The following is a 55,411-nucleotide window of genomic DNA, read 5'->3' as shown; positions in this document are numbered from 1 at the left end:
CTGGGCAAACAGCGCATTGCCAAGGCTCTGCGTGCGCACCTTCAATTCCACGCCAGAACTGGCCGCCACGAAGGCGCCGTCGCTGATCATGTATTGCTGGGCACCCACCTCGAGCACCCGCATCGCGCCAGGCAAGGTGGGCGACAGCAGACAGTCGCCGTCACCGCGCATGGCCTCGATATGCTGCTGAAAGAACGATTCGCCGTTGGCAAAGGTGCGCATCAGCGCAGCGCCGATGCCGCCAGTCATCTTGCCTTTCAGCTCAAGATTGGTTTCCATCATCACCATCGCATCGGATTCGCAATAAATCTTCTCGCCCTTGGCAAGCGACACATGCAGGAACGGGTCGTCGTCCCCTGTCACATTAAAAACCGGCATTCAACTGTTCCTTCCTCAACGATGATGATGGTGTCGGGCTAAACCGCCCTTACTACAGAATAACGGTGCCGCACAAAACCGTAGCGAGCGGATGTGATTTGTGGCCGAGAAACGCCCCCGTACTTTAGGACGGGGGCGCCGAGCCGGTGAGCATCGCCGGCCGCAAAGCGCACCGCGCAGCAGGTTTGGTGTGGCGACCTTACACGCCGACGCCGAACGACGCTGCCAGTGGGCCCAGACCGCCTTTATAACCCTGGCCGATGGCCTTGAATTTCCAATCGGCGCCGTTGCGGTAGATTTCACCGAAGACCATGGCCGTTTCCGCCGATCCGTCTTCCGACAGGTCGAAACGGGCGATTTCCGTGTTGCCGTTGGCATTCACGCAGCGCACATACGCCTTCGATACCATACCAAAGTTTTGCTTGCGCGCTTCGGCATCGTGAATCGTCACGCAGACGGCGATCTTGTCGATCTCGGCCGGCACCGTTGCCAGGTCGACGACGACGGTTTCATCGTCGCCGTCGCCGGCGCCGGTGGTGTTGTCGCCCGAGTGGGTGACGGAACCGTCGCTCGATTTCAGGTTGTTGTAGAAAATCATGTCGACGTCGGCGCGTACCTTGCCGTCGGCCTTCAGCAGGAAGATGGAACCGTCGATGTCGAATGCGGCGCCATCGGTGGCGCGGGCATCCCAGCCCAGGCCGATGATCATCTTCGAGATGCCAGGCGCTTCTTTGCTCAGGTTGACGTTGCCGCCTTTTTGCAGACTGATTGCCATGATGTATTTCTCCTATGTGAAATAAAAGTCCAGCGTGTATAAAACCAAATGACTACTTGTGTACACCTGGCGCCCTCCACCGGCCCGACTCCCCGGACCGGCGGCGGCGCTTGCTGCATCACGCTGGCAAACGGGTGTGGACGTTTGCCGCGTATTCCTTATGCCTTGGCTGCGCTTTCCAGCTGCGGCTGCTTATCGCCATCCTTGTCGCCATCGCCTTCCAGCAAAGCCATCCTGCGCTTGTAGCGGATCGACGACCACAGCGAGGCGAGAATGAAGGCTACCCCGATCAGACCCGTGAACAGCTCGGGTACGTGGAACTTCATGCTGACCAACATGATCACGGCCAGGATACCGATCGCATAGTGCGCGCCGTGTTCCAGATAAACGAACTCATCCAACGTACCCTTGCGCACCAGGAACACCGTCATCGACCGCACGAACATCGCGCCGATGGCCAGGCCCAGCATGATGATCACGACATCCTTGGTGATGGCGAACGCGCCGATCACGCCGTCAAAGCTGAACGAGGCATCGAGCACTTCCAGGTACAGGAAGCCGCCAATACCGCCGCGCTTGACGATGTCGCCCATATTGCCGTCGCCGTTATCGCCTTCCAGCAAGCCGCTGACCACATCCACGCCCACGTAGGTCAAGATACCCCACAGGCCGGCCGTCAAGACCACCAGTTTCTGGCCTTCTTCTATCATCGACAGGCTGGCCATCAGGGTGCCCAGCGCGATCATCACGGAAATCGACGAGATCTTGCCCAGCGCGCCCAGTTTTTCTTCAATACGGCCCAGCCAGTGCGTTTCCTTCTCCGAGTCCAGCAGGAAGTTCAGGAACACCAGCAGCAGGAAAATGCCGCCGAAGGCCGCCACTTCCGCGTGGTGGTTCGTCAGGTGCATCGAATACTGTTCCGGATTGCTCAGTGCCAGATTCCACACTTCCATCAGTCCCAGGTCAGCCGCTTGTGCCACGATGACCAGCGGGAACACCAGACGCATACCAAAGACGGCGATGATGATACCCACGCCCAGGAACAGGCCCTGCCAGAACTTGTCCCAATTCTTCAGCACCGAGGCGTTGACCACCGCGTTGTCAAAGGACAGCGATACTTCCATCACGCCCAGGATCACCGCGATACCCAGCGCTGCCAGCATCGTCTGCACGCCACCGTGCGTGTAACCCCACCAGGCGGAAATGCCCAGGCAGATAAATGTCACTAGAAATGACACTCTGAAATGTTTCATCGATAGTTCCCCTTTATCCAAATTCAATGGAACGTAGTATAAGGACATGTGACACATTTAAAAATAGAAGATAATGGAAGTATTACTTCGTAAAAACAGAAGATAGGGCCGCACGATGAAAACTACCGGTTTCAATTACCGCCATTTGTACTTCTTTTGGGTGGTTGCCAAGGAAGGCGGCGTGACGCGCGCCGCCGAGCGCCTGGGCCTGGCCGTGCAAACCATCAGCACCCAGCTGGCCCTGCTGGAAAAGGAACTGGGCAAGTCGCTGCTGCAGCCGCAGGGACGGCGACTGGTGCCGACGGAAGCAGGCCGCCTGGCGCTTGGCTACGCCGACCAGATCTTTCTCTTGGGCGAGCAGATGCAGGATGCGCTGGCCGACGCCGACGCGGAAAAGATGCGCCTGACGGTGGGCATTTCCGATTCCCTGCCAAAACTGATGGCCTACCGCATGCTCGACGCCACGCGCAGCATGGATCACCCCGTCAAGCTGGTCTGCCTGGAAGATGAATTCGAATCCCTGCTGGCCGACCTGGCCCTGCACAAGCTGGACCTGGTCTTGACGGACCGCGCCGTGCCGGCCGGCGCCAGCCTGCGCGTGTCCAGCCATTTATGGGGCGAGAGCGCCATGAAACTGTTCGCCATCCCCGCGCTGGCCGAGCGCTACCGCGAGGATTTCCCGCACCGCCTGAGCGGCGCGCCGTTCCTGCTGCCAGCGCGCAATAACGCCTTGCGCGGACGCATCGACGAATGGATGGTGCAGCAAGGCGTGCGGCCCGACGTGGTGGGCGAGTTCGAGGACAACGCCATGCTCAACGCCTTCGGCCGCAAGGGCCTGGGCCTGTTCTTCGCGTCCGCCAGCCTGGCGGCCGACATCGAAGAGCAATTCGGCGCCGTGCTGGTGGGCGACGCCTCGTCGCTGCGCGAGCAGTTCTATGTGATTTCGAACGAGCGCAAGATCATGCACCCGGCGCTGGACGTGATCCTGGCCGCCGTGCCGGGCCGCCAGTGATCAGGCGCCGAGATCGGCGGCGATGGCCGCCAGCCACACTGCCTCGTCCGCCTCGCAGCTGTCGATATTCGCCAGCTGGATGACGGACAGGCCCGCTTCGGGCACGCGCAGCAGCAAGGCGCGGAAGCCCCATAGTCCGCCACCGTGGAACACCGCCACGCGCCCGGCGTGTTCGATTTGCTCCAGGCCAAAGCGGTAGGTCCAGCTCTGGCCATCGGCACCCGGCGTGTGCGCCAACTGCGCGCGCACCAGGCTGGACGGATCGCGGTACTGGCGCTGCCATTCGCGCTCCCACAGGGCCAGGTCATGCAGGCAGGCATACACGCCGCCGTCGCCCACCGTGTTGGCATTGCCCAGGTGCTGGCGATAGGCGCCCGCGTCCGCCGGATCAACGCTATAGCTGCGCGCGCGCTGCGGCATGACGGCTTGCCGGTCGACGTCGAAGCCAGTGGCATGCATGCCCAGCGGCGCGAACAGGCGCTCGCGCGCCTGCGCCGCCAGCGGCTGGCCCGCGAGCACTTCCACGAGTTTCGCCAGCAAGATGTAATTGCAATTGCTGTAGGCATGCGCGCTGCCGGGTGGCGCCGTCAAGTCCTGCATGCGCGCGATCAGGCGCAGCAGCAGCGCATTGTCAAAATAGTCGCTGTCATGACGGCCCAGCTGGCATGCCAGGTAGTCGAAATAATCGGGAATGCCGCTGGTGTGATTCAACAATTGACGCACGCTGATGGCGGCGCCGAACTGCCGCACTTCCGGCAGATGGGGTGCCACGTCGTCGTCGAGGCCGATGGCGCCCTGGCGCACCAGGTCCAGCACGCAGGCGGCCGTAAATTGCTTCGATTCCGACGCCAGGTAGTAGCGCGACTGCGCCGTCAGCGGCACGCCCAGTTCCAGGCACGCCAGGCCGTGATGCAGCTCGAACAAGGTCTGGCCGTCGCGCTGGATCAATGCGCTGAATCCGGGACCCCGCGCCGGCAGGCTAGCCTGCAGGGAAAGAAAGTGCTGAACAAGATTTTTCATGGCGCGATCTTAGCATGCAGGCAAGATTCATCTTTCGCCACATTCATCAGCCAATCCGATAAATCCATTCGAAAATAACGTTTGAATAATCAATCAAAAGCGATTGTAATAAAGCCTGAGACAAACACGCGTTCGCCGCCCGGCGGCAGGATGCGATCACCATAACAAGACAGGAGCGGCAGCATGTCCACGGCAGGCAAGACGATCGATATTCCAGATCTCATCAATAAAAACAAGATCGGCTCCTTCCAGATCGGCATGCTGATCCTGTGCGGGCTGTGCGTCATCATGGATGGCTTCGACGTGCAAGCCATGGGCTATGTGGCGCCAGCCATCATTGCAGACTGGCATGTCAGCAAGGCCAACCTGGGTCCCGTCTTTGGCGCGGGCCTGCTGGGCATGCTGGTCGGCTCGCTCGTCTTCAGCATCACGGCCGACAAGTTTGGCCGCCGCCCCGTGCTGATCGGCTCGACCATCTTCTTTTCCCTGTGCATGCTGGTCACGCCGCTGGCCACCACCATCGAGCAATTGCAGCTGATACGCTTTATTACCGGCCTGGGCCTGGGCGCCGTGATGCCGAACGCCATGGCGCTGGCCGGCGAATACAGCCCGCTGCGCAAGAAAGTCACCCTGATGATGCTGGTGTCCTGCGGTTTTACCCTGGGCGCCGTGCTGGGCGGGCTATTGTCCGCCGCGCTGATTCCCGCCTTCGGCTGGCAATCCGTGTTTTACGTGGGCGGCGTGGTGCCGCTGGTGATCGGCGTGCTGATGTTTTTCCTGCTGCCGGAATCGATGCAGTTCCTCGTGCTGAAAAAACGCAAGCTGGACAAGGTCGCCAAATGGCTGAAACGCATCGACCCGACGGTGACGATCACGGCCGAGACGCAATACGTGGTGCATGAGAAGGAGCACAAGGGCGCGCCCGTGCTGCAATTGTTTACCGGTGGCCGCGCGAAGATGACGATACTCTTGTGGGTCATCAACTTCATGAACCTGCTGAACTTGTATTTCCTCTCGAACTGGCTGCCGACCATCGCCAAGGAAGCGGGCCTGTCGACGGCCAACGCCGTGCTGGCGGGCACGGCCCTGCAAGTGGGCGGCACCATCGGCACCCTGGTCATGGGCCAGCTGATCGACCGCTCCAGCTTCCGCCGCATCCTGCTGCCATGCTTCCTGGTCGCCGCCGTGGCCATCGCCCTGATCGGCCGTCCGGACGTCTCGCTGGCCTTCCTCTTCATCACGATTTTCATCGCCGGCTTTTGCGTGGTGGGCGGCCAGCCTGCCGTCAACGCCCTGGCGGCCAGCTACTACCCGACCACCCTGCGCTCGACGGGCATCGGCTGGAGCCTGGGCGTGGGCCGCATCGGCTCCATCATCGGCCCCGTGCTCGGTGGCGAGCTGATCCGCCTGAACTGGCCCAACAGCACGATTTTCCTCGTCGTCGCCATCCCTGCCATCGTCTCGGCCGTCATGGTGTTTGCCATGCGCGGCGGGCCGGAAACGGCCGCCAAGGCCTGATCCGGGTCAAAAACGCGCCGCGCACCCCTGCTTTCGGGCGGGGGCGCGCGGCAAAATTAGGCTATGGCGCCCTTCGTCGTTTAAGATGACGTTTTACCAGCCCATCTTCCGCGCCCCCATGCACAATGTCTTGCTAGTCCTGCTCGCCCTCTTCCTGGTCGCGCTGAACGGTTTTTTTGTTGCCGCCGAGTTTGGCATCGTCACCTTGCGGCGCACCCGCATCCGCGCCATTGCCAAGACACAGGGACTGCGGGGCCGCATCCTGGCCAAGGTGCATGGCGAGCTGGACGCCTACCTGTCCGCCTGCCAGCTGGGCATCACCCTGGCTTCGCTGGGCCTGGGCTGGGTCGGTGAACCGGCCTTCGCCGGCCTGCTGGAACCGCTGTTCGGCGCCATCGGCGTCACCTCGCAAGAGCTGATCCACGGCGTGTCCTTCGTCGTTGCCTTCAGCGTGATTTCCTTCCTGCACATTGTCGTGGGCGAACTGGCGCCGAAATCGATGGCCATCCGCAATCCGGAAGCCGTCGGCCTGTGGAGCGCCATGCCCCTGTATGCGTTTTACTGGGCCATGTACCCGGCCATCTACCTGCTCAACGCCAGCGCCAACTGGGTGCTGCGCATGGCCGGCCTGTCCGGCAAGGGCGGCCACGATGCGCATTACTCATCGGAAGAATTGAAACTGATCCTGCGCACCAGCCAGCCCGGCGAAAAGTTTACGCGCGACGAACGCAACATCCTGGCGCAGTCGCTCGATTTCGAACAGATGACGGTGTCGGACCTGATGCGCCCGATCAATGAAGTGATCGCCCTGCATGCCTCGAACACCCTGGAAGAAAACCTCGACACGGTGCTGCGCAACCGCTTCAGCCGCTATCCGTACTTCGACACGAATGAAGACGACGTGCTGGGCGTGGTGCACCTGAAGGACCTGTTCTTTGCCCAGCAGGCGGGCAAGCCCATCACCTCGCTCACGCCGTTTCTGCGTCCCGTCGACATCATTTCCGCGCGCACGCCGGCGCTGGAACTGTTCCGCCGCTTCCGCGACGGCGCGCCGCACTTTGCCCTGATCGGCGAAAAGGGCAAGCGCCCGCTGGGCTTTATTACCCTGGATAACTTGCTCGGCGCCATGGTCGGCGAAATCCGCGATGAATTCCGCCGCAATGAAAACGACTGGCTCAAGCAGAGTGACGGCACCCTGATCGGCAAGGCCAGCCTGCCCATCTTCTCGCTCGAACGCATCCTCGGCATCGATATCGAAAACGAGGAACTGGGCCTGGACGACGTGGAATCGGTGGGCGGCTTGATCATGGTCAAGCTGGGCGACATCCCCAAGCAGGGCCAGCGCATTACCTTTGTCGACTTCGACATCGTCGTCAAGAAAATGAACGGGCCGCGCATCGTGCTCATCAAGGTGATCCCGAAGCAGGAGCGGGACCTGGATGCCGATTTAAGGGACTAGGCAGGTCGTGACGCAAAGCGCAGTTCGGGGTCGGACCCTGAGGGTCCGACCCCGGTCATGGCTGTTGGGTCAGGCAAGACATGCAGCCATGCTGCAGAACACTGAGCTTGCACTTTGCCGGCCACCTCTTCCCTCCGCTGGCCGCGGCCCTGCCAGGTATCGACGCTATTTTTTCAAGGTTATTGTATCTTTGCCCTGCGGCACCGTGGTCTCGCCCACCGTCCACGTTTGCAGCAGGCTGTACAGCACCGCCAGCAGTGTCGGGCCGATAAAAATGCCGACGAAGCCGAAGGCCAGCACGCCGCCCAGCACGCCCAGCAGCACCAGCAGGAACGGCAGGCTGCTGCCACGGCTGATCAGCATGGGTTTCACGACGTTATCCACGCCGCTGATCAGCACCGCGCCCCATACCAGCATGAAGATGCCCCAGCCAGTCTGGCCGTCGTTGAACAGCCAGATGGCGGCGCCGCCCCAGATCAGCGGCGGCCCGACAGGAATCAGCGAAAAGATGAAGGTGGCCACGCCCAGGAGCGCCACGGCCGGCACGCCGGCGATCAAAAAGCCCACCACCGCCACCAGCGCCTGCGCCAGCGCCGTGCCCAGCAAGCCGTACATGACGCCGCGCACGGTGCGGCTGATGGTCAGGCCCACGCCGGGCGCGCTGTCGCCGATGATGCGGCCCGCGCCCGTCATCAGCGCGCGGCTCAGCTGCTGGCCGTCACGGTAGAGGAAGAAGCTGACGAACACGGCCAGGCTGGTCTGTGCCAGGCCCGTGCCCAGCAAAATGCCGCCGGAGGCGAGGAAGTGGCGTGCCGGCTCCAGCATGGTCTTGCCCAAATTGAGTAATTCCTCGCGGTCAGCGAGCAGGCGCTCCACATAGCCGGCGATGGTTTCGCCCACCACGGGGATGCTGGCCAGCCAGGCGGGCGGATGCAGGCCGCCCGTTTCCAGCGCGGCGCGCAACTGTTCGTAGATGCGCGACACATTGTCGGCCAGGTTGTAGGTGACGAGCGCCAGCGGCAGCACGATGACCAGCACCAAGGACAAGGTCATGATGGCGGCGGCCCAGTTGCGGCGGCCTTTCAGGCGTTCGAGCAGGAGGATGTACAGGGGCCAGCTGGAAATGCCGACGCAGGCGGCAAACAGCATGGCGGCCAGGAAGGGCCGCAAGACGAAAAAGCAGCCGATCAACAAAAAGATGACGGCTGCCAGGCGGGCGTGAGGCTCGAAACGTTTGTCCATGTACTGCATATCCTGAAGATGGCGCCTCGCGGCGCGACCGGATCAGGATAGCAGAAGTTTAAGATCGTGCGCGATGGCGGCAGGCTTTTCGCCGTGGCGCACGAACAGGCGGATCTTGCCGTCGCGGTCGAACACATAGGTGCCGGCCGTGTGGTCCACCGTGTAGCTGCTGTCCGTCTCGCCCTCGACCTTGGCGAAATACACCTTGAATTCCTTGGCCACCTTGGCCGTCGCGGCCGCATCGCCGTACAGGCCGACAAAGCGCTTGTCGAAGGCGGGCACATACTCGGCCAGCAAGGCTTGCGTGTCGCGCTCGGGGTCGACGGTGACGAACAGCACTTGCACCTGCTCCGCCTGCGCGCCCATTTCCTGCATGACCTGCGCCATGTCGGCCATGGTGGTCGGGCACACGTCCGGGCATTGCGTGTAGCCGAAGAACATCAGCACCAGCTTGCCCTTGTAGTCGGCCAGGGTACGGGGCTGGCCCGTGTGGTCCGTCAGGGCGAACTCGCGCGCATAACCGAGGCCCGTCACGTCCGTGTTCTTGAATGCCAGCTTGGGCGCTGCGGGCTTGCCGCAGCCGGCCAGGACGATGGCCAGGGCGGCCGCCAGCAACAGTGTCAGGTATTTTTTCATGTGCCGAGTGGAATGTAGTGGTCGACCAGCAGGGCCGCGAACAGCAATGCCAGGTAGATGATGGAAAAAGTAAAGGCCTTGCGCGCGATCAGGTCCGTGTAGTGGCGGTACATCTTCCACGCGTAATACAGGAAGCCGGCGTTCAGCACCACGGCCGAGGCCAGGTAGATCAGGCCGCTCATGCGCACGGCATACGGCAGCAAGGTGGTGGCGGCCAGTGCGATCGAATACAGCCAGACGTGGAATTGCGTGAATTGCATGCCATGCGTGACGGGCAGCATGGGCAGGCCCGAGCGCGCGTAATCGTCGCGGCGGTACATGGCCAGGGCCCAGAAGTGCGGCGGCGTCCAGACGAAAATGATCAGCACCAGCAGCCAGGCTTGCATCGGCACGTCGTTGGCGACGGCGGCCCAGCCCAGGGCCGGCGGCATGGCGCCGGACAGGCCGCCGATAACGATGTTCTGCGGCGTGGCCGGTTTCAGCACCATGGTGTAGATCAGCGCGTAGCCGACAAAGGTGACGAACGTCAGCCACATGGTCAGCGGATTGACCAGGTGATACAGAATCGCCATGCCCAGGCCGCCGATCAGCAGTGCGAACACCACCGTCTGTTTCACCGTGATGTCGCCCATGGCCATCGGACGGCGCGCCGTGCGGGCCATGCGCGCATCGATTTCGCGCTCGGCCAGGCAATTCACGGCAAAGGCGGCGCCCGCCAGCAGCCAGATGCCGATGGTGCCGAACACCACCGCATGCCAGTCCGGCAACTCTTCGCTGGCCAGGAACATGCCGATGACGGCGCAAAACACGGCCAGTTGCGTCACGCGCGGCTTGGTCAGCGCCCAATACTGGGCGATGCGGGGGGTAGGTTTACGGCTGATGGTCTGAGTAGTCATTTATGCGGTACGGGAAGACTGGCTGGTGCCGTGGGCACTGTCGCGGAGGCGCAAGCGCGCTTAACATTGCGCGCAACATCGAGTTGGAACTTAGCCTTGTAGTTTAACATGGTCAGCAACAACACGAGCAGCGCCGCCCCGCCGTTATGCATGACGGCGATCGACAGCGGCCAGCTCAGGTAGATGGTCGCCAGGCCCGTGGCTGCCTGCAGGGCCAGCACCACGGCGATCCAGCGGGCCGTGCCGCGCAAGGACGGCAGGCGCCAGGCGCGGAACACGGTGTAGCCGATACCGGCTGCCACGATGAAGGCGAAATTGCGGTGCACCCAGTGGATGGCCGTCAGCGCGGAAAACGGCAGATAGTGGCCGGCGGCCGTCTTGCCCAGCTCGCGCCACAAGTGGAAACCATGCTCGAAATCCATCTCCGGGATGACTTTGCCGCCGCACAGGGGGAAGTCCGTGCAGGCCAGGGTGGCGTAGTTGGTGCTCACCCAGCCGCCCAGCGCGATCTGCACGGTGAGCAGTACCAGCGAGAAGATGGCCAGCGCGCGCACGGGGCGCAGCACGGCGGCATCCGCATCGGCGCGCTGTATGGGCGCGACGGCATTATCTTGCCGGCCGCCCAGCCAGGTCAGCATGGCCAGCAAGCCCATGCCCAGCAGCAAGTGGATGGTGACGATCACCGGTTGCAGCTTCAAGGTTACGGTCCAGGCGCCGAACGCGCCCTGCAGGCAGACGAACAGAAACAGCGCCGTCGGCAGCGCGGGGGCGAACTCCTGCCGCTTGCTCTTGCGCCACTGCCGCCACGCCTGCACCATCATCGCCACGATCAGCACGCCAATTGCCATGGCCAGGTAGCGGTGCGTCATCTCGATCCATGCCTTCACCACCGTCACGGGACCCGTCGGCATCAGGGTTTCGGCCGCGACGATGTGCTCGTGAGCAAGGAAAGGATTGGCCGAGCCATAGCAGCCGGGCCAGTCAGGACAACCGAGGCCCGAATCGGACAGGCGCGTAAAGCCGCCAAACATGATCAGGTCGACCGTCAAAAAGACGGCGATCCACACGAGTTTGCGGTATTTATTGGCGTCCGCAGACACCCAGACCATCGTCAATGGCAGCAGCGCCACCAGCAGACCTGTCAAGCCCAGCTGGGCCAGCGCGGAAAGATGCATCGTCGGCATGCGTTCCCCTTAACCGATCGCCGAAGCTTTGAGCAGCTTGGCGATGTCTTTCTTGATCTTGTTTGGGTCCGCGTCTTTCGGGAAGCGCATCATCAGATTGCCCAGCGGATCGATCAGGTACAAATGGTCGCTGGTCTTGCCGCCCGGCTCCACCGGCAGCCAGGCCGTCAAGGCGTCGCCATTCACGCGCAGCATGCTGGTGCCGTCGAATTCGCGCATCACCAGCGTATCGAGCGGCTGGTCATCCGTGACCAGCCAGACCCGTTCCAGGCGCTCGCGCTCCTTGCCCTGCATGAGGCGCAGTTGTTGCATGTCAAACAATTGCTTCTTGCACGCTTCCTGGCAGTCGGACGGCCCCGTCTGCAGCAGCACCCACTTGCCCTTGAACTGCGCCAGCGGCGACGCCTTGCCGTCGAGCTCCGTCACGTGCAGCGCCGCTTCGGGTATCGGGTACAAACGCGGGTCGATCAGGGCACCGTAATTGTTGCGGCCCGTGGGTTTGATGATGTAATACGTGAAATACGAGGCGATGATGGGAAATGCGCACACGGCCACCACGGCCAGCAGTTTCCAGCGCCCCGTGTTCTGCGCCTGTTTGTCGGTGCTGTCTTGCGATGCTTCAGGGTTATTTGTTTGCACGTCGAAATCCTGTAAAGACAAAAAATAGAAAAGCCATCAGTGCCAGTGCGTACCACTGGAATGCATAGCCGCGGTGCTTGTCGGCACCCAGGTCGGGCGCCGGCCAGTCGCGCACGGGGAGCTGGCCGGATGCTGGCACCGTTGCTGTCGGATCAACCGGATCGACTGTTTGTTCAATAATAAACGGCTGCAAGGCCAGGCCGCTCGCCTGTGCCAGCTGGGCGATATCGGCATTTTGCACGATGGCGTGCGATGCCAGGGGCGGCGCCGTGCCCAGTTCCATCACATGGCCCGCGTTCAGGCGCGCGATACCGGAAATCGTCACCGTGCCGGCCGGTGTCGTGTAATCGGGAATGCGTGTACGCTCGGCATTGTTGCGCGGCAGCCAGCCCTGCGCCACCAGCACGTGCATGGGGGAACCGTCGATCCGGAATGGCGTGAGCACGTGGAAACCCGCCTGGCCCTTGTAAGGACGATTGTCCAGGTACACCGTCCAGGCCGGCACGAAGCGGCCCGTGACGGTGACCCGGCGGTATTCGATCGCCTGCGCGTCGGCCGGCAGCATGGGCGCGGGACTCAATGCCAAAGGCGCGGCCAGGTTACCCGCTTCCAGCCGGGCGGCACGCGCGACTTTCTCGTCGGCACGGCGCTGCTGCCATTGCGCCAGCGACACGCCCAGCGCCACCAGTAGCAGCATTACAACAAATGGAATCCATCTAAAATGGAAGCGGATACGCATTACAATGAAACCTCCTCAAGCCTGGCGCTACCATCCATGAAAATCCTCGTTGCCATTGCCTTCATCCTGATCCTGGGCAGCCTGGGCTCAGCCCTGTTCTTCCTGATGCGCGACAAGGGCAAGAGCAACCGCACCGTGCAAGCGCTGGCCGTGCGCGTGGGCCTGTCGATCACCCTGTTTTTGCTGATCCTGCTGGCGCATCACCTGGGCTACATCCAGCCGACGGGAATACATTAAATGCTGGGGTCAGACCCGCGGGGGAATGCGCCTCAATGAGGCGGATTCCGATCCCGCAGGGTCTGACCCCGGTGCTAACGACGTTGCTTGGTTAGCAAAATTCTTACACTAAGAAAAAAGCCGTACCCAGGATCTCCCGGTACGGCTTTTTTTATGGTGCCGGCGCCAGCGCTAACCGCGCGCGCCCTGCCCCGCCATTATAACCAATACACGACCACGTACAGACCCAGCCAGACGACGTCGACAAAGTGCCAGTACCAGGCGGCGCCTTCGAAGCCGAAGTGGTGTTCAGGGGTGAAGTGGCCTTTCAGCACGCGGTACAGGATGACGGACAGCATGATGGCGCCCAGGGTCACGTGGAAGCCGTGGAAGCCCGTCAGCATGAAGAAGGTGGCGCCGTAGATGCCGGACGTCAATTTCAAGTTCAGGTCGCTGTAAGCATGCATGTATTCATACACCTGGAAGCCCATGAAGATGGCGCCCAGCAAGATCGTGGCGAACAGGAACAGTGCCGTCATGCCGCGATGGCCGGCGCGCAGCGCGTGGTGCGAAATGGTCAAGGTCACGCCGGACAGCAGCAGCAGGGCCGTGTTGATGGTCGGAATCCAGAACGGCGTCATGGTGGTGAATTCCTGCACCGTGCCTGCCGGGCCCGTATTGCCCCACTGCGCGGCGAAGTCCGGCCAGATCACCTTGTGGTCGAGGTCGGCCAGCCAAGGCATGGAAATGCTGCGCGCGTAGAACAAGGCGCCGAAGAAGGCGGCGAAGAACATGACTTCCGAGAAGATGAACCAGCTCATGCTCCAGCGGAAGGAGTGGTCGATGCGTTCGCTGTACAGGCCCTGCTCCGATTCGCTGATGGCGTCGCCGAACCAGAAGTACAGCACCAGCAGGATGCCGGCCAGGCCGATGTAATTCAGGTACGGGCCCCAGGAGACGTCGTTGACCCAGGCCGAGGCGCCGATCATGGTCAGCAGCAGGCTGGCGCCGCCCAGCATGGGCCAGCGCGAGGGGCCTGGCACAAAATAATAGGGTACGGCGGCGTGGTTGGAACTCATCATCATCTCCTCAAAAACTTGTAGGGTGGTTTTTTATAATTTATAAAACGACGAATTTAACAATGGAAATCAATATGCCGACCAGGCAAGCGACGGCCAGGAAACCGGCGATGACCACGTGCACGGGATTGAGCTTGGCCGAATCCGTGTCGAAATCGCTCTTGCGGCGCAAGCCCGTAAACGACCAGACGACGGCCCGCAGCGAATACAGGAACGAGGCTTTCTGCGGCTGCTCTGGCTTGCCCATGGCACTCTCCTATTGGACGGCCGGCGTCTGAGCCTGGCTCAGACCGGCAATCTCGAAAAACGTGTACGACAGGGTGATGGTCTTGACCTCTTTCGGCAGGGCCGGATCGAGGAAGAACACCACCGGCATCTGCCGCGCCTCGTGCGGCTTCAGGGTTTGCTGCTTGAAGCAGAAGCACTCGACCTTCTTGAAATGCGGCGTGGCGCTCTGCGGTGCATAGCTGGGAATGGCTTGCGCGTTCACCACGCGGTTTTGCGTGTTGACCACTTCGTACATGACGGTCACCAGTTCGCCCGGATGCACTTGCATGTTCGACACGGTGGGGCGGAAGCGCCACGGCCCCTGCGCATTGCCATCGAACTCGACGGTGATGCTGCGCGTCGTGTCGACTTGCGTATTGTTGTCGTAGGCCACCGTGCCATCCTTCTGCGTCAGCACGTTGATACCCATCACTTCGCAAATCTGCTTGTAGACGGGAATCAGGGCATAGCCAAAGCCGAACATCAGCACGGCAATGACGAGCAGCTTGCCCAGCATCTTGCGGTTCAGGCCGCGTGTTTCCTGTTGGTGGGGCGTCGTCACGTCAGAGCCACATGCGCTTGACGAACACGGACAGGAAGAAGAAGGCCGCCAGGGCCCCCAGTATCAGCCCGGTACGCAGGTTGTTGGGTTTCTTGCGCTCAGTTTTCACTTCGGTCATGGCAGGCACTCTATTCAAGGGGGCCGGCAGCTGCGCCGGCCCGTGACACTGGCATTACTTGTCGATTGCTACGTGACGCTTATTACCGCACGCTTGTTACTTGACGGTCGGCGGCGTTTCAAACGTGTGGAACGGCGCCGGGCTCGGCACGGTCCATTCCAGGCCCTCCGCGCCTTCCCATGGTTTCGCTGGCGCAGCCTTGCCGCCGCGGATGGTCGGCAAGACCACGAAGAACAGGAAGTACACCTGCATCAGGCCAAAGCCGAAGCCGCCGATCGAGGCGATCATGTTGAAGTCGGTGAACTGCGCCGGATAGTCGGCGTAGCGGCGCGGCATGCCGGCCAGACCCAGGAAGTGCATCGGGAAGAAGGTCACGTTGAAGGTGATCAGGGACAGCCAGAAGTGGATCTTGCCGCGCGTCTCGTTGTACATGTGGCCCGTCCATTTCGGCGACCAGTAGTAGAAACCGGCGAACAGGGCGAACAGCGAACCGGCCACCAGCACGTAGTGGAAATGCGCCACCACATAATAGGTATCCTGCAGCTGGATGTCGATCGGCGTGACGGCCAGGATCAGGCCCGTGAAGCCGCCCATGGTAAACACGAAGATGAAGCCCACCGAGAACAGCATCGGCGTCTCGAACGTCATGGAACCCTTCCACATCGTGGCGATCCAGTTGAACACTTTGACGCCCGTCGGCACGGCGATCAGCATGGTCGCGTACATGAAGAACAGCTGGCTGGTCACCGGCATGCCGGTAGTAAACATGTGGTGCGCCCAGACGATGAAGGACAGGATCGCGATCGAGGCCGTGGCGTAGACCATCGAAGCGTAGCCGAACAGCGGTTTGCGGGCAAACGCCGGCAGGATCTGCGAGACGATGCCGAAAGCCGGCAGAATCATGATGTAGACCTCGGGGTGGCCGAAGAACCAGAAGATGTGCTGGTACATGACGGGGTCGCCGCCGCCTGCCGCATTAAAGAACGAGGTGCCGAAGTGGCGGTCCGTCAGGGTCATGGTGATGGCGCCGGCCAGCACGGGCATGACGGCGATCAGCAGGTAGGCCGTGATCAGCCAGGTCCAGCAGAACATCGGCATTTTCATCAGGGTCATGCCGGGCGCGCGCATATTCAGGATGGTGACGATGATGTTGATCGAGCCCATGATGGACGAGGCGCCCATCAGGTGCATGGCGAAAATGGCCATGTCCATGCCGGGGCCCATCTGCGTCGACAGCGGCGCATACAGGGTCCAGCCGGCAGCCGTGGCGCCGCCCGGCACGAGGAAGGACGTGGCCAGCAGGATCGCGGCAGGCGGCAGCAGCCAGAACGAGAAGTTGTTCATGCGGGCAAAGGCCATGTCGGACGCGCCCACTTGCAGCGGGATCATCCAGTTGGCGTAGCCGACGAAGGCCGGCATGATGGCGCCAAACACCATCACCAGGCCGTGCATGGTGGTCAGCTGGTTAAAGAATTCAGGGTGAAAGAATTGCAGGCCCGGGTGGAACAGTTCCGTACGGATCATCAGGGCCAGCACGCCGCCGGACAGCAGCATGATGAACGAGAACCACAAGTACAAGGTACCGATATCCTTGTGGTTGGTGGCAAACAGCCAGCGGCGGTAGCCAGTCGGGTGGTCGTGGGCATGGTCGTGATCGTGACCGGCGTGGTCCAAGGTGCTAGTACTCATATGCGGCTCCTAATTACTTGCGTGCAGCCACGATTTCGGCTGGTTGAACGATGTTCTCTTCGGCCTTGTTCGACCAGGAATTGCGCGTGTAAGTGATCACTGCGGCAATTTCCGTGTCGGACAGCTGTTTCCAGGCAGGCATTTCCGCCGGATACTTGCCGCTCTTTTGCCCGTTCAGCAAGACATGGATCTGTTCCGCCTTCGGACCGTTCACCACGGCAGAACCGTCCAGCGGCGCAAACGCGCCCGGCACGCCCTTGCCCGTCGCCTGGTGGCAGACCACGCAGTTGGCCGCATACACTTTCTCGCCCTTGACCTTCAATTCGTCGATGGTCCAGACCTTGCTTGGATCATCAGCCAATGCGGCCATTTCCTTTTGTTTTACATCAACCCAGGCCTTGTAATCGTCGGCCGAGACCACCTTGACGACGATGGGCATGAACGCATGCTCCTTGCCGCACAGTTCGGCGCAATTGCCGCGGAAGGTGCCGATATGGTCGGCCTTGAACCAGGTATCGCGCACGAAGCCGGGAATCGCATCCTGCTTCACGCCGAAGGCGGGCACGGACCAGGCGTGGATGACGTCGTTGGCAGTCAGCACCACGCGGATCTTCTTGTTGACCGGCACCACGACTTCGTTATCGACTTCGATCAGGTAGTTTTCGCCGCGTTTTTCCGTCGGCGGCATGCCAGGCGCACCCACTTGCGAGCGCGGCGTCGCCAGGTTGGAGAGGAAGGAAATGCCTTCGCCCTCGCCTTTCAGGTAGTCATAGCCCCATTTCCACTGCATGCCTGTGGCCTTGATGGTGATGTCGGCGTTCGAGGTGTCTTTCATGCCGACCACGGTGCGCGTGGCAGGCAGGGCCATGCCGATGACGATCAGGAAAGGCACGACGGTCCAGGCGATCTCGACGGTGGTGCTTTCATGGAAGGTGGCCGGTTTGTGGCCCAGGGACTTGCGGTGCTTGAAGATGGAATAAAACATGACGCCGAACACGGCCACGAAAATCACCAGGCAGATGATCATCATCAGGGTGTGCAAATCGTAGATTTCGTGGGCGATCTGTGTCGCCGGCGGTTGCAGATTCATTTCGAACGGCACCGGACCGCCGGTGCCGGGATAGGTGCTGGCAGCAGGTGCCGCCGTGGCCCATCGCCCGATGCCAAACGCTGTCAAAGACAGCCCGAGCAGCAACGATTGAAGTCGCTTTGCATGTTTCATGTTTTCCCCAACCACCCAAAAATAATGATATTTTAAACGGCTGCGGACTTCTCCGTACTGGACCGCTGCCGCTCCTCCATGAAAGCAACACGGCCAGAATGCGGCCATGTGCGTCAAGCACCAGCGAATTCCATGCTGGCTGCCGCGCCAAAAACGGCGGCGCGCAACCATGCTGGAACCCTGTTTTCACTCCCCCACAGCGAAATGGCCCTGTGTGGAAGATGGTTACTATACTAATGCAGTAACTTCAATAAAGTCTTGCTTTGTTTTTTTTATTTTGTATGCAGCCCTTGTTTTTTTCAATTAGCAAGCTGACAAACAATCAACGATTATAATCAAGTAAACTTGAATCCATCAAGCAATAATCGGCTTTGTGCGCGCCCTATTCCCGGCCGCCGCGCGCTTTGCAACGCTTGCAACAATATCACCGTGCAAATGCCGACCAAGTGTCGGTTTCTTTAGGCTTTTATGTCGGCTTGCGCGGTAGATCGAAACGAATGATGGCTTCGCCATTGCGCGTCACGCGCGGCGCCGGGCGGAAGGCGTGGCCATAAATCACCTCAAAACTCAGGCCCAGCTTGCCGTCGGGACGGCGCATCTTTTCCAGCGCGGCCAGCATGCGCTGCCAGGCCGCCTTGCCCATCAGGCCACGCCGGCGCGTCGTCAGCGGGTTGCCGCCAAAGGCACGCACGTCGGCCAGCAGTTTTTCCGCCGTATCGTAGGTCACGGTGATGATTTCCATGTCCAGCACCGGCGTGGAAAAGCCCGTCTCGACCAGCATGTCGCCAAAGTCGTGCATGTCGACGAAGGGCAAGGCGTGCGGCGCCAAGTCTGCCTCGGCAAAGGCGTCGCGCACTTCGCGGAAGGTGTCGGGGCCAAAGCACGAGAACATCAGCAAGCCGTCCAGGCGCAGCGCGCGGCGCCACTCGGCAAACACGCGGTCGGGCTGGGCATGCCAGTGCAGCGCCAGGTTGGACCACACGAGATCGATGCTGTTGGCTGCCAGCGGCAAGTCGCCCAGGTCGCCGCACAGCAAATCGACACCCGTCTTGGCCGGCAAGAGTTTGCTGAGAAACTGGTTCAGGCCAGACAGTTTCGAGGCCGGCGCGCGCGCCGCCTGCATCATCGCTTGCGCTGCATCGAGGCCGATGATCTGCGCGGCGGGATAATCCTTGTGCAGCTGCGCCAGGTCAGCACCGGGACCGCAGCCGGCGTCAAGCACGCGCAGCGGCGTGATCTTCACCAGTTCCAGGCGCTCGTGCATGCGTGCCGACACTTCGCGGCGCAGGAAGTCCGAAGGCGCGATACGCGCCGGGCGGGAAAAGAAATCGCGTACTTGCACCGCATCGATGGGCGCACTCATTTTGGGCGGATTGCTGGGAACTGGCATGTTGAATCGGGTGAGGTGAGATAATGTCGGCAGTGTACATGGAACGCGGCGATCGCGATGCGGCGTGCCGCCATGCCCCGCCTTGACGCAGCCTGGCAGGCGCTGGGACACTGGCTGGGCGCCACGGTGCTGCCGGCGCAGTGCGCGCTGTGCGGCATGGGCTGTCCGGAAGTGCTGTGCCCGCCCTGCCGCGCGCAGTATCTGGGACACAGCCGTCCCCGTTGCCGCCAGTGCGCCAATCCGCTCGCCGGCACGGATGGCACGCCGCTGTGCGGGCGCTGCCTGCGCAAGCGGCCCGCGTATGACGCCACCGTCACGGCGTGCGATTATGCGCCACCCGTCGACCAGTTGCTGCTGCAGCTGAAATTTGGCGCCCGCCTGCCGCTGGCGCCTTTGTTTGCGCAGCTGCTCGCTGTAGCCGTACAGCAACAACCGGCATGGGAGCAGCCGCAACTGCTGTGCCCCGTGCCACTGGGTCCTGCCCGCCTGGCCGGGCGGGGCTTTAACCAGGCACTGGAAATCGCCCGTCCGCTGGCGCGCCTGCTAGCCATCCCCTTGCAGCCCAGGCTGGCACTGCGGGTGCGCGAAACCCGGGCGCAAAGCGGCGTGGCGCCGCGCGAACGGCGCGCCAACCTGGCGCACGCGTTTGCCATCGCGCCGCAACATGGGGGGCTGCTGCAAGGCTGCCATGTCGGCATCGTCGATGACGTGATGAGCAGCGGCCATACCGTCAACACCCTGGCGGCCGCCTGCAAGCGCGCGGGAGCATCGCGCGTGAGCATCCTGGTGGTGGCGCGCACGCCGCCGCATTAGAATTCGCAATAGCCGCTATATATATGAGGAGAGCATTTTGTTTCACGTCGTTTTGGTAGAACCTGAAATCCCGCCCAATACGGGCAACGTCATCCGCCTGTGCGCCAACACGGGTGCGCAGCTGCACCTGGTCGAGCCGCTGGGCTTTCCCCTCGATGACAGCAAGATGAAGCGCGCCGGCCTCGACTACCACGACTACGCCAACATGAAAGTGCACAAGAACTGGGAAGCGTTCCTGGCCGACACCCGGCCCGATCCCGCCCGCATGTTCGCCATGACGACACGCGGCTCGCGCCCCTTCGGCGACGTGGCCTTTTTACCCGGTGACGTGTTCGTGTTTGGTTCGGAAACGAAAGGCCTCGACCCGGCCCTGCGCGACGGCTTTCCCGCCGAACAGCGCATCCGCCTGCCGATGCGCCCGGACAACCGCAGTTTGAATTTATCGAATACGGTGGCCGTCGTCGTCTACGAAGCCTGGCGCCAGCACGGCTACGCCGGCGGCGCGTAGGTCGGATCAGGCCCAAGGGGCCGTAATCCGACAACATTGTTGGCGTTAGTGGTGTTGTCGGATTACGCGGGGCTTTACCCCGCTAATCCGACCTACCCGTTTGCATACGGCGATCAGCGCAGCGCCAACTGCGCGTCAACGCGCGTATCCGAATCCAGCATCACCAGCTGCGTGCGCAGGTCGCGCGTGGCGGCCAGCTTGCCGTTCACGTACAAATTCGTCTTGACGCCATACACGCCTTGCGACACGCCGGGCGGCAAGGTCAGCTCGAAGGAGTTTTCAAAGCGCCCGCCCGACTTGTTGCTGCTGGCCAGGGCTTTCGAGCCGGACTTGAACGGCTGGCCTTGCGGATCGAGCACCACCAGCTCTTCGCGCACATCGCTGACGCTTTGCGCGCTGCCATTGACCAGTTCCACCACGGAATTGACCTTGAACGGCTGGCCACGCTTGACGGTGGAAGCGCTCAGCTGCGGCGTGTAAGACACCACTTGCGGTTCGCGCGGCAAGGCGCCGCGTGCGCGGATGTAATCGCGGTCCGCCTGCGCCGCCGTCTTGGTCTGGCGCGAATTGACATTGATGGCCAGGCAGCCGGCTGCCGCCAGGCCGCCGCCGATGGCTGCGCCCTTCAGCGCGCCATTCTTGCCGCTGACCAAGGCGCCCAGCAAGGCGCCCACGGCCGCGCCGGCCGCTGCCGACGTGCCCACGCTGCACGGATCTTCATCGGCCGCGTTCGCTTGTGGATAAGTACTATCCTGGCGCACGCCATTCGGACTCATGGGCGCCGTGGCGCAGCCGGCCAGCATGGCCGTGATGGTCAGCGCGGCAGCCGCACGCAGGGTGGTGTGATTGAACATAGTGACTCCAGCGTTTATTTAATTGTCGTTTCCGTCTGCAGCACTTGCCGTTCGCGTTCGCGGATGCGGCGCGACAGGCTGTCGATGCGCGCATTGCCGGGATCGATGCGACGCGCGCTGTCCAGGTACGTCTTGGCCGCATCGAACTTGCCTTCCAATAAGGACCGTTCGGCATCGCGCAGGAACGCCTGCGCCATCTCGTTGCGCATGGCCGCGCCGTTGTCCACGGGAGCCGTTTCCACCGGACGGCGTTCCACCACCACTGGACGTTCGACCACGCGCGCGGGCGCTGGTTCCGCCGGCACGGCGCGCGATGGCGCCGTGTCCAGCGGCGCCGGGGTCTGCGTGGAGGGCGTGGCCGGTGCCAGCACGGGCGCCGGCACCGCTGCAGGTGCAGGTGCAGGTGCCGACAGGGCTTGCGCCTCGGCCTTTAATTGCGGCAATTCCGGCGCTTCGCGGTCGATCGCTTCCAGCCGGGCGATGGCATTGTTCGCCGCCGTCGCATCCTTGCCGTCGAGCGCCTGGCGCACACCCACTTGCACGGACGCGGCCGCCGCCTGCTGCCGCGCCAGTTGCTTGCGCAGCGATTCCACGCTGGCGGCGCCCGCGCAATCGGCGTCGAGCGCGCCGATGCCCTTGGCGGCGCTTTGCAATTGATGGCCATCCAGATTGCGTTCAATGGCGCGCACGCTGCGCACGCAGCCGCTGGAGGCGGCGCCCGCCTTGCCGATGGCTGCCTGCAAATCGTCGGCCTTGGCGCTGGACTTGCCAGTACACACGTTTTTCGCCGTCGCCAGCTTTTGCCGCGCGCCATCCAGGCTGCCATTGGCCACCAGTTTCAAGCCGCTGTCGATGGCATCGTTGCAGGCCGATTCACTCTTGCCGCCCGGCTTGCCGTTCATGTAGACAATCACCGCTACCAGCAAGCCGATGCCCGCCAGCCACTTCAGCCACGGGCGCGACGGCGCCGGCGGCACGGCGGGCGGCGCTGCCGGCGTTGCCTTGGGAGGCGCCTTGGGCGCCGCTTGCGGCTGTGCCGGTTTGGCGTCCTTCGGGCGCTCCACTTTCGGCGCCTGCACGGGCACCGGCGGCGGCTTGGGCGTCGGCACGGGCACCGGCGGCTTGGGGGCCGGGGCCGGCACGGGAGCAGGCGTTGGCGCTGGCTTCGGCGCCGGCTTGCTTTCCGGCACAGCCGGCGGCAACGGCGGCGGCGCGGCCGGCGCTACCGCTGGCGTGACAGAGGGCTGCACGCGCGCCGCCTGCGCCTGCCCGCAGTACGGGCAGTGGCGGACAGCGAAGAACAGGCCGGCCTTACATGTGATGCAATTTTCCAAAACTCATCTTTCCCTAAACTCAAGCCAGCGGCGGCGGCATCAGCGGTGGCGGCGCACTGTGGAACAAAGGCGCCAGTTCGGCGAACTGGGCCAGGTCGACCCAGGCCGGCAAGCCGGCACGCCAGACCTTGGTGGTGCCCGGTACAACCTGTCCCGCCTGCACGTATTGCACGATCTGCTGGGCAGTAAATGGTCCTTGCTGCTGGCCATTAATGCCGAGGAAATACTGGTGCTCGACCAGGGGCGGCGGCATGCCGCCCAGCGGTGGCGGCATGCCGAAGGCCGGCGCCACGGACGCGCCAGCGGCTGGCGCCGCACCGGCCGGGCGCAGCAATTGCTCCAGGCGTCCCGCTTCCAGCATTTCCCCCTTGATCGCATACTTCAGGCGCGGCTGGCCATCCGCTTCCGGCTCGCGCACTTCCCAGTCATAGGCGTCGCTGTCGGAGTCGCCGATGACGTTCGCCCAGTCCTTCAGGCGGCCCAGCAGGGTTTGCACCGTGCGCTCGAGTTCATCGCTGGCCATACCCTTGCGGCGCGCCGACTCGCGCAGGCGCGCGCCCACTTCCGCGGCAATGGCGCTGCCAAAGCCGATGTACGGCAACTGCGAGCCGTCGGCCTGCGCCACCAGCTTGGGCGCATACACGCCCCGCTCGTAGTATTTTGCCAGCGCCGCCATGGCGGCCGTCTGCACGGCATCAAGCGCAGCGAGTTTTTCCTCGATGCGCAGGGCGATATTTTTCTCGTACGAGGCGGGCATGCCGTTCTGGCGGATGGCCCGTTCGTTGCCGATGCGGCGCAAATCACCGGGCTCGACGGCAAACTGGTACTGGCCAGGCGGCACGACCCGGCCCGTATGGCGCGTCAGTATGCCCAGCATGATGGCTTGCAGGAACTCGCCGAAGTCTTCCGCCAGGCGCTTCATTTCATCCGTGTTCGGCGCGATCGGGTGCGTGAATTGCGTCGGATCGATATGCGTGTGGGTCGGCGCCTTGTCGTTGTCGCCTTCCTTGCGGTAGCTGGTGCGCCAGCCTTCCAGGCCCCGCAGCACCGTCATCGGCACGCCGGCCAGTTCGCAATAGCAGACGGCGCGGCCGCGGATGCCCGTCTCGACGATTTCCAGCTGGCTCACCGTGATGCCCACCTGGGTCGGCATGCACGATTCGAGCTCGGCGCCAAACTTCGCCTTGAAGCCGGCCGCGTTGGCCACGCCGATCACGCACTTGAACTGGTCCGACACGACCGTGAAATCGCCCGCCATGTTGGCGTCGATCCACGGCATGGAGCAGGCCAGCAGTTTGCGGAAGCGGTCCAGGCGTTCGGACACATCCATCTGCTCCAGCGCCTCGAACAGCGGGTCGGGCGTGCTTGTCGTCCCTTCCACCAGGCTCGTCGTGGCGATCATGTTTTCCGCCATGCGCGTGACTTTGGCCAGGATCAAGGCGCGCTGCGCCGGTTCGCCCAGCATGGGGAACAGCGCTTTCGAGCCGCCCATGTCCTTGAACGCTTCATCGGCCCACTGGCGCAAGGTGGCCGCCGATGGCAGCGCAATGTCTTTTTCCGTGACGGGAATGACGATCAGGGTCGCGTGTTCCTTGTCCAGGTCCTTGCGCAGGATGGTATTGGCCGTTTTCAATTCGGCCAGCATGGCCAGCACGCCTTCGCGGCCCGATTGCAGTTCGCCCACCAGGCCATTCCACTGGGCGCGCCCCTGCGCATCGACGCCGATCCGGTTGCCCAGCCAGCGCGACAGTTCGCCCAGCAAAATAACGGACTCGTCCGCAGCCTTGGCGCGCAGATGGAATTTCAAGGCATTCGCCATTTCCGTGCGCAAATGGTCCATCACCACGCCGGCCTGCTTTTCGCCATTGCTGAGGAAACCGAAGGTGCCGCGCGTCTGCTCCAGGTTGTTCAACAGGCGCTCGTATTCGCGCGAGCGCACCGCTTCCTTGATTTCGCGGTAGCGCTCGGCATTGTTGCCGATCTGCGCCGTCAAGCCGCTGCCCGGCGCCTCGATGCGGTCCTTAATCTGTTCCACCAGCGACAGCACGTATTCCAGGCCGCCGAATTCCTTGTTGTCCAGGTAGCCATACAGCTGGTCGCGCACGACTTTCTTGACGTCGTCCAGCAGTTCGCGGCGGCGCTTGCTGATGCGGTCTTCCGTCGTATCGGCCGTGGAATCCTGGTCGCGCACGGCATCGCGTTCCAGATGCTTCATGGCATCGCGCACCTGCGCCGGCCATTCGCTGCGATCAAAGCCCGTGCGGATGTCGTTGACTCTCGTGTTGACCCGGTTTTCCACCCCGGCCAGCAAGTGGCCGTGGCGGTCTTCCAGCAATTCGTCGACCACGCGGAAATCGATGAAGTCGCCGCTGGAGCGCTTCAGCTCGATACTCTTGTCGGAAAACTCGGGGAATTCGCTGAACGGCGTGCCTTTCAGGAACATATTGGCGGCGAGGAAATTATCGCGCTGCGTATCCGTGGCCCGGTTGGCGCCCGCATCCGTGCCGCCCACGCCAAAGAACGCTTGCAGCATGGCGCCGGCCCAGCGGTGGGCCCGCTCGTCGCGCGCCGCTTCCTGGCGCGTATCGAGCACGGCCATGCCGAACGAGGAAAAGCGCTTCGAGAAATACAGCCGCATGTCGCCGAAGCGGTCTTGCGGCACGGGCGCGTTGTACAGGGAATTCTTGTGCTGCGCCTGGTTGACGGCGATCGAGCGCTTGGCGCGGGCGAAGTCGGCCGAGGCGAAATCCTCGAACAGCGAATCGGCCACCATGTGGTAGACGTCGCTGACATCCTTGGTGTGCTGCTGCGCCAGGTTGCCCGAGTCGATCAGGTAGACCTCGCTGTACGGCTCGCGCGTCAGTTCCGGGCGGTCGTATGCATCCCAGCGGCCCACATAGCCCTTGTTGCCCATCATCGCCGATTCCAGCTCCATCAGCGCCGCATAGCCGTTGGCCTCGACCCGGTCCTTGTTGGCCTTGGTGTAGCCGGTCGGCAGGAACAGCATCAGCTCGACATCGGCCGTGCCCACTTCGCTGCGCGCCAACCAGCGCGCCAGCAAGCCCATGTCGAGGAAGGAACCGGACCCCGTGCCGCCCGCCACCGAACCGACGATGACGATCCGGAAACGGTTGGTTTCCATGCGCAAGCCCAGTTCGGCCAGCTGGCGCTCGTGCGACAGGCCCGCCTTCAGGGCTTTCAACTTCAAACGGATCTTGTCGCGGATCTTCGCGTACTTGTCGAAGAAATACAGGCGCGAGACGGCACGGATCTGGCCGGCGCCGCTGCTCATGTCGAAACGCAGTTCGCGGATGCGCTGCGGCGTCAATGGCAGCCATTCCTTGATGTGTGGATATTTCTCCAGGGAATCTTCGTCACGGCTGTATTTATCCATGTCGAACGATTCAACCACCTTGTCGTCATCCGTGAACTTCACCTGGTCGAACTGCAAGTCCTTCGCCTGCGACTCGCCGCTCTCGATCACGGCGCCATTGTCGAGATCGAAATGAATGAATTGCGCGATGGGAAAGTCGCTCAGCCCCTCGATGCGCGTGCGGTTGCCCGCCCCGCCCCACAGGGTGTTGAGGACGCGCCGGCGCACGCGCATCAGCACCTGCATGCCCGTGCCGCCGATGCCGATGAACAGCGTCGGGCGCAGTTCGATGATCTTGTCCTGCTTGCGCTCGCTGGCGCCGCCGGTGATGGTTTGGTTCAGGTTCTCTGCCATGGTGATTCCTTCGATGATGCGTGCAACGGCGTGTGCTTAGCGGCGGCTGGAAGTAAAGGTCAACAGTAACGCAACCAGGCCCACCAGCACCAGCGGTCCCATGAACAGCGGCGCGAGGAATTTATGCGCGTTCACGGCCGCCAGCACCACGCCCGTTGCCAGGCTGGCCAGGAAGATGAACAACCACCAGCCCGAGGCATTGGCCTTGTTGGGCGGCACGCGCTTGCCCACCAGGCCGTTCGCATAGGCATTCTTGGCAAAGAAAAAGGCAATGAACAGCAGCAACAACACCACCCCGCCGACCAGGGTGTCGCGCGACGAGGTATCGGTGGTGGCGGCAGCGTCAAACGCGGGCGCAGGCTCGGTGATGCCGGTGGCGCCGGCGGTTGCCGGCGCATCGGCGGCCGGCGGCGTGGCGGCCGGGGCCGATGCCGGGGACGTTACCGGGGCCGGCAAAGTAAAACCTGCATTGTCTTTTGGAGTGTCTTGCGCCATGGTCTGCCTCAGGTAGATGGAAATCGATAAATGTAAAAATGCGGGATGCGGCTTAAACCAGGCTCAAGGTATGGCCTTCGGCCACGCGCACGACGGCGGGCTTGCCCAGGCCCCGTTTCAGCTCGCCGATATCACGGCCATTGTCATCGCGGATCTGCACGCTTTTGAAGGGTTTCAGCAGCACTTGCCGCGCCACGCCGTCGGCCATGACCTTGTAGCGCGTGGCGCGCGTGCCGAGCAGGCCCAGCGCCAGCAAGCCCAGCACGAATGCCAGGATGCCGCCGAGCATTACCAGCACGGGCAGCAGCGGATACTGTATGCGCACCAGCAAGGGGATGGTCGCCTGCGAGGCGCGCACGCTGTCGGGCGGCGTAAACATGTCCGAAATCGGGTCGCCGGGAAACAGTTCCTGCAAATCCTTGCCAAAGCTGGACGCCAGCGCCAGCCGCTGTTCCGACAGGCCCACCTGCGCCCGCATGGGCAGCATCACCTGCTTGCCCATGGCGGCGATGGCCTGCGCCGACCAGGGTGAGGGAATCTGCGCCATCGGCAAGGCAAACTGTACCTGCACGGACTGGCTGGCGCCCGGCTGCAGCTGGCGGATTTGATCTGGCACAACCTGCAGCGGCGTGTTCTGTCCGGCCAGGGTGGCGTGCACCCTGGCGCTGTCGATCACGTACGGGAAAAACATGTTTTGCAGGGATGCCTGCAGCTGCACTTGCGGCACCAGGTTCGCCGCATCGACGTCGAGCACGATGGTGCGTCCGTCGCGGCCCAGGCTGGCATGGACGTTGGCGCTGTTCTTGACGGACTGGGGCACAATGCGCACGGCATCCTGGTCCACCGGTTTCAAGCGCGCAGGCGGACGCGTCAGCACTTGCGACAGCTTTCCTTCGCCCAGGATGCGGTTCAGCGCGTCGGATGCCGGCTGGCCATACGCCAGCGCATACACCATCAAGCCCTTGGCGCTGTACAGCTTGCCCTGCACGGGCATGCGCAACGGAAACACCAGGGTCTTGGTGATTGACGGCTCCAGGTGCAGCAGGCGGTAAAAGTCGCGGTTGCGCTCGGCCGTCTGGCTGTCGTTGTTCGGGCTGTTCTTGTTATTGGTAAAGATCCACACGATGCCGGAGCCAGACTGGAAAGGTCCCGTGATGGTTTTGGTGACGGCTTCCTGGAAGTCCGTGTCGGCCAGCGCGCCGCCCGCGCCCTTGCGCGCCAGGCCAAGGCTGGCCAGCTGGCCCGCCACGCCGGCGCCGCCCTGCCCTTGGCCCAGCAGCGCGGGCGACACGTTGGTGCCGCTGCTCTGGCTGAAGGCCAGGGTGTAGACCTTGTCGGAAGGCTGCGTGGCCGCCTGCGCCACGGCGCCCACCAGGGCCTTCAGCTGCGATTGCTCATCCGTATAAAACGGCTCCATCCAGCCCGAGTTTTGCACCAGGAACGCTTGCTGGATGCCGGCCGCCTGCACGGCGCCGGCACTGAGCAAGGCGGCACAGGCCGCGATCAGCAGGCGCGCCTTCATGCCTGCAGATTCCAGCCATCGATGCGCGACAGCAAGGGGTGATACGCCCACAGCTTGTTTTCGCTGACAAACAGGCGCACGTTCCACGGTTCGCTGACGGCAAAGGTGTGGAACACGGTTTCGCGGAACTCATCGTCCTGCACCAGCTGGGCGGCCAGGCGCTCGTTCGAGCGCAGCACGCTGGACAGGCCGGCGCTGGTGGCGAACTTGACGCCGAAGACACTGTTGCCGCTGCCCGATTCCAGCAGCGGCATGACGGCCTGGTTCTTGCCGCCGTCGTCGCCGTGTTCCGGCTCTTCCCAGGGCGCCGTTTTCAGCTTGGTGGCGAAGCGGTAATTGAAGCTGCCCGAACACAGGCGCGGCGCCAGCGCATCGGCCCGTTCGGACTGCGCGCCCAGTTTCACGTACACATAGGTACCACGGCTATGCTCGAAGCACAGCTGCCACAGGCCGCCGTCGCGCGACAGGTACGGACTGCCGAACTCGAAATGCGGCACCAGGCCTTCGGGCCATGGCGTAAACGAAGCGGCCACATGACCGTCCGGCTGCAATTGCAGGCGCAACTGGCCGTGCGCGCACGGCCACACGGCCATGCGGTTGTAGGCGACGGGGGCGCCGACCTTGCCAAGTTCCACCGCGCCATCGAGCAGCACGTCGCTGCCCGGCGTTTGCATGGCATCCAGGTTGGCGAAGCGGATACGGCCATCGTCGTCGCGCAGCGGCGCCCACAGGCGGTTCTGGAACCACACGGGCGCGGCCACGCACGGCGCGCCGCCCACATGCTCGACCACATAGGTGAGCGACGGCACGTCGGGACGGATGCAGGCCAGGCCATGGCTGGTCGGCAAGACCAGCACGCTGTTAAAGTCCGGCACCAGTTCGGCGCGCCAGGCGCCATGCTCCAGGTCCGACTCGGCCAGCAAGCCGCCGCTTTCCGGTTCCAGCGCCAGCCAGCGTTTGGTCGCCGGCAGCCAGGCGTGCAGGGCTGCCTTGCGCGGATCCAGTGCCAGCAGCGCGGGCGCGCATGTGCCGAACTGGGCGGAGAAGAATTCGTACTTGCCCGGCGGCGGCATGGGCATCGAGGCGTCGGCCTGCGCGTGCTCTTCGCGCGCGCGCTGGTCCGCCAGTTTCAAGGGCACGCTGGCCTGGCGCAAGCCGGCCGCGCCCGGCAAGGGGATGTCGCTGACGGCATGCGCGCCAAACGGCGGCACCCAGGGCGGCGCCACGGCCGTGTCGGGCGGCACTTGCAGGGCCGCGCCGGTCGCGGGATCGAAAGCGAATTCAGGCGGAAACTGGCGCACGGGCGCGCCTTCCGCGGCAGGCAGGCGGCGGGCGTGCATCAGCTTGCCGATATCGGCCTGGCCCAGCAAAGGCGAGACGTTCTGGCCATCCGCGCTGCGCTGCAAGGTCCAGTCACCGGCATCGTCCACCTGCCACACGCCGGACGGCAGCGGCCAATCCCCAGAAGTTTTATGGTCCATTTATTTTTCGATGACTAGCAATAAGCACCATCGCGTGGTGCTACAACAGAGAAAGGTGCGACGTGCTGGGGCGGTCGAAACGAAGTCGCAGCCCTGGCAGTTCTCATAGTAACGTCTTTTTATCTGTATGGAAACATTGACGAAGCTTCCTTCTACTGCGCCCGCACCTTGCTCAGCAACTTGGTGGTCGAGCGGTCATGCGCAAAATCGATGGCCACGGCCTGGCCGCCATATGCCAGCACGGCCTGGCCTTCCGGTATCGCCGCCATGTCGTAGTCGCCGCCCTTGGCGTAGATTTCCGGGCGGATTTCCTGCACCACTTCCAGCGCGCTGTCTTCCGAAAACGGCACGACCAGGCTCACCGCTTCCAGCGCGGCCAGCACGGCCATGCGGTCTTCACAGCTGTTCAGGGGCCGGTCGTCGCCCTTGCCCAGGCGTTTCACCGAGGCATCGGTATTGACGGCAACGATCAACGAGGCACCCAGTGCGCGCGCCTGTGCCAGATACGTCACGTGGCCGCGGTGCAGGATATCGAACACGCCGTTCGTCACCACCACGGGCTTGGGCAGCGCCTGCGCGCGGGTGCGCAAATCGTCGCGGCTGCATAGTTTGTCTTCAAAATCAGGCATGGTCATAAGTTTGAGTAGGTTTGAGTGTGTAAATAGTTGTGCCATTCAGGCGTGGCTATCGCCATGGATGCCGCCCGCGTCCTTGCGCCAGGCATTGATCAGGGCCAGGATGGCCGGGTCCAGGCTGTCCTCGGCGATGCTGTCCTGGCGCGCATGAATCATCCGCGCATACACGCCGGCCAGGCGGCTGACGGGCGGCGACAGCGCATATTCGTTGCCGCGCGCCGGTTGCCGGGCACGCCAGTAATTGATCGCCGCTTCCAGTGCCTGTATGCGTAATTCCATCGCCATCTCCCTCCACAGCCGCATCCCGCATTATAGGGGGCGATCCGCTACAATACGCCATCGGCGCCACAGTTTGACGTGCGTGCCACCTTTCATTCATTGCAAGTAAGTACTTCCTGTGTTTCAATCACCTTATGACACTGACTGAACTGAAATATATCGTTGCAGTCGCGCGAGCGAAACACTTCGGCCACGCCGCCGAAGCCTGCTTCGTTGCCCAGCCCACCCTGTCAGTGGCCATCAAGAAACTCGAAGACGAACTGGGCGTGGTCCTGTTCGAGCGGGGCGGCGCGGAAATTTCCGTCACGCCCCTGGGTGCGCAAATCATCGCGCAAGCCGAGCGCGTGCTGGAACAGACGGCCGCCATCAAGGAACTCGCCAAGCAGAACAAGGACCCGCTGGCCGGCCCCCTGCGCCTGGGCGTGATCTACACGATCGGCCCCTACCTGCTGCCGCCGCTGGTCAAGGCCATGATAGACCAGGTACCGCAGATGCCCTTGATCTTGCAGGAGAATTTCACGGTTCGCCTGCTCGAACTGCTGCGCCAGGGCGAACTGGACGTGGCCATCATGGCGCTGCCCCTGCCTGAACACGGCATGGCCATGCAGGACCTGTATGACGAACCGTTTGTTGTCGCCATGCCGCGCCACCACCCATGGACGGCGCGCGAGAAAATCGCCGCGCAGGACTTGAAGTCGGAAACCATGCTGCTCTTGGGCAATGGCCACTGTTTCCGCGACCAGGTATTGGAAGTGTGCCCGGAAATGGCGCGCTTTTCCTCGCCCGGCAACGGCATGCAGCGCACGTTTGAAGGCTCCTCGCTGGAAACCATCCGCCACATGGTGGCCAGCGGCATCGGCCTGACGGTCTTGCCGCGCGCCTCCGTGGTCAATATGCACGCCACCGACGGCATGCTGGAATACCGGCCCTTCGCCGACCCCGTGCCGTCGCGCCGGGTGGTGATGCTGTGGCGCAAGAGCTTTACGCGCAAGGCAGCCATCGACGCCCTGTGCGCGGCCATCGCCAGCTGCAACCTGCCCGGCATTACTGCCTTGTGCGAAGACGGCGATTAAGTCGCCAGCCGCAAAATAGTACATTTACGTACGATTTGCGATAATCGACCTTTCTCTTCAACAAGATCGAGTCTTCCATGAACAAGCTGGCGCTGTATTTTCGCCTGATACGGCTGGACAAGCCTATCGGTACCGTATTGCTGCTGTGGCCTACCCTATGCGCGCTGTGGCTGGCGCAGCAGGGCGTGCCGGACTGGCGGCTGCTGCTCATCTTCATCCTCGGCACTTTCCTCATGCGTTCGGCAGGCTGCGCCATCAACGACTACGCCGACCAGGACATCGACAAATTCGTCAAGCGCACGGCCGAACGCCCCATCACCAGCGGGCGCATCAGCGGCAAGGAAGCGCTGGCCGTGGCCGGCGTGCTGACCGTGCTAGCCTTTTGCCTGATCCTGCCCCTGAACACGCTCACCAAGCAGCTGTCCGTGGCCGCCGTCATCATCGCCGCCACCTACCCGTATTTCAAGCGTTTCTTTGCGATTCCGCAAGCCTACCTGGGCATCGCTTTCGGCTTCGGCATTCCCATGGGCTTTGCCGCCATCACGGGCGCCGTGCCTGTCGTCGCCTGGCTGCTGTTGCTGGGCAATGTCTTCTGGGCCGTGGCCTACGACACGGAATACGCGATGGTCGACCGCGACGACGACCTGAAGATCGGCATCAAGACGTCAGCCATCACCTTTGGCCGCTACGACGTGGCCATCATCATGCTGTGCTATGCGGTTTTCCTGCTGCTGTGGTTAGTGTGCGGCTGGCATCTGGGCTTGCGTTACTGGTTCGTCGCCGGCCTGGTGGTGGCTGCCGGCTGTGCTGTTTACCACTACACGTTGATCCGCGCACGCGAGCGTATGCCGTGTTTTGCGGCATTCCGGCATAATAACTGGCTAGGAGCGGCGGTGTTTGCGGGAGTGGTGCTGGACTTTGCTTTCCGTTAATTTGCTCGCGACAAGAGGCCTTGCGTCCCGGCAACCGTTGAGACGGCGCAAGGCAGCCTGGCCGCTGCTGCCTACACTGGTATTTCAATGTGCAGTTTCACTTCCATGAGGTAATACATGAGCTCGATACATACCGGCAAATCCAGCAGCGACAACATCCTCGCCGACGCCGACAAGGCCCGCGACAAACTGGTTGGCGACTTGAAAAACGTCATCAATGAAGCCGAAGGCTGGCTCGATGGCGCCAAGGACCAGACGGGCGAGAACGTCAAAGCCGTCAAGGACAAGTTCATCGCCACCCTGGAAACGGCCAAGAAGGACTTGATCAAGCTGGAAGAAGACTTGCTCGAACGGACGAAAAAAGCGGCCAAGGCCACCGACGAGTACGTGCAAGACAATCCATGGAAAGCCGTGGGCGCCGGCGCCGTCGTGGGCGTGCTGTTCGGCCTGCTGCTGTCCTCGTCGCGCCGCTAGGCACGCACTCGCACGGCGGCCCAGTCCGCCGGGCTTGACCGACGGCCTGGCCGTCCCCTGACGCGAAAGGCAGCATATGGCTATCGTGCATCAAGTCGCCCAGGTCGCAGCGACCCTCGCCGCCATCGTCCAGACCCGTCTGGCCCTGGCGGCCGTGGAAATGGAAGAAGAGTCGCTGCGCTTCCTGTCCTATCTGGCCCTGGCCATGCTGGCACTGTTGTGCCTGTTCGTCGGCCTGGTATTGATCGTCTTCCTCGTCATCGTGCTGTTCTGGGACACGCACCGCATCGCCGCCATCGCCATCACAGCCGCCGTCTTCATCGTCGCCGCGCTGGGCACGCTATTGGGCGTGCGCGCCAGTTTCCGCAGCAAGCCAAAACTGCTGTCCTTTACCATGAGCGAACTGAACAAAGACCTGGACGAGCTGCAACTGCTGGCACGCCGGGGATCGGAGCAGCCATGACCACGCATCCCACCAAACTGTCCCATGCCCACAATGCCGCCGGCCTGGCGCAGCGGCGCGACGCCCTGCTGGCCGAGTGCGCGCTGCAGCGCCTGGCCCTGGGCATACAGACGCGCCAGTTGCTGGAGCCGTTCACGGGCGGCAATCTGCGCCACACCCTGGCCACGCGCTTTAAAATCCCCCTCATGATAGGTGGCGCCGTGCTGGGCCTGCTGCTGGTGCGCCCGCGCCGCTTCCTGCCCCTGCTGCGGGCCAGCGGCGCGCTGCTCAATCACGCCACCACCGCCATGCCGGTCGTGCTGGCGCTGGCGCAGCGCTTCAGCAAGAAAGATGCGCCGCCATAAAATATTTTTTCCTCACTGCATCCAATTCGCGGACTCGCGTGTAGTACAGGTATCAGCCAGCCGGCTGAGCCAACTACCAGGAGTTTGCCATGCTTGCCACCATCGCCCCACGCCATACCGCCCCATCACTCACCGTGCTGTGCGCCGCCCTGCTGGTGGCCGCCTGCTCGCCCATGAGCGCGCGCTATTCGCAGGAACAATTACCCGCCGCCGTGAAAGTGCCGGACGGGCATCAGGTCGCCATGCAAACCGTGGGCGTGGGCAAGATTGCCTATGAATGCAAGGCCAAGAAAGACATGACGGGCCATGAATGGGTCTTCGTTGGGCCAGATGCGGCCCTGAATGACCGCAGCGGCATGAAAGTGGGTACGTATTTTGGTCCACCTGCCACCTGGGCCAATCTGGATGGCTCGAAAGTGACGGCGACGCAAGTGGCCGTGGCACCGGCCGGCGCGGGCAACATCCCGTATCAGCTGGTGAAAGCCAATCCGGCCACGGGCAGCGGCGCCATGCAGGGCGTCAGCTATATCCAGCGCGTGGCCACCAGCGGCGGCGTAGCGCCCAGCAGCCCTTGCGGCATGGAAAGCATTGGCGCCAAACAATGGGTGCCCTACCAGGCCGATTACATCTTTTGGAAAGCCGCATAAAAACACCTGTCAAAACCTGCTGCGCGTCGGGATAGGCGGCCTGCGATACTACCGGCTCGGCGCCCCCGAACTTGGTACGGTTGCGCTTCCTAGCCACCTATCCCTTCCGCTCGCTACGGTTTTGTTAAGTGTTGTAAAACCTGGAGGCGACGGTTGGCAAACAGTTTTCTAGCCTATACTCTCATTGAAAACTTGCTAACCGTTCACTTTTGACGATTGCGCCAACCTTGCCAAGCCACGCCGCCCCTTACGATTACGATGCCGCCCTGCGCGCCTGCGCCAGGGGCGAGCAGCAAGCATTGCATGGCCTGTACCAGCAGGAAAGCCGCTATCTGCTGGGCGTGGCCCTGCGCATCGTGCGCCAGCGGGCGCTGGCCGAAGACGTGCTGCATGACGCTTTTCTCAGCATCTGGCGCCGCGCCGGCAGTTTCGACGCCACGCGCGGCAGCGGCAAGGGCTGGATCTATGTGGTGGTGCGGCACCAGGCGCTGAACGTGGCGCGTGCGCGCGCGCATGAACTGTCAGCCGACGAGGATACCGTGGAAACCCTGCTGCACGAACGCCAAGCACATGATGTCGGCGACGCCTACGCCGAGCAAGCCGACATGGGCAAGCTGCACGATTGCCTCGGCCACCTGGACGAACCCAAGCGCAACAGCATCCTGTACGCCTACGTGGACGGCTGCTCGCACAGCGAAATCGCGCAGCGTCTGCAAGCGCCGCTGGGCACCGTGAAAGCCTGGGTCAAGCGCGGCCTGGCTGCCTTGCGGGAGTGCATGGGATGAGCACGCACGAGGAAGACGAACTGCAAAGGCTGGCCAGCGAATACGTGCTGGGCACTTTGGAACTGGCCGAGCGGACTGAAGTAGAACAGCGCCTGCCGCGCGACGCCGCCTTGCGCGATGCCGTGGCCGCCTGGGAACAGCGGCTGCTGCCATTGACCAGTTTGGCACAGCCGCAACAGCCATCGCCCCAGCTGTGGCCGCGCATCAGCGCCAGCCTGTTCACGCCAAAAAGCGTGCAACAGGCGGGTGGCTGGCAGGCGTGGTGGAACAGCCTGGCCTTCTGGCGCCTGCTGGCTGGCGGCGGCTTGGCGGCCACGGCCGCGCTGGCCGTGCTGGTCAGCGTGCAGCTGCAGGCGCCCAGCGGACCCGGCTACCTGGTGGTGCTGGTGGCGCCGCAAGACAAGTCGCCGGGCTGGATCGTGCAGGCCGGCAGCCGCGGCGGCAAGGGCCGCGACCTGAATCTGATCCCGCTGGGCCCGACAGCCGTGCCGCAGCAAAAGGCCCTGCAATTCTGGACCAAGGGCAAGGATTGGGGCGCGCCCGTCTCGCTGGGCCTGGTGCAGCCGGGACAAAGCCGCAAATTAACGCTGGATAAATTGCCGCCGCTGCAGCCCGATCAACTGTTCGAGATCACCCTGGAACCGGAAACCGGCTCGCCGACAGGCCGGCCGACGGGACCGATCCTGTACATCGGCCGCGCCGTCAAAGTCATCTGACTATTTGCCCGCTTGTCATCTGACTATTTGCCCGCTTATTTACTCACTTATTTACTCAATTCATCGCCCATCTCGCGCCCCCGCTGCGCCGCCGCCTTGATGCCCTTGACGATGGCCGCCTTCACGCCGCTCTCTTCCATGCTGGTGAGGGCCGCGTAGGTGGTGCCGCCCTTTGACGTGACGCGCTCGCGCAGCAGAGACACGGGTTCGCTGGAGTTGGCCGCCAGCTGCGCCGCGCCCGTAAAGGTGGCAATGGCCAGCTGCGTGCCCTGCTCCGGCGTGAGACCCAGTTCGGCGGCCGCCTGCTGCATCGCTTCGATAAAATAAAACACATAGGCGGGACCGCTGCCGGAGACGGCCGTGACGGGGTCGATCTTGGCTTCGTCATCGAGCCAGACGGTCTGGCCGACGGCGCGCAGGATGGCGTCCGCCGTCTTTTTCTGTTCGTCGCTGACGCCGCTGCTGGCCACCATGCCGGTGATGCCCATGCCGATCAGCGCCGGCGTATTCGGCATGCAGCGCACGATGGCAGGGTAATCGCCAAGCCAGCGCGACAGGTCCAGCGCGCGGATGCCGGCGGCGATCGACAGGATCAGCGGCGCACGGGCCACGTCGATGAAAGGCAGCAGCTGCGCCGCCACCTCGCGCATGCTTTGCGGTTTCACGGCCAGCACGATCACGTCCACGCCGCGCAGCGCGTCGCTGGCGGACGTGGCCGTGGTGACGCCGAACTGCGCCTGCAGTTTTTCCAGCGCCGGCGCATGCGGGTCGATCACGTGGATGTTGCCGCCCAGGGTCAGCTTGCCCGCCAGGCCGGCGATCAGGGCCGAGGCCATATTGCCGCCGCCTACAAATGCGATGTTCAGTTCAGTCGTCATGGCTATGCTTTCATTGAAACAGTTAAGAGTAATGGCGGGAACCGAAGATGGCGCTGCCCACGCGCACGATGGTGGCGCCTTCCAGCACGGCGGCACGCAAATCGGCCGACATGCCCATCGAGAGCGTATCGAGCGCCAGCCCGTCGGCGTTCAGCTGTTCATACAGCGCGCGCAATTGCGCGAACGCAGCGCGCTGCAGCGTGATATCCGTTTCCGGCTCGGGGATGGCCATCAGGCCGCGCAGGCGCAAACGCGGCAGCTGCGCCACGGCATGCGCCAGCGCGGGCAAGTCGGCGGGCGCCACGCCGCTCTTGCTGGCCTCGCCGCTGATGTTGACTTGCAGACAGATATTCAAGTCCGGCAAGCCGGCCGGGCGCTGTTCGGACAGGCGCGCGGCGATCTTTTCGCGCTCGACCGTATGCACCCAGTCAAAATGTTCGGCGATGGGCCGCGTCTTGTTGCTCTGGATGGGACCGATGAAATGCCAGGCCAGCGCGCCCTGCGGCAAGGCCAGCTTGACGGCGGCGATCTTGTCGAGCGCTTCCTGCAGATAGTTTTCGCCAAACGCCGTCTGGCCCGCGCGCGCGGCCGCCAGCACGGCATCCGCGCCAAAGGTTTTCGAGACGGCCAGCAGGGTCACGGCATCCGGCGCGCGCCGCGCTTCCAGCGCCGCCTGCGCAATCGCGTCGCGCACGGCTTGCAAGTTCTGTTCGATTGTGGACATAATCATTTTCTAGTGGATAAGGGCTACAGCACCGTCAACGCCATTCGGTAGCCCATCAATGCAGGCACAGGGATTATAAATGGACATTTCCGAACTACTCGCTTTCTCCGTCAGCAACAAGGCTTCCGACTTGCACCTGTCTTCCGGCCTGCCGCCGATGATACGGGTGAACGGCGACGTGCGCCGCCTGAACGTGGCGCCGCTCGAGCACAAGGAAGTGCACAGCATGATCTACGACATCATGAACGACAGCCAGCGCAAGGCTTATGAAGAAGCGCTGGAATGCGATTTCTCGTTCGAGATCCCCGGCCTGGCCCGCTTCCGCGTGAATGCCTACAACCAGGAAAGGGGCGCCTCGGCCGTGCTGCGCACGATTCCATCCAAGGTGCTGACCCTGGAAGAACTCAACGCCCCGCGCATCTTCGGCGAACTGGCCATGCGTCCGCGCGGCCTCGTGCTGGTGACGGGGCCGACGGGTTCCGGCAAGTCGACCACCCTGGCGGCGATGGTCAACCACGTCAACGAGCGCCTGAACCACCATATTCTGACCATCGAAGACCCGATCGAATTCGTGCATGAACCGAAAAAATGCCTGATCAACCAGCGCGAGGTAGGCTCGCACACGCATTCCTTCAGCAATGCGCTGCGCTCGGCCCTGCGCGAAGACCCGGACGTGATTTTAGTGGGCGAATTGCGCGACCTGGAAACCATCCGCCTGGCGCTGACGGCGGCCGAAACGGGCCACCTGGTGTTCGGCACCCTGCACACCTCGTCGGCGGCGAAATCGATCGACCGCATCATCGACGTCTTCCCTGCCGAGGAAAAGGAAATGGTGCGCGCCATGCTGTCCGAATCCTTGCAAGCCGTGATCTCGCAAAACCTGCTGAAAACCAAGGATGGCACGGGCCGTGTGGCCGCGCATGAAATCATGCTGGCCACGCCGGCCGTGCGCAACCTGATCCGCGAAGCGAAAGTGGCGCAGATGTATTCGGCCATCCAGACGAGCGCCAACGTGGGCATGCAGACCCTGGACCAGTGCCTCTCGGACCTGGTGCGGCGCGGCACGATCACGGCGGAAACAGCCCGCTCGGCCGCCAAGTCGCCTGACAATTTCCCCGGATAAGCGCATGCAGACGACGCACGAACACTATGGCGCCATGCACGCGCTGCTGGCGCAGATGCGCGCACAGGGCGGCTCGGACCTGTTTATCACGGCAGGCTTTCCAGCGGCCATCAAGCTCGATGGCAAGCTGACGCCGCTGGGCGGCGGCGCGCTCGACGCGCAGCAGGCGGCCGGCTATGTGCGCGCCGTCATGAACGAACGCCAGGCGGCCGATTTTTCGGCCAGCCGCGAAGCCAATTTCGCCATCAGCCCGGACGGCCTGGGGCGTTTCCGCGTGTCCGCCTTCGTGCAGATGGGCCAGGCAGGCATGGTCTTGCGCACGATCAATACCAGCATCCCCCGCCTGGACGCACTGGGTTTACCCGCCGTCCTGCAAGACGTGGTGATGAGCAAGCGCGGCCTGGTCATCATGGTGGGCGCCACGGGCTGCGGCAAGTCGACCACCCTGGCGGCCATGGTGGGCCACCGCAACGCGCACAGCCATGGCCACATCATCACCATCGAAGACCCGGTGGAATTCATCCACCCGCACGGCAACTGCATCGTCACCCAGCGCGAAGTGGGCGTCGATACGGAAGACTGGGGCACGGCCCTGAAAAACACCCTGCGCCAGGCGCCGGACGTGATCCAGATCGGCGAGATCCGCGACCGGGACACCATGGACCATGCCATCGCGTTTGCCGAGACGGGCCATCTGTGCCTGGCCACCTTGCACGCGAATAATGCCAACCAGGCGCTCGACCGCATCATCAATTTCTTCCCCGAAGAACGGCGCCAGCAGTTGCTGATGGACCTGTCGCTCAATTTGAAGGGCATGATTTCACAGCGGCTGATCCCTGCCAAGCAAGGCGGCGGACGCAAGGCGGCGCTGGAAATCCTGCTGAACTCGCCACTGATGAGCGAGCTGATCTTCAAAGGACAGGTGCACGAGATCAAGGAATTGATGAAAAAATCGCGCGAACTGGGCATGCAGACCTTCGACCAGGCCCTGTTCGACCTGCACGAAGCGGGCCTGGTCAGCTATGAAGACGCACTGCGCAATGCCGATTCCGTCAACGATCTGCGCCTGAGCATCAAGCTCAACGGCAAGACGGCGCCGGAAGCGGCCGCGCCTGCGGGCGCCGTCAAGCTGGGGCTGCTCTGACATGGCCGGCATCCACGATTTCCAGGCCGAGGCATTGGACGGCACGCCCGTCGACCTGGCCCGCTACCAGGGCAAGGTGGTCCTGATCGTCAACACGGCCAGCGCCTGCGGCTTCACGCCGCAATACCAGGGGCTCGAAACGCTGTACCGCCAGTTCCGGGAGCAGGGCCTGGTGGTGCTGGGTTTTCCCTGCAATCAATTCCGCCACCAGGAACCAGGGTCGAATGCGGAAATAGGCGCTTTTTGCGAAAACAATTTCGGCGTCACCTTTCCCCTGTTCGCCAAGATCGACGTGAATGGCCGCCATGCCGAGCCTTTATTCGTCCATTTAAAACAGGCGGCGCCGGGTTTTCTGGGCACGCAAGCGATCAAATGGAATTTCACGAAGTTTTTGGTGCGCAAGGATGGCAGCGTTTTTCGCCGCTATGCGACGGTCAGCAAGCCGGCAAGCCTGGCGGCAGACATCGCGCAATTACTACAAGAATAAGCCTGGAAATACTTTGATTATCGACAATCATGCGAAATCAATAAAAGCGTATTTATTTCATGACTGATATCAATATTGTGTTTCAAATAGCAATTTTTCGGTGATAATGTTTGCATAATTATTCGCAGATATCGATCACAAAACGATGCCAGTCTTAGGGAAAATCTTTTCTACATGGATGCGGATGGGTTGTTATTCCCGTCTATTCATTCCTATTTTTTTCCTGATACTTGGCGTTTCCGCCGTCCGCTATCACACCCTGCTCGATGCGGAAACCAGCCTGGCCACCGCGCGCTACCGGAGTGACGCGCGCCAGCTCGACCTGTACCTGGCCAACACCGTGCTGCCCATGGCCGTGCGCACCGACATGGGCAGCATGCGCGACAGCGTGCGGCAGGCGCTGCGCGGCGCCCTGCCCCTGAACCGCAGCCTGGCGGCCGTCCGCTGGAACAGCGCCTCCGAGCATATCGAAGTGCTAGCCGACAGCCAGCGGGCCGACGAGCTGGCGGCCACGGTACCGGCGTGGTTTGTGCGCTTGGCCGGCATCTCGGCCATCAGCAGCCGCCTGACGGTGGCGCTGCCCGACGGCGGCGATGGCGTGCTCGACCTGCATTACACGCCGCACCTGCCACTGACCCAGGTCTGGCACAACCTGCGCCACCAGGCCGTGCTGAGCACCATCAATGTGCTGCTCATCTACGTGCTGCTGGGCCTGATACTGGCCTCGCACCGCAAGCTGCTGGCGCGGCTGGTGCAGGCCACCGACCGCTTCCGCGGCGGCGACTTCAGCGTACGCATGGCTGCCGGCGCCACGCCCGAGGCGCAAGCCGTGGCGCGCTCGGTCAACAGCATGGCCGGCGATGTCGAAGAACTGCTGACCTCGCTCAAGACCAGCCAGCGCCAGCTGGGCGAACAGCTGAATGAAACCGTGCATATGCAGCAGGCGCTGCAAAAGCTGTCCTGGCAAAACTATAACGACGTGCTGACTGGCCTGCCCAACCGCGCCGCGCTGGCCGCCCGCTTCGAGCAGGAACTGTTTCTCGCCCGCGAACGCCAGCGCCTGCTGGCCGTGTGCCTGTTCGACCTCGACCACTTCCAGACCATCAACGACCGCTGCGGTGCCGAGGCCGGCGATGAAATTCTCAAGCAGGTGGCGGGCCGCCTGCATGCGTTCACGGGCCAGGCGCACTATGTGGCGCGCCTGGGCGGCGATGAATTCGTCCTGCTGCTGTGCGGCCAGGCCAGCATCGCCAGCATCGAACAGAACGTCACGCAGCTGATGAGCGAGCTGAGCCGTCCCTACCAGTGCGACCAGCAGGCGCTGCACATGACGGCCAGCGCCGGCATCGCCGTGTATGCGGGCAAGGACTTGAATACGGAAAGCCTGCTGCGCCACGCCGACCACGCCGTCTACCAGGCGAAATTAACGGGGCGCAACCAGTACCACTTCTTCGACACCAACCTCGACGAGGAAGTGCGCACCCACCACAACCAGCGCACGGAAGTGCGCCAGGCCCTGATCAATGGCGAGCTGCGGCTGTACTACCAGCCCAAGGTCAACATGCGCGCCGGCACGGTGGTGGGCATGGAAGCGCTGCTGCGCTGGCAGCATCCGCGCCGCGGCGTGCTGGCGCCGGCGCAGTTCCTGCCGCTGGTCGAACAGACCGACCTGATCATCGATATCGGCGAATGGGTGCTGCGCCAGGCCCTGTGGCAGATGCAGCGCTGGGCGGCAAGCGGCAAGCACTGGGTGGTCAGCGTGAATATCGCGGCACGCCATTTCCAGCAGCCCGATTTCGTCTCGCGCCTGAAAACCATCCTCGGCGAATTTCCCGGCGTGCGCGCCAGCATGCTGGAACTGGAAATCCTCGAATCGTCGGCCCTGCACGACATCGAACACGTGCGCCGCATCATCCGCGCCTGCCAGGCGCTGGGCATCACCTTCGCCCTCGACGATTTCGGCACCGGTTATTCCTCGATGTCCTACCTGAAACGGCTGCCGGCGAATATCGTCAAGATCGACCAGAGCTTCGTGCGCAACATGCTCAACGACCCCGACGACCTGCACCTGGTGCGTGCCGTCATCGGCCTGGCCCGTTCATTTTCCCTGACGGTGATCGCCGAAGGCGTCGAAAGCATCGAGCATGGCGCGCGCCTGATCCAGCTGGGCTGCGACCTGGCGCAAGGCTACGGCATCGCCCGCCCCATGCCGGCCGACGCCGTGCTGGAATGGGCGAACCATTTTATCCCTGCGCCGCAGTGGCGTATCGCCCAGTTCAGCGAAAGCCCCGTGTAAACACCTGGCCAAACCGGCCTTCCGCTCGCTACGGTTTTGTCAGGTGTTCATTCGTACTGGAATGAATCAAAGCTGAATCGATCAACTCGATCCAGTGCCGCACGGGCGTTTCCGTGCCCGACTGCAGATGCGTGAGGCAGCCGATGTTGGCCGAGACGATGACGTCCGGCGCGCACGCTTCCAGGTTCGCCACCTTGTTGTCACGCAACTGCTGTGACAGTTCCGGCTGCAAAATCGAATACGTGCCGGCCGAACCGCAGCACAAATGGCTGTCCGCGCACAGGCGCACGTCGACGCCGACGGCGCGCAGCACCTGCTCCACCTTGCCGCGGATCTGCTGGCCATGCTGCAGCGTGCACGGCGGGTGGTATGCCACCCGCTGCGCGATCTTGCCTTGCAGCCGCGCCGCCAGTTCCGCTTCGAATGCCGGCATGATCTCGGACAGGTCGCGCGTCAGTTCCGCGATGCGCCGCGCCTTCTGCGCATAGTTGGCATCGTGCGCCAGCAGGTGCCCGTATTCCTTGACGGTGGCGCCGCAGCCCGACGCCGTCATGACGATGGCTTCCGCACTTTCCACATACGGCCACCAGGCGTCGATATTGCGGCGCATGTCGTCCAGCGCCGCCTCCTGGTCGTTCAGGTGATGGCGCAGCGCGCCGCAGCAGCCGGCCTTGGGCGCGACGATCAGCTGCACGCCCAGCGCATCGAGCACGCGCACCGTGGCCGCGTTGATGTTGGGCGACATGGCCGGCTGCACGCAGCCGTCGAGCAGCAGCATCGTGCGCGCATGCTGGCGCATTGGCCATGCGCCGGCCTTTTCTCCCGGGCGCAGCTTGTCCTGCAAGCTTTTCGAGAGCAGCGGGCGCAGCGCCTGGCCCGCCTTGTACACGGGCGTAAACAGCCAGCGGCGCGGCAAGGCTTCCTTCAGGACGAAGCGCAGCGCGCGCTCGCGCAAGGGCCGCTGCACGCGCTGCTCGACGACGCTGCGGCCGATATCGACCAGGCGCCCGTACCGCACCCCGGACGGACAGGTCGATTCGCAGTTGCGGCAGGTCAGGCAGCGGTCCAGGTGCGTCTGCGTCTTGGCCGTGACGGGTGCGCCTTCCAGCACCTGCTTGATCAGGTAAATGCGGCCGCGCGGGCCATCGAGTTCGTCGCCCAGCAACTGGTACGTGGGACAGGTGGCCGTGCAAAAGCCGCAGTGCACGCAGGCGCGCAGGATGGCTTCCGCTTCGTCGCCTGCCGGCGTGTTCTTGATGAAATCGGCGAGATTGGTTTGCATGCGCTCAATCCATTCTGTGCGGGTTGAAGATGCCGGCCGGGTCGAAAGCCTGCCGCAGGCGCCGGTGGATGGCGGCGATGGCCGGCGCCAGCGGGTGGAACACGCCTGCGGCCTTGTCGCCGCCACGGAACAGGGTGGCGTGGCCGCCGGCGGCCGCCACGGCCTGGCGGATCTGCCGGGCGCCGGCGGCATCCGCGTCGCCATCGGGCCTGAGCCAGCGCTGCGCCCCGCCCCACTCGATCAGCTGGCGTCCTTGCAGGATGATGGCGCTGGCGTGCGGCGGCAGCGACAGCCGCCACAGGCTGCCGGCGCCCGCGAAGAAAGCGTGCGTCTGCTCGCGCAGCGCGGCCCAGAAGACGGCCGCGTCTTCCTGTTCCAGCACCTCGCCGCCCAGCGACTGCAAGGCCGCCGAGACGGCCGCGTCGGCCCCTGACAGGCGTACCGTCAGCACGCCGTCATGCCAGCAACTGGCGGAAATGGGCAACGGCTTGCCGGCCCATTCATTGAGCAGGCGCAGGGCGGCAATTTCCGCGCACGGCAAGCGCAACGTCGCTTCGCACAGCGGCAAGGGCAGCACTTTCAACGACACCTCCAGGATCAGGCCCAGGGTGCCCATGGATCCCGCCAGCAGGCGAGAGACATCGTAGCCGGCCACGTTTTTCATCACTTGCCCGCCAAAGGCCAGGCGTTCGCCATGGCCATCCATCAGCACGGCGCCCAGCACGAAGTCACGCACGGCGCCCGCGCTGGCGCGGCGCGGCCCGGACAAGGCGCACGCCACGACACCGCCAACGGTGGCGCCAGGGCCGAAGTGCGGCGGCTCGAACGCCAGCATCTGGTTGCGCGCGGCCAGCACCGCCTCGATTTCGGCCAGCGGCGTGCCGCAGCGGGCTGTGATCACCAGCTCCGTCGGTTCATAGTCGATGATGCCCGCATAGGCGCGCGTATCGAGCACCTGGCCTGCCGGCGGCCCGCCATACCAATCCTTGCTGCCGCCGCCGCGCAGGCGCAAGGGGGTGCCGGCCGCGCTGGCCGCCAGGATCTGCTGCCTGAATTGTTCCACGATCGCTTGCAAAAGAGTCTCCGGCAAATTAAAAACGCGGCAGGTTGGCGAACGGCAGCCGCCCCGCCGTCACGTGCATCTTGCCGAATTCGGCACAGCGGTTCAAGGTGGGAATCGCCTTGTCGGGGTTCAGCAAAGTGTGGGGATCGAAGGCGCGCTTGACGGCAAAAAAGGCATCGAGTTCGGCGCGCGTAAACTGCACGCACATGGAATTGATCTTTTCCATGCCCACGCCATGTTCGCCCGTGATGGTGCCGCCGACCGCCACGCACAGCGCCAGGATGTCCGCGCCGAACGCTTCAGCGCGCTCGAATTCGCCGGGCATGTTGGCGTCGAACAGGATCAGCGGATGCAGGTTGCCGTCGCCCGCGTGGAACACGTTCGCGCAGCGCAAGCCATGCGTCTTTTCCATGGCGGCGATCCCCGTCAACACTTCCGCCAGTTTTTTGCGCGGGATGGTGCCGTCCATGCAGTAGTAATCGGGCGAGATGCGCCCCGCTGCGGGAAACGCGTTTTTGCGACCGGACCAGAATTTCATGCGCTCCGCTTCCGACTGCGACACGGCAATCGCGCTGGCGCCCGCCCCTTCCAGCACGGCCGTCATGCGCGCGATTTCCTCTTCCACTTCCTCGTGCGTGCCATCGGCCTCGCACAGCAAAATGGCGGCCGCGTCGATGTCGTAGCCGGCCTTGACGAACGGCTCGACCATGCGCGAGGAAGTCTGGTCCATCATTTCCAGGCCGGCCGGGATGATGCCGGCGGCGATCACGTTGGCCACCGCGTTGCCGCCCGTGACGACGTCGCCGAACGAGGCCATGATGACCCGCGCCGTGGCCGGCTTGGGCACCAGCTTTACCGTCACTTCCGTGACGATGCCCAGCATGCCTTCGGAGCCGATGAAGACGGCCAGCAGGTCGAGGCCAGGCGAGTCCAGTGATTCGCCACCCAGTTCCAGCACCTCGCCGTCGATGGTGACGACGCGTACGCGCAGCACGTTGTGCACGGTCAGCCCGTATTTCAGGCAATGCACGCCGCCCGAGTTTTCCGCCACGTTGCCGCCGATGCTGCAGGCGATCTGCGACGACGGGTCGGGCGCGTAGTACAGCGCATGGGGTGCTGCCGCTTCGGAGATGGCCAGGTTGCGCACGCCAGGCTGCACGACTGCCGTGCGCGCATACGCATCGAGGCGCACGATGCGGTTCAAACGCGCCGTCGACAGCACCACGCCATCGGCGATCGGCAAGGCGCCGCCGGACAGGCCCGTGCCGGCGCCGCGCGGCACGATCGGCACCTGCAACTCGCGGCAGACGCCGAGGATGGCGATGACCTGTTCTTCCGTGTCGGGCAAGGTCACCACCATGGGCAGCTGGCGGTAGGCGGCCAGGCCATCGCATTCATACGGGCGCGTATCTTCGGCGTCGGACAGCACGCAGCGTGCCGGCAGCACGGCCAGCAGGGCCGCGACGACGGCGTGCTGGCGCGCGGCGGTCAATCCGGGATCAGGGACGGCATTGAGCATAAGATGAGAGGCAAATGGACATGGGCGTGCAACGATTGTAAGCACAAAAGTGGCGCGCAGCGCGTTTTTTGTCACCATGGCGGGCAAATGCGCACCCGGCAGGCACGCAGTGTCGTATGCTGCCCCCATTCTTCTTTACAGGATCAGATCATGGGCAACCGACTTTCGAAAATCGCCACGCGCACGGGCGACAATGGCAGCACCGGCCTGGGCGACGGCAGCCGCACCAGCAAGGACAGCGCGCGCATCCACGCCATGGGCGACGTGGACGAACTCAATTCCAACCTGGGATTGCTGCTGTGCGAAGACATGCCCGACGCCTTGCGCGGCGAGCTGGTGGCCATCCAGCACGATCTGTTCGACCTGGGTGGCGAAATCTGCATTCCCGGCTACCAGCTGATCAAGGAAGAGCATGTGCTGCGCCTCGATGACCTGCTGGCGAAATACAATGCGGACTTGCCGGCCCTCTCCGAATTCATCCTGCCGGCCGGCTCGCGCGCCGCCTCGCTGGCGCATGTGTGCCGCACCGTCTGCCGCCGCGCCGAGCGCAGCATCGTCGCGCTGGCCAATGCGGAACCCCTGCACGAACATCCGCGCCAGTACGTGAACCGCCTGTCGGACCTGCTGTTCGTGCTGTCGCGCGTGCTCAACCGCTTTGCCGGCGGCAGCGACGTGCTGTGGCGGCATGACCGCTCGCGCGGATGACATACAAAATGGCGATGCCGGTCAAACAGCATCGCCGTGGATTACCAGGCTGGCGGAAGCTCGCTAGCCGCAAGCCTGCAGGCACGCTTTATTGACGCGCACGCAGGCAGGAACCTTGAACTCCGGCACACAGGCATCGAGCGCCATATGGCACTCGGACTGGCATTCCGAAATGTCGGCGCTACTTCTGGCCAGGGCATACGAGGCGCTGGCGCCCATGGCAAACAAAAAGAAACCCGGTTTTTTAAACATCGGTACTCCCTTGTATGAATGGCGGGCGATAACGGCGATGCACGGGCGCCGCCCCTTAGCGCCAGCTCAATACCGGGCTTTGCGTGCCGCGGCGCTATTGCTCGCCTAGCGCAGGCATTGATTCATGCACGCCCTGTAATTCGTCAGGCAGGCCGGCTGGTCGAATTCCACGCAATCGAGCATGTTGCGTTCACAGACGAAAGTGCAATCCGGGCTACCCGCCTGCACATTGAAGGACAGGGCCGCACCGGCGGCAAACAGGAAAGCGGCAAGCTTTTTGAACATGGTCAGCCTTTCAAGTTAAAAGTGCAGCTCAGATTTTCTTCAGCGCCGCTTCCAGCGCGCCCGTATTGAACCCCTGGATCTTGCGGTTGCCGATCAAGACCACGGGCACGCCGCCGCCGCCGAGTTCCGCATGGGCTTTTTTCGCTTCCGGCGACTTTTCAATATCGAGATCGACGAAGTCAATCTTGTTTTCCTTGAAATACGCACGCGTCTTGGCGCAATAACCGCACCAGTCCGTGCCATATAACACCACCTTGGCTTGCGCATTCGGGAAATACGCGGCGTAATTGCCTTCCGTGTAATTCGATTTGAATAAACCGGGCAACAAGGACAGGCCATAGCCGCTGCCCAGGCCGGCGGCCAGGATCACGCCATACATGGCGATCGTTTTCAGTTTCTTTTGCATCATGAAGCCACCTTGACGTCATTAATTCCAAGCCGGGGGATTGTCCGCCCCCGGCAAACCTGGTTTGCTTAATTCGCGGCGCATTCGGCCTTGCAACCATTAAACAGGGCGATGCAGGTATCCCTGGCATGGCCAGCATCCATGCAATCGGTAAAGGCGCCGAAGCACTCGGTCTTGCAACTGCTCAATCCGTCGCCTGCTGCCCCCACCGAATAGGATGCGCTGACACCAATGGCAAACAGGAAAAGTGCGATCTTTTTAAACATTTTCTACTTTCGATTGATTGGAAAGAGGCTGCGCCCGCAATGCGATGCTTATTAGCTTATAAAATATACATCCCACAAAATCGAATATAGAGCGCACTTATTTTAGAGTCAACGTTTCCCTTCGATATATTTTCGTTTTATTAAATATACCGGCGAAGCCCTTGGAATGTGGAATTTGGAGAGATTGGCGGGCGCCAAACGTCTATACAATATTGGCGCCGCAAGCAGCAAAAAGGCCGGTTGCGGGCGCAACCGGCCGAGCGGCTGCCACCCGTCCGGGCAACGTTTCAGCGTGCCGCTGTCACGGCGTTCCGGCCTGCATCGCCCGCACATGCTCACGCAGCAAGCCGCGCAGCAGTTGCACCTGCGCCACGGCATCGGCCTGCAAGGACGTCAAGCCCGTGCTGGCGCAGGGGCCGGGGGCGGCGACGTCCGCCTCGCCGCGCAGCAGCGCATCGATCTCCGTGCTGACGGCGGCGATCCAGCGCTGCAGCTCCGGCGTGGCCGGCTCGGCCAGGGGACTCAGGCTGATGCGCGCCGTGCTGCCCGCCACGCGGCGCAGCAGCGGCAAGGTACGCAGCGCCGCCAGGCCCACGCCGCTACTGCGGTCCAGCCGGCGCTCGATACGCAGGCGCTGCAAGACTTGCTCGGCGTTATTGCTGGCCAGCCCCGCCTCGCGGCGCAGACGGGCGATGGCGCTATCCCATTTACCACCGGCCGCCAGCACGGCCAGCAGATATTTCAGGTTGGCCGACACGGCTTTCGCCAGGCGCTGGTCCAGGTCGTCCGCCTCGCGGTCGGGCCACAGGAAGAACGTGGCCAGCAAGGCCAGCAGGCAGCCCAGCACATTGTTGCCCAGGCGGCTCAGCGCGTACACCATCTCGCTGGCCGGCGCCGCATAGTCGGCCACCAGCACGAAGGCCGGCGTCATGAACAGCACGTGCAGGCTGTAGCTGACCCGGCGCAAGGCCATGGTGGCGACGATCAGGGGAAACACCACCAGCGAAATGCCCAGCGGCGTATGGATGACCAGGCCGATCAGCACGGCCAGCACGGCGCCCAGCACGCTGCCCGTCACGCGCTCGATGCCGCGCGGCCAGGTGGTCGACACGGATGGCTGCAGTATCAGCAAGGTGGCCATGGTGGCCCAGTAGCCGAAGGGAATGTGCAGCGCCTCGACCAGCAGGAAGCCGGCCGTCGTCGCCAGCGAGACGCGCGCCGCGTGGCGCCAGCTCAGCGACTGCGGCGTGGCATTGACTTTCAGGGTTTGCCACGCCTGCCCCAGCGCCAGGAAAGCCGCTTCGCGCCATGGCAGCTGCGTCGCGCGCGGCATGCCCAGATCCATGAATTCCACATTCAGGCGCAACGGCAGCAAGGCACCCAGCGCCGCCTCCAGGCGCCGGCCGCAGGCGGCCAGGCGGCGCTGCCATTCCAGCGGCGGCGTTTCCGGCCGGCGCTGCAGCGACTGGCCCAGGCGGTGCAGCAGCACGGCCATCACTTCCAGGCTGCGCCGCGCGCGCGGGTCCTGGCGCAGGCGCTGCTGGTCGCGCTCGCACGAGTGCGTGACGGCGATCAGGTAGGCGAAGATGCGTTCGGCGTCGCTGAGCGCCAGCAGCAGATTGTCGTACAGGCTGCTGCGCCCTGCGCGCGACGGCGGCACGGCAGCCAGCGCCACCCGCGCCGCTTCCAGCGCGGCGCGCGCCTGCGAACGGTAGCTGGCGCCATGCGCGCCGCCGGCCGGCTGCGCCGGATCGCCCTGCAGGAAGCGCGCATTGTCGCGCGCGATGCCGGCCAGGCGGGAGTAGGCGGCGCGGATGGCGCGCCGGCTGGGGCCGAACGGGTGGATGCGCCATACCGTAAAGCTGAGAATTGTGGCAGACAGGCAGCCAAACATGTACAAGCCCAGGAACGGCGCGCTTTGCGTCATGGAGTCGAGCGGGTGCGTGACCATGACCACGCTGGCCGTGGCAGCCAGGATCGCCACTTGCGCCGTGGCCGCACCCCAGATGCGCGCCAGCGCGCCGGCCCAGGAAAACACCAGCACGGCGATGGCCGCTGTCGCCAGGCCGTGGCCGGCCGCCAGCGCCGCCAAGCCGCCTGCAACCGTGGACAGCAAGCCGAAGCCCACCATCGACATGAAACGCATGCGCCGCGTGCCGGCCGCGTCGGCCAGGCAAGTCCAGAAGGCGCCGATGGCGGCCCAGGAAAAATCGGGATGGTCGAAGAATAAGCCCAGCAACAACATGGCGCTGGAAGCGCAGGCGGCGCGCAAGCCTTCGGACAGATTCGTTTCATCGATGGCCAGGGTGACCATCCACAGGGGACGGCGCTGCGCCAGCGTGTCGGTATAGGCGTGCAAGCCCGTCAGCCAGCGGTTAGCCAGGCCGCGCGCACGACGGTGAAATTTCCTGAAATGCAAGGTGGACTTTGAAAGGGGTATCAAAGCGTCATCGTAGCATTCCCGGGCAAAAAATGTTGCAGTGCAATGTAAATGACCGGTGGCGAAAAAAAAGCGGCACCGCAGTGCCGCTTTTTCTGACTACAGATAAATTTAGCTGACGGCAGCCAGGCGCGGCTGTGTGCCGCCGAAACGCTGCTCGATCGAGGCGGCGATGCCGGTGGCATCCAGGCCCACGCTTTTCAGCAGTTGCACCGGGTCGCCATGGTCGATGAAGGTGTCGGGCAAGCCCAGCATCATGATCGGCTTGACGATGCCCTCGGCCGCCAGTGCCTCGGCCACGGCCGAACCGGCGCCGCCCATGATGCAGCCCTCTTCCACCGTCACCAGGTAATCGTGCTCGGCGGCAAGCTGTTTCAGCAGCGCCACGTCGAGCGGCTTGACGAAGCGCATGTTGGCCACCGTCGCGTCCAGCTGCGTGCCGGCCGCCATAGCGGGCGCCACCATCGAGCCGAAAGCCAGGATGGCGATGCGCTTGCCCTGGCGCTTGATTTCGCCCTTGCCGATTTCAATGCTGGTCAGTTCCGGCACGATGGCCGCGCCGGCACCGGCACCGCGCGGATAGCGGATGGCCGCCGGGCCAGGATAGTGGTAGCCCGTGGTGAGCATTTGCCGGCATTCGTTTTCGTCCGACGCGGCCATGATGACCATGTTCGGGATGCAGCGCAAAAATGCCATGTCGTAGTTGCCCGCGTGCGTGGCGCCATCGGCGCCCACCAGGCCGGCGCGATCCAGGGCGAACGTCACGTCCAGGTTTTGCAGCGCCACATCGTGGATCAGCTGGTCGTAGGCGCGCTGCAGGAAGGTCGAATAGATGGCCACGACGGGTTTCAGGCCTTCGCAGGCCAGGCCGGCGCCGAAGGTCACGGAATGCTGCTCGGCGATGCCGACGTCAAAATAGCGGTTCGGATATTGCTGCTCGAACTTGACCATGCCCGAGCCCTCGCGCATGGCCGGCGTGATGCCCACCAGACGCTTGTCGTGCGCGGCCATGTCGCACAGCCAGTTGCCGAACACTTCCGTGTACGTCATCTTGCCCGGTGCCGTGGCCGGCTTGATGCCTTCAAGCGGATTGAATTTCGGCGTGCCGTGGTACAGGATCGGCTCCGCCTCGGCCAGCTTGTAGCCTTGCCCCTTCTTGGTCACCACGTGCAGGAATTGCGGCCCCTTCAGCTGCTTGATGTTTTGCAGGGTCGGGATCAGCGAATCGAGGTCGTGGCCGTCGATGGGGCCGATGTAGTTGAAACCGAATTCTTCGAACATGGTGGCGGGCACGACCATGCCTTTGGCATGCTCTTCAAAGCGCTTCGCCAGTTCCAGCACGGGGCCGGGCAGGACGGACTTGCCGACATTTTTCGCTGCCGCATAGAACTGGCCCGACATCAGGCGCGCCAGGTGGCGGTTCAGCGCGCCCACGGGCGGCGAAATCGACATGTCGTTGTCGTTCAGGATCACCAGCAGGTTGACGTCTTCCTGCACGCCCGCATTGTTCATGGCCTCGAAGGCCATGCCGGCCGTCATCGAGCCGTCGCCGATCACGGCGATCGCGTGCAGCGGGTCGCCCTTGATCTTGGCGGCCTGCGCCATGCCCAGCGCGGCCGAGATCGATGTCGACGAGTGCGCCGTGCCGAAGGTGTCGTACTCGCTCTCGTCGCGTTTCGGGAAGCCGGAAATGCCATCCTTCTGGCGCAAGGTGTGCATGCGCTCGCGGCGGCCCGTGAGGATCTTGTGCGAATAGGTCTGGTGGCCCACGTCCCAGACGATGCGGTCGTGCGGCGTGTTGAACACGTAATGCAGCGCGACGGTCAGCTCGACCGTACCCAGGTTGGACGACAAGTGGCCGCCCGTCTTGGAGACGGAGTCGAGCAGGAAGCTGCGCAATTCCTGCGCCAGCGGCACCAGCTGCGAGCGGGCCAGCTTGCGCACTTGCGCTGGTTCATTGATGGTTTCTAACAGTTTCATTTATGCCTTCCGCTGCACGACCAGGTCCGCCAGCTCGCGCAGACGGCGTGCCTTGTCCCCGAATGGCGCCAGCGCCGCATGGGCGTCGCACCGCAATTGTTCTGCCAGGGCTCTCGATGGTTCCAGCCCCAGTATCGATACATAGGTGGGCTTGTTGGCGGCCGCATCCTTGCCGGCCGTCTTGCCCAGGGTGGCCGAGTCTGCCGTCGCGTCGAGCACGTCGTCAACCACCTGGAACGCCAGCCCGACGGCGCGCGCATACGCGTTCAGCGCCGTCATCTCGTCCGCCGTCAAGTCCTTGCCCGCCAGCGCGCCCAGGATCACGGCCGCGCGCAGCAAGGCGCCCGTTTTCAGCTGATGCATCTGTTCCAGCTGCGGCAAGGTCAAGGCCAGGCCGACACTGTCGAGGTCGATCGCCTGGCCGCCGCACATGCCGGCTGAACCGGAGGCCTGCGCCAGCAGCTTGATCATGGCCATTTGCCGCGCCGGCGCAATGGCTGCGCCGTCGGCCAGCAGCATGAAGGCCTGCGATTGCAGCGCGTCGCCCACCAGCAGGGCCGTCGCTTCATCATAGGCGATGTGCACGGTGGGTTTGCCACGACGCAAGGCATCGTCATCCATGCACGGCATGTCGTCATGCACGAGCGAGTACACGTGAATCATTTCCAGCGCGCAAGCGGCGCGCGCCAGGGTATCTTGATCGGCATCAAACAATTCGCCGGCCGCCATCACCAGCAGCGGGCGCACGCGCTTGCCACCGCCCAGCAGCGCATAGCGCATGGCAGCGTGCAGCTTGTGCGGCACCATGTCCGCCCCAGGCAGGAAGCCGTCGAGCCGGCCTTCCACGCCGGACTGGGTCGCTTGCATCCAGTCGCCGAAGGTCACGCTGTCTTGTTGCATGCTGGCCGTCATTGGGCGGCCTCGCCGGCATCCGTAAACGGTTTCAACATGTCGCCTTCGAGCACTTTGACCTGCGCTTCCACGCTATCGAGCTGGGTGGCGCAATACTTGACCAGTTCCGAGCCGCGCTGGTAGGCCGCGACCGATGCTTCCAGCGGCAACTGGCCCGCTTCCATTTGCGTTACCAGCTGCGCCAGTTCCGCCATTGCCTCTTCAAACGAGGCCGGCGCTGCGGCAGCGGCAGTTAATTTCTTCGACATAGACTCAGATCTCTTCGTGGCACGAGGGGCTTGTAGGGAGACGCCGGGGACTCCCGGCCAGCATAGAAGCGTTATTTTAGAACAAACCACACTATTAAGTGAAAACTAAAGCGCATTGCACGTGCTCAAAGGAGATAGCGTTGCCAGCTTGTCAGTGGATTTTAGCGCAATCGCCCTCACCTTCCTGAAATTGCACGGTAAATGACAACGTTTCTCATTAAAGTGCGCCGCTTGCCAGGGGTTTTGGCAATGCCGAGGCCGATACGCGCTATAATCGCCGGTTCTGTCCGAAATACCGTTTCAACAAATTTGAATTCAGGTCTTTGCGGATTCTTTCTCTCTGTAGCGGCTGCCCAGGGAATGGCCTGGGGCACTGCTGACCGTTGTACATTTATGGGGGGTTGGGATGTCCGATCTGGCTACTCACGCCAAGCTGGCGCGCTCAAACGCGCAACTTCCGGTCCACGTCTATTTTGACGAAACGCTACTGCAGCGTGAAATGCAGCAATTGTTCCAGGCCGGTCCGCGCTATGTCGGGCATGAGCTGATGGTGCCGGAAACCGGCGATTTTGCGACCCTGGCGTCTGAGAACGAAGGGCGCATGCTCGTGCGCAACGCCAATGGCATCGAGGTGCTGTCCAACGTGTGCCGCCACCGGCAGGCGCTGATGTTCAATGGCCGCGGCAATGCGAATAACATCGTCTGCCCGCTGCACCGCTGGACCTACGACCTCAAGGGTGAATTGATCGGCGCGCCGCATTTCCCCGAGACACCGTGCCTGAACCTGTCGAAAACCCCGCTGCAAAGCTGGAATGGCTTGCTGTTCGAGCAAAATGGCTACAACGTGATGGAAAAGCTGAAAAGTTTGTCCGTCTCGAAAGACCTCGATTTTTCCGGCTATATGTTCGACCACGTGGAAATCCACGAGTGCGACTATAACTGGAAGACCTTCATCGAAGTCTACCTCGAGGATTACCACGTCGAGCCGTTCCACCCGGGCCTGGGCAGCTTCGTCAGCTGCGACG

Annotated in this window: 58 protein-coding genes (2 of these 58 cut by a window edge); 20 read left to right on the top strand and 38 right to left on the bottom strand. The window is 63.2% G+C overall.

Annotation, left to right across the window (positions count from 1 at the left end; translation table 11 throughout):
• From ACQ4WR_RS20280 to ACQ4WR_RS20270, 3 genes are all read right to left on the bottom strand, one after another.
• A protein-coding gene (locus ACQ4WR_RS20280) for a TIGR00266 family protein (protein WP_102292954.1) crosses the window boundary here: on the bottom strand, positions 1 to 378 show its 5' portion. Its footprint begins 318 nt before the window's first position; only the first 378 of its 696 coding nucleotides appear in the window; the start codon lies at positions 376 to 378; its stop codon lies off the left edge, out of view.
• A gap of 199 nt (positions 379 to 577) precedes the next feature.
• Positions 578 to 1,153, bottom strand: a complete 576-nt coding sequence (locus tag ACQ4WR_RS20275; protein WP_102292953.1) for a TerD family protein — start codon at positions 1,151 to 1,153, stop codon at positions 578 to 580.
• Between the two features lie 158 nt (positions 1,154 to 1,311).
• Positions 1,312 to 2,406, bottom strand: coding sequence for a DUF475 domain-containing protein (locus ACQ4WR_RS20270; RefSeq protein ID WP_436489514.1), 1,095 nt, complete (start codon positions 2,404 to 2,406; stop codon positions 1,312 to 1,314).
• Between the two features lie 115 nt (positions 2,407 to 2,521).
• Here ACQ4WR_RS20270 and nhaR point away from each other — a divergent pair, with 115 nt between their 5' ends.
• Complete coding sequence (gene nhaR / locus ACQ4WR_RS20265; RefSeq protein ID WP_436489512.1) at positions 2,522 to 3,418, top strand: transcriptional activator NhaR; 897 nt, start codon at positions 2,522 to 2,524, stop codon at positions 3,416 to 3,418.
• Here nhaR and ACQ4WR_RS20260 read toward each other — a convergent pair whose 3' ends face one another.
• A complete protein-coding gene (locus ACQ4WR_RS20260; protein WP_436489510.1) occupies positions 3,419 to 4,438 on the bottom strand; it encodes a serine hydrolase domain-containing protein in 1,020 nt (339 codons plus the stop codon).
• 183 nt (positions 4,439 to 4,621) lie between these two features.
• Here ACQ4WR_RS20260 and ACQ4WR_RS20255 point away from each other — a divergent pair, with 183 nt between their 5' ends.
• Together ACQ4WR_RS20255 and ACQ4WR_RS20250 are read left to right on the top strand one after the other, a co-directional pair.
• On the top strand, positions 4,622 to 5,956 hold the full coding sequence (locus tag ACQ4WR_RS20255; RefSeq protein WP_102292950.1) for an MFS transporter: 1,335 nt from the start codon (positions 4,622 to 4,624) through the stop codon (positions 5,954 to 5,956).
• A gap of 118 nt (positions 5,957 to 6,074) precedes the next feature.
• Positions 6,075 to 7,415: a hemolysin family protein gene (locus ACQ4WR_RS20250; RefSeq protein ID WP_102292966.1), complete on the top strand. Its 1,341-nt coding sequence runs from the start codon at positions 6,075 to 6,077 to the stop codon at positions 7,413 to 7,415.
• Positions 7,416 to 7,580: 165 nt separating this feature from the next.
• Here the strand turns inward: ACQ4WR_RS20250 and ACQ4WR_RS20245 are convergent, their stop codons facing one another.
• From ACQ4WR_RS20245 to ACQ4WR_RS20220, 6 genes are read right to left on the bottom strand one after another with little or no spacing between them, the layout of a single operon-like run.
• Positions 7,581 to 8,657, bottom strand: a complete 1,077-nt coding sequence (locus tag ACQ4WR_RS20245; RefSeq protein ID WP_102292965.1) for an AI-2E family transporter — start codon at positions 8,655 to 8,657, stop codon at positions 7,581 to 7,583.
• 42 nt (positions 8,658 to 8,699) lie between these two features.
• Positions 8,700 to 9,293, bottom strand: a complete 594-nt coding sequence (locus tag ACQ4WR_RS20240; protein WP_436489507.1) for an SCO family protein — start codon at positions 9,291 to 9,293, stop codon at positions 8,700 to 8,702.
• Complete coding sequence (cyoE, locus tag ACQ4WR_RS20235) at positions 9,290 to 10,189, bottom strand: heme o synthase (protein ID WP_436489505.1); 900 nt, start codon at positions 10,187 to 10,189, stop codon at positions 9,290 to 9,292. The genes ACQ4WR_RS20240 and cyoE overlap by 4 nt, the downstream gene beginning before the upstream one ends.
• Positions 10,186 to 11,364, bottom strand: a complete 1,179-nt coding sequence (locus ACQ4WR_RS20230; protein ID WP_102292946.1) for a COX15/CtaA family protein — start codon at positions 11,362 to 11,364, stop codon at positions 10,186 to 10,188. The genes cyoE and ACQ4WR_RS20230 overlap by 4 nt, the downstream gene beginning before the upstream one ends.
• A gap of 18 nt (positions 11,365 to 11,382) precedes the next feature.
• Complete coding sequence (locus ACQ4WR_RS20225) at positions 11,383 to 12,012, bottom strand: SCO family protein (protein ID WP_436489503.1); 630 nt, start codon at positions 12,010 to 12,012, stop codon at positions 11,383 to 11,385.
• Positions 11,999 to 12,751: an SURF1 family protein gene (locus ACQ4WR_RS20220; RefSeq protein ID WP_436489502.1), complete on the bottom strand. Its 753-nt coding sequence runs from the start codon at positions 12,749 to 12,751 to the stop codon at positions 11,999 to 12,001. Before ACQ4WR_RS20220 ends, ACQ4WR_RS20225 begins: the two co-directional genes overlap by 14 nt.
• A gap of 36 nt (positions 12,752 to 12,787) precedes the next feature.
• Here ACQ4WR_RS20220 and ACQ4WR_RS20215 point away from each other — a divergent pair, with 36 nt between their 5' ends.
• Positions 12,788 to 12,988: a twin transmembrane helix small protein gene (locus ACQ4WR_RS20215; RefSeq protein WP_102292943.1), complete on the top strand. Its 201-nt coding sequence runs from the start codon at positions 12,788 to 12,790 to the stop codon at positions 12,986 to 12,988.
• 197 nt (positions 12,989 to 13,185) lie between these two features.
• Here the strand turns inward: ACQ4WR_RS20215 and ACQ4WR_RS20210 are convergent, their stop codons facing one another.
• From ACQ4WR_RS20210 to ACQ4WR_RS20180, 7 genes are all read right to left on the bottom strand, one after another.
• Positions 13,186 to 14,046, bottom strand: coding sequence for a cytochrome c oxidase subunit 3 (locus ACQ4WR_RS20210; protein ID WP_102292964.1), 861 nt, complete (start codon positions 14,044 to 14,046; stop codon positions 13,186 to 13,188).
• Positions 14,047 to 14,086: 40 nt separating this feature from the next.
• Positions 14,087 to 14,293 (bottom strand): DUF2970 domain-containing protein, encoded by a 207-nt coding sequence (locus ACQ4WR_RS20205; RefSeq protein ID WP_102292942.1) that lies wholly within the window; start codon positions 14,291 to 14,293, stop codon positions 14,087 to 14,089.
• 9 nt (positions 14,294 to 14,302) lie between these two features.
• Positions 14,303 to 14,875 (bottom strand): cytochrome c oxidase assembly protein, encoded by a 573-nt coding sequence (locus ACQ4WR_RS20200; RefSeq protein ID WP_436489499.1) that lies wholly within the window; start codon positions 14,873 to 14,875, stop codon positions 14,303 to 14,305.
• Position 14,876: 1 nt separating this feature from the next.
• Positions 14,877 to 14,993, bottom strand: a complete 117-nt coding sequence (locus tag ACQ4WR_RS20195) for a cytochrome oxidase small assembly protein (RefSeq protein WP_216350353.1) — start codon at positions 14,991 to 14,993, stop codon at positions 14,877 to 14,879.
• Positions 14,994 to 15,089: 96 nt separating this feature from the next.
• Entirely contained in the window at positions 15,090 to 16,682 is a 1,593-nt protein-coding gene (gene ctaD / locus ACQ4WR_RS20190) for a cytochrome c oxidase subunit I (RefSeq protein ID WP_102292940.1), read from the bottom strand.
• A 13-nt stretch (positions 16,683 to 16,695) separates the two neighbouring features.
• Complete coding sequence (coxB, locus tag ACQ4WR_RS20185; protein ID WP_102292939.1) at positions 16,696 to 17,904, bottom strand: cytochrome c oxidase subunit II; 1,209 nt, start codon at positions 17,902 to 17,904, stop codon at positions 16,696 to 16,698.
• A 466-nt stretch (positions 17,905 to 18,370) separates the two neighbouring features.
• Entirely contained in the window at positions 18,371 to 19,267 is an 897-nt protein-coding gene (locus ACQ4WR_RS20180) for a methyltransferase domain-containing protein (RefSeq protein ID WP_102292938.1), read from the bottom strand.
• Positions 19,268 to 19,366: 99 nt separating this feature from the next.
• On the opposite strand from ACQ4WR_RS20180, the gene ACQ4WR_RS20175 reads away from it, so the two are divergent.
• Together ACQ4WR_RS20175 and trmL are read left to right on the top strand one after the other, a co-directional pair.
• Positions 19,367 to 20,107: a double zinc ribbon domain-containing protein gene (locus ACQ4WR_RS20175; protein WP_436489496.1), complete on the top strand. Its 741-nt coding sequence runs from the start codon at positions 19,367 to 19,369 to the stop codon at positions 20,105 to 20,107.
• A gap of 37 nt (positions 20,108 to 20,144) precedes the next feature.
• A complete protein-coding gene (gene trmL, locus ACQ4WR_RS20170; protein WP_436489494.1) occupies positions 20,145 to 20,615 on the top strand; it encodes a tRNA (uridine(34)/cytosine(34)/5-carboxymethylaminomethyluridine(34)-2'-O)-methyltransferase TrmL in 471 nt (156 codons plus the stop codon).
• Between the two features lie 113 nt (positions 20,616 to 20,728).
• Here the strand turns inward: trmL and ACQ4WR_RS20165 are convergent, their stop codons facing one another.
• The 8 genes from ACQ4WR_RS20165 to ACQ4WR_RS20130 form a co-directional block, all read right to left on the bottom strand.
• Positions 20,729 to 21,469, bottom strand: coding sequence for a hypothetical protein (locus tag ACQ4WR_RS20165; RefSeq protein ID WP_436489492.1), 741 nt, complete (start codon positions 21,467 to 21,469; stop codon positions 20,729 to 20,731).
• Between the two features lie 14 nt (positions 21,470 to 21,483).
• On the bottom strand, positions 21,484 to 22,719 hold the full coding sequence (locus ACQ4WR_RS20160) for a hypothetical protein (RefSeq protein WP_436489490.1): 1,236 nt from the start codon (positions 22,717 to 22,719) through the stop codon (positions 21,484 to 21,486).
• Between the two features lie 103 nt (positions 22,720 to 22,822).
• A complete protein-coding gene (locus tag ACQ4WR_RS20155; protein WP_436489488.1) occupies positions 22,823 to 26,530 on the bottom strand; it encodes a tubulin-like doman-containing protein in 3,708 nt (1,235 codons plus the stop codon).
• Positions 26,531 to 26,566: 36 nt separating this feature from the next.
• A complete protein-coding gene (locus tag ACQ4WR_RS20150) occupies positions 26,567 to 27,025 on the bottom strand; it encodes a hypothetical protein (protein WP_102295843.1) in 459 nt (152 codons plus the stop codon).
• Positions 27,026 to 27,077: 52 nt separating this feature from the next.
• On the bottom strand, positions 27,078 to 28,547 hold the full coding sequence (locus ACQ4WR_RS20145) for a hypothetical protein (RefSeq protein WP_436489486.1): 1,470 nt from the start codon (positions 28,545 to 28,547) through the stop codon (positions 27,078 to 27,080).
• A complete protein-coding gene (locus ACQ4WR_RS20140; RefSeq protein ID WP_436489484.1) occupies positions 28,544 to 30,028 on the bottom strand; it encodes a hypothetical protein in 1,485 nt (494 codons plus the stop codon). The genes ACQ4WR_RS20145 and ACQ4WR_RS20140 overlap by 4 nt, the downstream gene beginning before the upstream one ends.
• Before the next feature lie 152 nt (positions 30,029 to 30,180).
• Positions 30,181 to 30,657 carry a D-glycero-beta-D-manno-heptose 1-phosphate adenylyltransferase gene (gene rfaE2, locus ACQ4WR_RS20135; RefSeq protein WP_102295868.1) on the bottom strand — a complete coding sequence of 159 codons (477 nt, stop codon included), beginning with the start codon at positions 30,655 to 30,657 and terminating at the stop codon, positions 30,181 to 30,183.
• 45 nt (positions 30,658 to 30,702) lie between these two features.
• Positions 30,703 to 30,942: a DUF3717 domain-containing protein gene (locus tag ACQ4WR_RS20130; protein ID WP_436489482.1), complete on the bottom strand. Its 240-nt coding sequence runs from the start codon at positions 30,940 to 30,942 to the stop codon at positions 30,703 to 30,705.
• Between the two features lie 134 nt (positions 30,943 to 31,076).
• Here ACQ4WR_RS20130 and ACQ4WR_RS20125 point away from each other — a divergent pair, with 134 nt between their 5' ends.
• From ACQ4WR_RS20125 to ACQ4WR_RS20090, 8 genes are all read left to right on the top strand, one after another.
• Positions 31,077 to 32,015 (top strand): hydrogen peroxide-inducible genes activator, encoded by a 939-nt coding sequence (locus ACQ4WR_RS20125; protein WP_102295848.1) that lies wholly within the window; start codon positions 31,077 to 31,079, stop codon positions 32,013 to 32,015.
• A 77-nt stretch (positions 32,016 to 32,092) separates the two neighbouring features.
• Positions 32,093 to 32,947, top strand: coding sequence for a 4-hydroxybenzoate octaprenyltransferase (gene ubiA, locus ACQ4WR_RS20120; RefSeq protein ID WP_102295849.1), 855 nt, complete (start codon positions 32,093 to 32,095; stop codon positions 32,945 to 32,947).
• Positions 32,948 to 33,064: 117 nt separating this feature from the next.
• Positions 33,065 to 33,421, top strand: coding sequence for an ElaB/YgaM/YqjD family protein (locus tag ACQ4WR_RS20115; RefSeq protein WP_102295851.1), 357 nt, complete (start codon positions 33,065 to 33,067; stop codon positions 33,419 to 33,421).
• A 76-nt stretch (positions 33,422 to 33,497) separates the two neighbouring features.
• Positions 33,498 to 33,884, top strand: a complete 387-nt coding sequence (locus ACQ4WR_RS20110) for a phage holin family protein (protein WP_102295853.1) — start codon at positions 33,498 to 33,500, stop codon at positions 33,882 to 33,884.
• Positions 33,881 to 34,228, top strand: a complete 348-nt coding sequence (locus ACQ4WR_RS20105; protein WP_436489478.1) for a hypothetical protein — start codon at positions 33,881 to 33,883, stop codon at positions 34,226 to 34,228. Before ACQ4WR_RS20110 ends, ACQ4WR_RS20105 begins: the two co-directional genes overlap by 4 nt.
• Positions 34,229 to 34,317: 89 nt before the next feature.
• Positions 34,318 to 34,875, top strand: a complete 558-nt coding sequence (locus tag ACQ4WR_RS20100) for a DUF3455 domain-containing protein (protein WP_102295856.1) — start codon at positions 34,318 to 34,320, stop codon at positions 34,873 to 34,875.
• A gap of 227 nt (positions 34,876 to 35,102) precedes the next feature.
• Positions 35,103 to 35,660 (top strand): sigma-70 family RNA polymerase sigma factor, encoded by a 558-nt coding sequence (locus ACQ4WR_RS20095; RefSeq protein WP_102295871.1) that lies wholly within the window; start codon positions 35,103 to 35,105, stop codon positions 35,658 to 35,660.
• The gene (locus ACQ4WR_RS20090) at positions 35,657 to 36,376 is read left to right on the top strand and encodes an anti-sigma factor (protein ID WP_436489476.1); all 720 of its coding nucleotides are present in this window, start codon (positions 35,657 to 35,659) and stop codon (positions 36,374 to 36,376) included. Before ACQ4WR_RS20095 ends, ACQ4WR_RS20090 begins: the two co-directional genes overlap by 4 nt.
• Positions 36,377 to 36,423: 47 nt before the next feature.
• Here ACQ4WR_RS20090 and proC read toward each other — a convergent pair whose 3' ends face one another.
• Positions 36,424 to 37,254 (bottom strand): pyrroline-5-carboxylate reductase, encoded by an 831-nt coding sequence (gene proC / locus ACQ4WR_RS20085; protein WP_102295859.1) that lies wholly within the window; start codon positions 37,252 to 37,254, stop codon positions 36,424 to 36,426.
• Between the two features lie 22 nt (positions 37,255 to 37,276).
• Entirely contained in the window at positions 37,277 to 37,978 is a 702-nt protein-coding gene (locus ACQ4WR_RS20080) for a YggS family pyridoxal phosphate-dependent enzyme (RefSeq protein WP_102295873.1), read from the bottom strand.
• 79 nt (positions 37,979 to 38,057) lie between these two features.
• On the opposite strand from ACQ4WR_RS20080, the gene ACQ4WR_RS20075 reads away from it, so the two are divergent.
• The 4 genes from ACQ4WR_RS20075 (at position 38,058) to ACQ4WR_RS20060 (ending at position 43,028) form a co-directional block, all read left to right on the top strand.
• Positions 38,058 to 39,101 (top strand): type IV pilus twitching motility protein PilT, encoded by a 1,044-nt coding sequence (locus ACQ4WR_RS20075; protein WP_436489473.1) that lies wholly within the window; start codon positions 38,058 to 38,060, stop codon positions 39,099 to 39,101.
• 4 nt (positions 39,102 to 39,105) lie between these two features.
• Entirely contained in the window at positions 39,106 to 40,245 is a 1,140-nt protein-coding gene (locus ACQ4WR_RS20070; protein ID WP_180979457.1) for a PilT/PilU family type 4a pilus ATPase, read from the top strand.
• Position 40,246: 1 nt separating this feature from the next.
• The gene (locus tag ACQ4WR_RS20065; RefSeq protein WP_436489470.1) at positions 40,247 to 40,732 is read left to right on the top strand and encodes a glutathione peroxidase; all 486 of its coding nucleotides are present in this window, start codon (positions 40,247 to 40,249) and stop codon (positions 40,730 to 40,732) included.
• 184 nt (positions 40,733 to 40,916) lie between these two features.
• Positions 40,917 to 43,028, top strand: coding sequence for a putative bifunctional diguanylate cyclase/phosphodiesterase (locus ACQ4WR_RS20060; RefSeq protein ID WP_102295865.1), 2,112 nt, complete (start codon positions 40,917 to 40,919; stop codon positions 43,026 to 43,028).
• 28 nt (positions 43,029 to 43,056) lie between these two features.
• Here the strand turns inward: ACQ4WR_RS20060 and glcF are convergent, their stop codons facing one another.
• The 3 genes from glcF to ACQ4WR_RS20045 are packed head-to-tail and all read right to left on the bottom strand — an operon-like array spanning position 43,057 to position 46,892.
• Positions 43,057 to 44,310 (bottom strand): glycolate oxidase subunit GlcF, encoded by a 1,254-nt coding sequence (gene glcF, locus ACQ4WR_RS20055; RefSeq protein WP_436489468.1) that lies wholly within the window; start codon positions 44,308 to 44,310, stop codon positions 43,057 to 43,059.
• Positions 44,311 to 44,314: 4 nt separating this feature from the next.
• Positions 44,315 to 45,385 (bottom strand): glycolate oxidase subunit GlcE, encoded by a 1,071-nt coding sequence (glcE, locus tag ACQ4WR_RS20050; protein ID WP_436489466.1) that lies wholly within the window; start codon positions 45,383 to 45,385, stop codon positions 44,315 to 44,317.
• A 16-nt stretch (positions 45,386 to 45,401) separates the two neighbouring features.
• Complete coding sequence (locus ACQ4WR_RS20045; RefSeq protein ID WP_436489464.1) at positions 45,402 to 46,892, bottom strand: FAD-linked oxidase C-terminal domain-containing protein; 1,491 nt, start codon at positions 46,890 to 46,892, stop codon at positions 45,402 to 45,404.
• Between the two features lie 150 nt (positions 46,893 to 47,042).
• Between ACQ4WR_RS20045 and ACQ4WR_RS20040 the strand changes: the two genes are divergently transcribed.
• Positions 47,043 to 47,597 (top strand): cob(I)yrinic acid a,c-diamide adenosyltransferase, encoded by a 555-nt coding sequence (locus tag ACQ4WR_RS20040; RefSeq protein ID WP_436489462.1) that lies wholly within the window; start codon positions 47,043 to 47,045, stop codon positions 47,595 to 47,597.
• A 63-nt stretch (positions 47,598 to 47,660) separates the two neighbouring features.
• Here ACQ4WR_RS20040 and ACQ4WR_RS20035 read toward each other — a convergent pair whose 3' ends face one another.
• From ACQ4WR_RS20035 to ACQ4WR_RS20000, 8 genes are all read right to left on the bottom strand, one after another.
• On the bottom strand, positions 47,661 to 47,849 hold the full coding sequence (locus ACQ4WR_RS20035; protein ID WP_436489460.1) for a hypothetical protein: 189 nt from the start codon (positions 47,847 to 47,849) through the stop codon (positions 47,661 to 47,663).
• Between the two features lie 105 nt (positions 47,850 to 47,954).
• Positions 47,955 to 48,134 (bottom strand): hypothetical protein, encoded by a 180-nt coding sequence (locus ACQ4WR_RS20030; RefSeq protein WP_102296621.1) that lies wholly within the window; start codon positions 48,132 to 48,134, stop codon positions 47,955 to 47,957.
• 28 nt (positions 48,135 to 48,162) lie between these two features.
• Positions 48,163 to 48,543: a glutaredoxin family protein gene (locus tag ACQ4WR_RS20025; protein ID WP_258003099.1), complete on the bottom strand. Its 381-nt coding sequence runs from the start codon at positions 48,541 to 48,543 to the stop codon at positions 48,163 to 48,165.
• Positions 48,544 to 48,608: 65 nt separating this feature from the next.
• A complete protein-coding gene (locus ACQ4WR_RS20020; protein WP_102296622.1) occupies positions 48,609 to 48,806 on the bottom strand; it encodes a hypothetical protein in 198 nt (65 codons plus the stop codon).
• A 301-nt stretch (positions 48,807 to 49,107) separates the two neighbouring features.
• The gene (locus tag ACQ4WR_RS20015; protein WP_436489457.1) at positions 49,108 to 51,165 is read right to left on the bottom strand and encodes an FUSC family protein; all 2,058 of its coding nucleotides are present in this window, start codon (positions 51,163 to 51,165) and stop codon (positions 49,108 to 49,110) included.
• Positions 51,166 to 51,357: 192 nt separating this feature from the next.
• A complete protein-coding gene (dxs, locus tag ACQ4WR_RS20010; protein ID WP_436489455.1) occupies positions 51,358 to 53,226 on the bottom strand; it encodes a 1-deoxy-D-xylulose-5-phosphate synthase in 1,869 nt (622 codons plus the stop codon).
• The gene (locus tag ACQ4WR_RS20005) at positions 53,227 to 54,126 is read right to left on the bottom strand and encodes a polyprenyl synthetase family protein (RefSeq protein ID WP_436489453.1); all 900 of its coding nucleotides are present in this window, start codon (positions 54,124 to 54,126) and stop codon (positions 53,227 to 53,229) included. It abuts the gene before it with no gap.
• A gap of 8 nt (positions 54,127 to 54,134) precedes the next feature.
• Complete coding sequence (locus ACQ4WR_RS20000; RefSeq protein WP_092803165.1) at positions 54,135 to 54,386, bottom strand: exodeoxyribonuclease VII small subunit; 252 nt, start codon at positions 54,384 to 54,386, stop codon at positions 54,135 to 54,137.
• 406 nt (positions 54,387 to 54,792) lie between these two features.
• Here ACQ4WR_RS20000 and ACQ4WR_RS19995 point away from each other — a divergent pair, with 406 nt between their 5' ends.
• Positions 54,793 to 55,411 carry the 5' portion of an aromatic ring-hydroxylating oxygenase subunit alpha gene (locus ACQ4WR_RS19995; RefSeq protein ID WP_102292839.1) on the top strand. 482 nt of this gene lie beyond the right edge of the window, so 619 of the gene's 1,101 nt are visible here — the first part of the coding sequence; the start codon lies at positions 54,793 to 54,795; the stop codon falls past the right edge of the window.

This window comes from Janthinobacterium amylolyticum (assembly GCF_051380655.1).
Lineage (GTDB): Bacteria > Pseudomonadota > Gammaproteobacteria > Burkholderiales > Burkholderiaceae_D > Janthinobacterium.
The sequence above is the reverse complement of the archived record's forward strand: the minus strand, read 5'-3'. Positions and strand labels throughout refer to the sequence as shown.

Coding starts and splice junctions, on each gene's coding strand:
- ACQ4WR_RS20275 (WP_102292953.1), bottom strand. CDS start 1,153: ATGGCAATCAGTCTGCAAAAAGGCGGCAACGTCAACCTGAGCAAAGAA.
- ACQ4WR_RS20270 (WP_436489514.1), bottom strand. CDS start 2,406: ATGAAACATTTCAGAGTGTCATTTCTAGTGACATTTATCTGCCTGGGC.
- nhaR (WP_436489512.1), top strand. CDS start 2,522: ATGAAAACTACCGGTTTCAATTACCGCCATTTGTACTTCTTTTGGGTG.
- ACQ4WR_RS20260 (WP_436489510.1), bottom strand. CDS start 4,438: ATGAAAAATCTTGTTCAGCACTTTCTTTCCCTGCAGGCTAGCCTGCCG.
- ACQ4WR_RS20255 (WP_102292950.1), top strand. CDS start 4,622: ATGTCCACGGCAGGCAAGACGATCGATATTCCAGATCTCATCAATAAA.
- ACQ4WR_RS20250 (WP_102292966.1), top strand. CDS start 6,075: ATGCACAATGTCTTGCTAGTCCTGCTCGCCCTCTTCCTGGTCGCGCTG.
- ACQ4WR_RS20245 (WP_102292965.1), bottom strand. CDS start 8,657: ATGGACAAACGTTTCGAGCCTCACGCCCGCCTGGCAGCCGTCATCTTT.
- ACQ4WR_RS20240 (WP_436489507.1), bottom strand. CDS start 9,293: ATGAAAAAATACCTGACACTGTTGCTGGCGGCCGCCCTGGCCATCGTC.
- cyoE (WP_436489505.1), bottom strand. CDS start 10,189: ATGACTACTCAGACCATCAGCCGTAAACCTACCCCCCGCATCGCCCAG.
- ACQ4WR_RS20230 (WP_102292946.1), bottom strand. CDS start 11,364: ATGCATCTTTCCGCGCTGGCCCAGCTGGGCTTGACAGGTCTGCTGGTG.
- ACQ4WR_RS20220 (WP_436489502.1), bottom strand. CDS start 12,751: ATGCGTATCCGCTTCCATTTTAGATGGATTCCATTTGTTGTAATGCTG.
- ACQ4WR_RS20215 (WP_102292943.1), top strand. CDS start 12,788: ATGAAAATCCTCGTTGCCATTGCCTTCATCCTGATCCTGGGCAGCCTG.
- ACQ4WR_RS20210 (WP_102292964.1), bottom strand. CDS start 14,046: ATGAGTTCCAACCACGCCGCCGTACCCTATTATTTTGTGCCAGGCCCC.
- ACQ4WR_RS20205 (WP_102292942.1), bottom strand. CDS start 14,293: ATGGGCAAGCCAGAGCAGCCGCAGAAAGCCTCGTTCCTGTATTCGCTG.
- ACQ4WR_RS20195 (WP_216350353.1), bottom strand. CDS start 14,993: ATGACCGAAGTGAAAACTGAGCGCAAGAAACCCAACAACCTGCGTACC.
- ctaD (WP_102292940.1), bottom strand. CDS start 16,682: ATGAGTACTAGCACCTTGGACCACGCCGGTCACGATCACGACCATGCC.
- coxB (WP_102292939.1), bottom strand. CDS start 17,904: ATGAAACATGCAAAGCGACTTCAATCGTTGCTGCTCGGGCTGTCTTTG.
- ACQ4WR_RS20180 (WP_102292938.1), bottom strand. CDS start 19,267: ATGAGTGCGCCCATCGATGCGGTGCAAGTACGCGATTTCTTTTCCCGC.
- ACQ4WR_RS20175 (WP_436489496.1), top strand. CDS start 19,367: ATGCCCCGCCTTGACGCAGCCTGGCAGGCGCTGGGACACTGGCTGGGC.
- ACQ4WR_RS20165 (WP_436489492.1), bottom strand. CDS start 21,469: ATGTTCAATCACACCACCCTGCGTGCGGCTGCCGCGCTGACCATCACG.
- ACQ4WR_RS20155 (WP_436489488.1), bottom strand. CDS start 26,530: ATGGCAGAGAACCTGAACCAAACCATCACCGGCGGCGCCAGCGAGCGC.
- ACQ4WR_RS20150 (WP_102295843.1), bottom strand. CDS start 27,025: ATGGCGCAAGACACTCCAAAAGACAATGCAGGTTTTACTTTGCCGGCC.
- ACQ4WR_RS20145 (WP_436489486.1), bottom strand. CDS start 28,547: ATGAAGGCGCGCCTGCTGATCGCGGCCTGTGCCGCCTTGCTCAGTGCC.
- ACQ4WR_RS20140 (WP_436489484.1), bottom strand. CDS start 30,028: ATGGACCATAAAACTTCTGGGGATTGGCCGCTGCCGTCCGGCGTGTGG.
- rfaE2 (WP_102295868.1), bottom strand. CDS start 30,657: ATGCCTGATTTTGAAGACAAACTATGCAGCCGCGACGATTTGCGCACC.
- ACQ4WR_RS20130 (WP_436489482.1), bottom strand. CDS start 30,942: ATGGAATTACGCATACAGGCACTGGAAGCGGCGATCAATTACTGGCGT.
- ACQ4WR_RS20125 (WP_102295848.1), top strand. CDS start 31,077: ATGACACTGACTGAACTGAAATATATCGTTGCAGTCGCGCGAGCGAAA.
- ubiA (WP_102295849.1), top strand. CDS start 32,093: ATGAACAAGCTGGCGCTGTATTTTCGCCTGATACGGCTGGACAAGCCT.
- ACQ4WR_RS20115 (WP_102295851.1), top strand. CDS start 33,065: ATGAGCTCGATACATACCGGCAAATCCAGCAGCGACAACATCCTCGCC.
- ACQ4WR_RS20110 (WP_102295853.1), top strand. CDS start 33,498: ATGGCTATCGTGCATCAAGTCGCCCAGGTCGCAGCGACCCTCGCCGCC.
- ACQ4WR_RS20105 (WP_436489478.1), top strand. CDS start 33,881: ATGACCACGCATCCCACCAAACTGTCCCATGCCCACAATGCCGCCGGC.
- ACQ4WR_RS20100 (WP_102295856.1), top strand. CDS start 34,318: ATGCTTGCCACCATCGCCCCACGCCATACCGCCCCATCACTCACCGTG.
- ACQ4WR_RS20090 (WP_436489476.1), top strand. CDS start 35,657: ATGAGCACGCACGAGGAAGACGAACTGCAAAGGCTGGCCAGCGAATAC.
- proC (WP_102295859.1), bottom strand. CDS start 37,254: ATGACGACTGAACTGAACATCGCATTTGTAGGCGGCGGCAATATGGCC.
- ACQ4WR_RS20080 (WP_102295873.1), bottom strand. CDS start 37,978: ATGTCCACAATCGAACAGAACTTGCAAGCCGTGCGCGACGCGATTGCG.
- ACQ4WR_RS20075 (WP_436489473.1), top strand. CDS start 38,058: ATGGACATTTCCGAACTACTCGCTTTCTCCGTCAGCAACAAGGCTTCC.
- ACQ4WR_RS20070 (WP_180979457.1), top strand. CDS start 39,106: ATGCAGACGACGCACGAACACTATGGCGCCATGCACGCGCTGCTGGCG.
- ACQ4WR_RS20065 (WP_436489470.1), top strand. CDS start 40,247: ATGGCCGGCATCCACGATTTCCAGGCCGAGGCATTGGACGGCACGCCC.
- ACQ4WR_RS20060 (WP_102295865.1), top strand. CDS start 40,917: ATGGGTTGTTATTCCCGTCTATTCATTCCTATTTTTTTCCTGATACTT.
- glcF (WP_436489468.1), bottom strand. CDS start 44,310: ATGCAAACCAATCTCGCCGATTTCATCAAGAACACGCCGGCAGGCGAC.
- ACQ4WR_RS20045 (WP_436489464.1), bottom strand. CDS start 46,892: ATGCTCAATGCCGTCCCTGATCCCGGATTGACCGCCGCGCGCCAGCAC.
- ACQ4WR_RS20040 (WP_436489462.1), top strand. CDS start 47,043: ATGGGCAACCGACTTTCGAAAATCGCCACGCGCACGGGCGACAATGGC.
- ACQ4WR_RS20035 (WP_436489460.1), bottom strand. CDS start 47,849: ATGTTTAAAAAACCGGGTTTCTTTTTGTTTGCCATGGGCGCCAGCGCC.
- ACQ4WR_RS20030 (WP_102296621.1), bottom strand. CDS start 48,134: ATGTTCAAAAAGCTTGCCGCTTTCCTGTTTGCCGCCGGTGCGGCCCTG.
- ACQ4WR_RS20025 (WP_258003099.1), bottom strand. CDS start 48,543: ATGATGCAAAAGAAACTGAAAACGATCGCCATGTATGGCGTGATCCTG.
- ACQ4WR_RS20020 (WP_102296622.1), bottom strand. CDS start 48,806: ATGTTTAAAAAGATCGCACTTTTCCTGTTTGCCATTGGTGTCAGCGCA.
- dxs (WP_436489455.1), bottom strand. CDS start 53,226: ATGAAACTGTTAGAAACCATCAATGAACCAGCGCAAGTGCGCAAGCTG.
- ACQ4WR_RS20005 (WP_436489453.1), bottom strand. CDS start 54,126: ATGCAACAAGACAGCGTGACCTTCGGCGACTGGATGCAAGCGACCCAG.
- ACQ4WR_RS20000 (WP_092803165.1), bottom strand. CDS start 54,386: ATGTCGAAGAAATTAACTGCCGCTGCCGCAGCGCCGGCCTCGTTTGAA.